Genomic DNA, 56199 nt, shown 5'->3' with positions numbered 1-56199 from the left:
CCGCCCTCACGGTAGAAGGGCTGCTCGCCGGTGGCATCGAGATAGCCGTCGGCGACCACGCTGCCGCCGAGATGGATTATGCCGTCGATGATCTCGACCCGCACACCGCGCAACGGCGTGCCGTCGTAGACACAGCCGCCGCAGGTCTCGGTCATGCCGTAGGTGACCACGGCGTCGGTCAGCTCGCGCAGGGCCCGGCCGGTCTCGTCGTCGAGACGGGCGCCGCCGATCAGAATCTTGTCGAAAACCGCCAGGGCGGTACGGGATTCGGCGTCGGCGAGCAACCGGGTGACCTGGGTGGGCACCAGCGAGGTGTAGCGGCGACCGGCGGGCAGCCGCCGGGCCGCGGCGGCGAACGCGGCCGGATCGAAGTGGCCGCCGGGCAGCGTCGTCACCCGGGTGCCGCCGAGCGTGGCCCGCGAGATCACCTGGAAGCCCGCGACGAATCCCGCGGGCAGGCACAGCAGCCAGTCGCCCGCGCCGCCGAGCCGCTCCGAACTCGCCTGCGCCGAGGCGGCCAGGGCGGTGCGGGACAACAGGGTTCGCTTGGGGACGCCGCTGGACCCGGAGGTGGACAGCACCACCGCGGTGGAGGCGGGCACGGTCGGTGGAAGCCCCTGTGCCTGAACGGGATCGGTGATCGGGGCGATGGCCTCGCCGCCGCGGTACGCGAGCTCGATGGCACGGTGGACGGTGTCGACCGCGGCGTCGGGATCCTCGGGCACGAGCAGGGGAGTCAGTGGTATGGCGTCGGACGGGTGTGACATCAGGAGTGCAGCTCCAGCTCGAGATTCAGCGCCGAGACGGCGGTCGCGTCGAACGCCGCCTCCACCGCCTGGCGGGTGCGGGCGTGCACATCACGCAGATCGGTTCGGGTTACAGGGATTTCGAGTACCGACAGTCGACCGGACCGCTGGGCGTGACCCAGTGACGCGGGCAGATCGTCGATCTCGACCGTGGCGTGCGCGACGTCGTAGGCGCGGCACAGGTGAGCGATGTCGATGTTCTGCGGCGTCCCGTAGATCCGTTCGAAAGTGTCGCCGTAGGGTTCGCGCTTGTAGCGGGCGTCGCCCTGCTCGAGCAGCTCGAAGATGCCGCCACCGGCGTCGTTGGACACCACGATGGTCAGGTTCGCGGGCACGCGTTCCAGCCGCCCGGTCTGCAACCCGGACGCGTCGTAGGCGAAGGTCAGGTCGCCCAGCAGCGCGACGACCCGCCGATCGGGGTGGGCGAGCGCGGCTCCGATTGCGGCACTGACGTTTCCGTCGATACCCGCGACCCCGCGATTGGACAGCACGTCCACGCCGGGCGGGATCGGGCCGGTCAGCGAGACGTCGCGGATCGGGTTGGACGCGCCGAGCCACAGCAGGTCGCCGGGGCGCAGGGCGCCGAGCACCGCGTGCGCCACGCCGACCCCGGTGCGGCGGTTGGCGGGCTCAGCCATGGTCCGAGACCAGGCCTCGCGCACGGTCTCGTCGGCGTGGCGGAGTTCGTCGATCCAGTCCGGCGCCAGGGTGCCCGTCCAGCGCGGATTCCGGGACAGCAGTTCGATATCCGGCGCGGCGTAGAGCCAGTCGCCGCCGCCGGCGACGAGCACGGTGCGCACGCCGGGCCGGGCGAGCAGGCGGCCCACATTGCGGTGCAGGGTCGGACGGCCGTAGACCACGACCTGCTCGGGGCGCACCTGATCGAGAACCCAGGGGTGCAGACGCTGCCGGTCGCCGACCGCGACGGTCGGCTCGGCCATCACCGGCACCGGCGGCAGGGCGGCCGGATCCGCCCCGTCGCCGGCGATGACCAGGGTGGACCGGCGCAGGTCGAGCTCGACCACGTCCGGGTGCGCCGGACCCGGGATCTCGGGCATGGCGATCCACGGGGCGCCGCCGGGACGTCCTGCGGGAGAAGTGGTTTCGGGCTGCGGGGGCACGCCCGACGACAGCGGCACGTCGATCTGCACCGGGCCGGGACGGCCGACCAGCTTGCCGGTGCCGATGCCCAGTGTGTGGCAGACCTGCGACCGCAGGATGCCGTTGGCGGTCGCGTCGACCGCGCCGCCGGACCAGGTCTGCTGCACGTGACGGGTCTGCGAGGCGAGCAGCGCGGTCTGGTCCACGGTCTGCGACGCGCCGGTGCCCAGCACGTCGGGCGGGCGATTCGCGGTCACCAGCACCAGCGGCAGATCCGAGTAGTTGGCCTCGGTGACCGCGGGCAGCAGGTTCGACACCGCCGTGCCGGAGGTGGTCACCACGACCGCCGGACGGCCGGTCGCCTTCGTGATCCCCAGTGCCACAAAGGCTGCCGAGCGTTCGTCCAGCCGGACCTGGAGTTCGATCTCTCCGGCCCGCGCGCGCCGCGCCAATTCGAATCCGATCGGGCCGTTGCGAGACCCGGGGCAATACACGAACCAGTGCACGCCATTTCGAATGAGTTCATCGATGACAACGGCCGAGATCACCGCTGGCATGAGGTATTTCCAAACTGAAATGATGTCGTCCCGCGCGAATGCGGAACCTTTTGAAAAATAATCACAAAACAACCCCGACAGCGCGACCCCGACAATTATCCGCTGTTGGTCAGCTGACCCGCAACGCCATGGCAACACGCTATCGGGACGTGGCAGATGCTGTCAATGTGAGCCTTCGCTCTCAACAGCCTTGCAGCTCAGAGCGATTCGGCCACTCTCCGGGGGTGTGATCTGGGCGGGTGGACAGACTTGTCTGTCAATGCCGTTGTCGCACTGCCGTAAGCCAGATTTGTCTGTCTCGGCAGCGCGTATTCACTCGGCTACCACGCAACCGGAAGCGACTTCGGGCCGCGCAGCAACATGCCGGTCTTCCATTCGACATCGGCCGCCGGAATCGCCAAGCGCAATGTCGGATATCGGCGCAGCATCGCGGTCAGCGTGACGTCCAATTCGAGTCGGGCGAGCTGCGCGCCGACGCAGTGATGGAATCCGTGACCGAAAGTCAAGTGCGAGTTGTGATGCCGGGAAAGGTCCAGGGTGTCGGGCTCGGGGAACACCGTCTCGTCGCGATTGGCGGCCTGCAGGTCGACGAAGACCGACTCCCCGGCCCGGATCAGCGTGCCCGAGAGTTCGACGTCCTCGGTGGCGATACGGGGGAACGCGCCGCCGTTGCCGACCTGGATGTAGCGCAGCAGCTCCTCGATGGCGGTCGGGACCAGTCCGGGATCGGCGTGCAGGCGTTCCCATTCGCCGGGTTCGGTGAGCAGCACGTAGGTGAAGTTGGCGATCTGGTTCGCCGTGGTCTCGTGCCCGGCGACCAGCAGGGTGATGCCGAGGGTGATGAGCTCCTCCTCGCTGAGCCGGTCCTCGTTGTCGCGGGCCGCCACCAGCGCGCCCAGCAGGTCGTCCGCCGGTCGCTCGCGGCGCACCGCGATCTGCTCGGTCAGATACCCCGCGACGGCCGCGTAGGCCATCGCGCGCTCCATATCGCTGACGGCGGTGGTGGACATGATCGCGTCGGAGAAATCACGGAAGCGATGCTGGTCTTCGGCTGGGACACCGAGCATTTCGCAGATGACGGTGACCGGCAGCGGCAACGCGAGCGCCGCCACCAGATCGGCGGGGGAGCCCGCGGCCTCCATGGCGGTGAGCAGGTCCTCGACGATGCGTTCGGCGCGCGGGCGCAGCTGCTGAACCCGGCGCGAGGTGAAGGCGGTCATGGTGAGTTTGCGGAGCCGGGTCAGCTCCGGCGGGTCCATGCTCGTCGGAATGTTCGGCAGCGCAGGGGTTTCCCGCACCCGCGGCACATCCAACCGCCCCACGGTGGCGGCACGGCTGAAGCGGGGATCGCTGAGCACCGAGCGCACGTCCGCGTAGCGGGTGACGAGCCAGGCCTCGCCGCCGTACGGCAGCAGGATGCGCGAAATCGGTTCCTCGCGTTGCAGTTTCGCCGCGAGCGGCGGCGGATCGAGCCGGACCGGCTCCCCGAACGGGTAGGGGCGGGCTTCGGTGTGTGCGGTCACGCGGTACTCCCTGTTTTTGGGACGTGACCTTAGTTGTCCGCACACCTTCGCGCCTCGCCGAACGACGTCTCGCTGCCTGATCGGCTCCGGCCGCGACCATAGACTCGGCCACGGCGCGAACCACGGCCGCGCGGTCGTCCCCTGCGAAGGAGTGTCGCTCGTGAACATCGATCTGACCGGCAAGACCGCACTCGTCACCGGCTCCACCCAGGGCATCGGGCTGGCCATCGCCGCCGGACTGGCCCGGAGTGGTGCGCGGGTCGCCGTGAACGGCCGCACCGCCGACCGGGTCGAGTCCGCCGTCGCCGAACTGCGGATCACCGGGGCCGACGCGCACGGCGTCACCGCCGACGTCGCCACCGCCGAGGGCGTGGATCGGCTGCTGAACGAACTGCCCGCCGTCGACATCCTGGTGAACAATCTCGGGATCTTCGGAGCCGTGCCCGCCCGCGAGATCACCGACGCCCAGTGGCGCGCCTACTTCGAGGTCAATGTGCTGGCCGCGGCCCGGCTGATCCGCACCTACCTGCCGGGCATGATCGACCGGGGCTGGGGCCGCGCACTGCAGATCGCCAGCGACTCGGCCATCGTGATCCCCGAGGAGATGATCCACTACGGGGTGTCCAAGACGGCGCTGCTGGCGCTGTCGCGCGGATTCGCGAAAGACGCTGCCGGAAGCGGGGTCACGGTCAACTCGGTCATCGCCGGGCCGACCCACACCGCCGGGGTGGAGGACTTCGTCTACCAGCTGGTGGACCCCGAGCTGCCGTGGGATCAGGCGCAGCGTGAGTTCATGCGCGCCCACCGGCCGCAATCGCTGATCCAGCGACTCATCGAGCCCGAGGAGATCGCGAACATGGTGGTCTACCTCAGCTCCTCGTTCGCCTCGGCCACCACGGGTGGCGCGCTGCGGGGCGACGGCGGCTACGTCGACTCGATCCTGCCGTAGACCGCGCGCCCGCTAGCCCGGCAGCGCCGCGAGATACGGGGCCACCAGCTCCCGCGCCCGCGCTTCGACCACCGTCGGCTCGGTGCCCGCCTCGACCATCCGGGTCGCGGCGTGCACGATCGCGTTCACCAGCTCGGCGGTGAGCTCCGGATCGGCCGCCCCCAGCTCCGCCAGCGCGGCCGTGAGCGGCGTGGTGAGCCCGTCGTGCAACTGCCGCGCGCGCCCGGCCATGTCGTTGTCCGGCAGGGCGGACGCGAGCGCCCGCGCCACCGCGTGCTCGCCCTCCACCACGAGATCGATATTGGCGGTGATGTATTCGAGCACCCGCTCCGCCGGAGTCGCGGCCCGGCCCATCTGCTCGGCGATGCGCGCACTCCACCGCGGGAACGCGTCCTCCATCACCGCGATCAGCAGATCGTCGCGCGACTTGAAGTACTGGTAGACGCTGGGCCGCGCGAGCCCGGTCCGGGTCGCGACCTCGGTCAGCGTGGGCACCTGCCCGGCCGTCAGCACATCCCGCGCCGCGTCGAGCAGCGCGCGCCGCTGGGCCGCGTGGTGTTCGGCGACGGTCGCCGCCCGGATCTTCGGCACAGCGCCGGGACCTCCTCGCCGGATCGGGTGAATGGTCCCGACAGTCTCCCATTCACCCGATCGTTCAGCGGCAGGTGACCGGTAGTTCGCTGAGACCGTGGATGACCAGGCTCGGCCGCCAGCGCAACCGCTCGCGATCCTCGACGGTGAGCGCGGGGAACCGGGCGAGCAGACGAGCCAGGGCGATATCGGCCTCGAGCCGGGCCAGCGGCGCGCCCAGGCAGAAGTGGGCTCCGTAGCCGAAAGCGATGTGGTGGTTGTCGATTCGGTCGGCGTGGAAGGTGTGGGGATCGTCGAAGCGGGTGTGGTCGCGATTGCCCGCGCCGAGGGCCACCATGAGCAACTCGCCGGCCTCGATGCGGACCTCGCCGAGGGTGAGCGGCGCCGTCGTGTAGCGGAAGGTCGCGATATTGACCGGGCTGTGGAAGCGCAGGACCTCTTCCCGGAAAGTCTTGGCGGCCACCGGATCCGTGGCGATCCGGGTCCGGGCTTCGGGATCGTCGGGCAGTTCGAGGACGCTGCTGCCGATGAGATTCACCGTCGTCTCGTGTCCGGCGACGAGCAGCAGCAGGGCATTGGACCGGAGCTCGTCGGAAGTGAGCCGATCGCCTTCCTCGGCCGCGCGGATCAGCGCCGAGAGCACATCGGTCCCGCCGTCGGCCCGGTGGCCGGCGATCAGATCGTCGAAGTACTTCGCCAATTGCGCATTGGCATCGGCCTTCGACTCGTGACTCCGCGCACTGACCATTTCGCTCGACCAGCGCTGGAAGTCGGAGCGGTCGGCGGCGGGCACGCCGAGCAGTTCGCAGATGACGGTGATCGGCAGCGGGAAGGCGAACTCCCGCAGCAGATCCACCGTCGTGCCGGGCGTGATGGCGTCGAGCAGTTGGTCGGCGATGGCGGTGATGCGCGGCGCGAGCGCGGCGACGGCGGCCGGGGTGAACGCCCGATCGACCAGCTTGCGCATCCGGGTGTGGTCCGGCGGATCGGCATTGAGCATGTGCTGTCTGTTGCCCGGATCCGCGACGGTCGCACCCGCCACCAGCCGATCGTCGTCGGCCACCGCTTGCAGGTTCTTGCTGACTGTCGGGGCGGTCAGCACCTGCCGCGCGGCAGTGTAATCCGTTACGAGCCAACCGATCACGCCGTGCGGGAACTGCACGTGATGGACCGGCCCGAGCTCGCGTAGCCGCGCGTAGACGGCGTGCGGGTCCTGGAAGAACTCATCGGTCAACACGATCAGCCGCTCGTCGATCAAGACAACCCCCGGAGGTGTATGCGTCCGTAGCGGAGAACCGGTCCGAGACGGGGACGGACCTGTCACCCAGGGTAGGCGCTGGCCGGCGGTTGTGGCGCGTTGCGGCGGGAATCGGACGCGTATGAGGCACGATGACGAGAATCGGTGATTGCTGAGTTGTTGCCAGTCCGTTCGTGGGAAGGCGGGATCGCTGTGATCAGTGCGGCCTCGGAGGCGGTTTCGGGGAACCCGGCCCCATTCACCTGGGTGACCGCGGTGTCCATGCTCGTCTTCTGCGCGATCCTCTGGGTGATCGTCGACTACATGCGGGTGCACCCGCGTCCGGCGACCTGGGTGTGGGGGCTGTCGCTGCTGACGTTCCCGCTGTGGATCTGGGGACCCGGGCGCGATATCGGGCTGGTGAACTGGTTCTCGTGGGCCAAGATCCTGTCGGTGCTGATTCCGCTGACCATCGTCGGATTGATGCGCGTCGCGGTGGCCGAGCAGCGGGTGGGGCGGTTCTGGGACCTCCTGCGCAATCCGCGGTTCCTGTGGTTCCCGTACGCGATCCTGTTCCTCAATATCGCCGAGGCCACGCTGCGGGACGCGGAGATCGGGAACTACTGGAACGCGGCGGTGGGACTCGGCCTGTGCCTGACGATCCCGTACTCGCCGCGGTTCTGGGAGATCCTGCCGGGCCGCAATGCCGAGCTCGTCGCCTACACCACCATGGCGTGGAACTTCCTCTACACCACCTGGAATCTGTGTTTCACCTTCGGCGGATATCCGCCCGAGGAGGAGCATTTCGCGGCCAGCGTCTGCATTCTCGCGGTCGCGGAGATCTATCCGCTGGTGAAGCGGCGGCCCGAGCTCTACATCATGGCGCGCATCTACACGCTGCCGGTGCTGATGCTGGTGATCGCCATCTACAACCTCTTCCCGAAGGTGATGCCCTCGGACGGCTGGTTCGACAACGATGTCTGGATCGTCTGGGGCATAGTCAATTTCGTGCTCACCGTGCCGTACCTGTTCTGGTACACCTGGCAGCTCGAATCCGACCGGTCGTTCATCTCCTTCCGGCGCGGCAGGGCCCGCGAGGAGTTCGTCCGGCTGCACGGCGACACCATCGACCAGCTGATGGACATCAACCTCTCGCTCGACGCCGCCGTCGACAACCACGGCCGGACCCGTACCCGCGGACCGCAGCCCCCGCGCCCCGCCCCGGCGTCGGAGGTCGGTGATCCGCGATGACCGCCGCCGACCCGGCCGCCCTCATGCCCGCCGCGTTCCTGGGCCACGGCAGCCCGATGAACGCGCTGGAGAGCAACCGGTACACGCAGGCGTGGGAGGCGTTCGGCCGCAGCGTGCCCCGCCCGCGCGCCATCCTCATCGTGTCCGCGCACTGGTACATCAACGCGACCGCGGTCACCGTGATGCCGCGCCCGCGGACAATCCACGACTTCTACGGCTTTCCGCCCGAACTGTTCGCCGTCCAGTACCCCGCACCCGGGCTGCCCGCGCTGTTCGAGGAGGTCAGCGAGGCGGTCAAGCCGAACTGGGTCGGCGCGGACACCGACAGCTGGGGCATCGACCACGGGTCCTGGTCGGTGTTGCGGCACGCCTTCCCCGACGCCGACATCCCGGTCGTGCAGCTGAGCATCAATGCCGACAAGCCCCTCGAATACCATCTCGAGCTCGGCATCCGGCTGCACGCGTTGCGCGAGAGCGGGATTCTCATCGTCGGCAGCGGCAATGTGGTGCACAATCTGCGCGGCATCGACCCCAGCCGACCCGACACCGGCTTCGACTGGGCCCGCCGCTTCGACGAAGCCGCCCAGAACCTCATGCTGAACCGGCCCGCGGACATCCTGGCGCTGACCGACCAGCGCGACTACTCCCTCGCGGTGCCGACCCCCGACCACTTCATCCCGCTGCTGTATCTCGCGGGATTGGCCGCCGCCGCGTCCGAGGACACCGAGACGCTGGTCGACGGTTACAGCTACGGCTCGCTGTCCATGACAGCCTATTCGCTCGGAATCTCTTGCCCCGGAGCCGATTCCGGCTCGGGTGGGGCCGCCGAACTGCCCGACGGCATCCCGGCCGACGGCACCAACAGCTGACCGGCCTCAGGCCAGCCGGGCGCGCGTCCGCAACGGCGGTTCGAGCGGCTCGGCCCCCATCGACCCGTCGGCGAACATCTCCGCGGCGGTGCGGCGGGCGGCGGTGAACACCAGCGGCGCGATCCGCCGCAGTTCCAGCTCGCCCCGGGTGGCCAGCGAGATCGCGGCGACCGGTCCGTCCGGGCCCAGCACCGGCACGGCGACGGCGCTGATCCCCATCTCGCACGTGGTCCCCAGCGAGACCGCCAGCCCATTGCGCTGCCGCACCCGATACAGGTCGGCCTGGACCGCCCGCCGGCGCGCGATCGGCCGAACGGTGGAGCTGCGCAAGGGAAGTCGCAACACCCGGTCCGCGTCCTCGGGAGTCATCGAGGCCAGCAGCGCCAGCCCGCACACCGTCTGCGTCGCGTCCAGCCGCGCCCCGACCCGCGACGGAATGGACGCCGCGTGCGGTCCGCCCACCTTGTCCAGGTAGTGGACGGTATTGCCCTCGAGCACCGCCAGATGCGCGACGGCCCCGGTCGCCACATGCAGATCCGACAAAGCCGCCGAGGCCGCGGCCCGAATGTCCTCGAAGTCGGTGATCCGCGCGAGCCGCCGCGTCCGCGCGCCCAGTCGATACCCCTGCTCGTCGTGCACGAGCCACTGCAGTTCGGTCAACTGGCATGCCAGCCGGAAGGTGGTGGATCGCGGCAGCCCGGTCCGATCGGTGATGTCCTCGAGCCGCAGGCACTCCCGCCCACTGTCGAACGCGTCCAGAATGGCCGACATCCGCTCGATGACCCCGGAGCGCGATTCCCGAATGGCGGTGTCGCCGCCGACGGGCGGCTGGTCCGTCACCGTCATGCACTGTCCTCTCACCAAGCTTCGCTCCACCGCAGCGTACGACGCGGGCGAGCCGGGCGGAATACGAGCCGACCGATTGGTCCGGCCGAGGGATCAGTCGTGCGCGGTCGGCGCCGGCGTCTCCACGTCGTAGCGGCGGACGTAGGCGGACAGGAAGGCCTGCGCGGTGGCCGTGACCGGGATCGCGAGCAGGGCGCCGGTCGCGCCGAAGAGGGCCGCGCCCGCCAGGACCGCACCGAAGGCGACCGCCGGGTGCATGTCCAGGGTGGTCGCGGTGATGCGGGGCTGCAGGACGTAGTTCTCGAATTGCTGGTAGACGACGATGAATCCGAGAATCCACAGCGCCGTGCGCGGCTCGTGGGCCAGGGCGACCATGACCGGGAGCGCGCCCGCGAGATAGGTGCCGACGGTCGGGATGAACTGGGAGACGACGCCGACCCACAGAGCCAGGGCGAAGGCGGACGGGATCCCGAGGACTCGCATGGCGGCGTAGTGCGCCAGGGCCGAGCAGGCCGCGAGCAGCGCGCGGGAGTACAGGTAGCCGCCGGTCTTCTCGACCGCGATGTCCCAGGCGCGCAACACATGCCGCTGGCGCTTCGGCGGCAGCAGCGAGCAGACCGCATTGCGGAAGCGCGGGCCGTCGGCGGCGAAGTAGAAGGTGAACAGCAGGACACCCAGACCTTGGAAGAGCACGCCGAGCGCGGTGGTGCCGATGCCCCACACATCGTCGGCGAGGTCCAGCGCCCAGGTCTGGAGCTTGGCGCTGAGTTCCGAGGTGCGGTCGGTGATGTCGGCGACCGAGAGGTCGGTGTGGAAGGTGTCGTTGATCCAGGTGACCACGCTCTGGGTATCGTGCGGCAGGTTCTCGATCAGCGAAGACACCTGCCCGACCACCAATTCGCCCATGGTCCAGACGAATCCGACCAGCACCGCGGTCACGATCGCGAACACCGCCCCCGTCGCCGCCCCGCGCTTCCAGCCGCGCGCGGCCAGCCAGTTCACCGCGGGTTCGATCGCGAAGGCCAGGAACAGCGACACCACCAGCACGGTCAGCAGCCCTTGCAGCCGGGTCAGCGCCCAGAAGGTCACCACGATGCCCGCGACCGTGGCCGCCGCCAGCAGGTAGGCCCGCGGCAGCCAGGCGGGGAACACCGAGGCCACCAGGGCGTCGGGCCGGACGCCCGCGTCGTCGGCGTCCTGGACCTTCGCGGCGGTGTCCTCGGATTTCGCGTCCTGGGCGTTGGTCTCGCCGTCTCCGGCGGGGGATTTCTCAGCGGCCACACCGCCAACCTAGCGGCGACCCGCCCCGCCGACCCGGCCGCGCCGCCGCGTGTTGCTGGGAAATGCGGCGGTGCGGCCACGGTGGTCAGGACACCGTGCGGGTGAGGAATTCCCGGATCAGCGCGGCGATCTCGGGGCCGTGGGTTTCCAGGGCGAAGTGACCCGCGTCGAGCAGGTGCAGCTCGGCGTCGGGCAGATCGCGCAGATAGGCGCGGGCGCCGTCGGCTCCGAAGATCTCGTCGTGTTCGCCCCAGGTGATCAGCACCGGCGGACGGTGTTCGGCGAAGTACTTCTGGAAGGCCGGGTAGCCGTCCAGGTTGAACTGGTAGTCCCAGAACAACTGGAGCTGAATCTCCTTGTTGCCCGGGCGATCCAGATACGCCTGATCGATGGTCCAGCTGTCCGGGCTGACCAGGTCCTGCCGATCGGCCGGGACGCCGTGCAGGTACTGCCACCGTGTCGCGTCGGCCTCGAGCAGCTTCCGCACGCCCGGCTCGTTGGCAGCGCGGTCCTTGGCGTGCGCGAAGAGGATGTCCCAGAACGGGGTGAAGCCCTCGAGATAGGCGTTGCCGCTCTGGGTGATGATCGCGGTGACGCGCTCGGGATGGGCGGCGGCGATACGCAGGCCGATCGGCGCGCCGTAGTCGTGGATGTAGAGGGCGAATCGGTCGAGGCCGAGCGCGTCGAGCAGGCCCTCGGTGATCTCGGTGAGTTTGTCGAAGCTGTAGTCGAATTCGTGCGCCTGCGGCATGGCCGAGCGGCCGAAGCCGATGTGGTCGGGCGCGATCAGGTGGAAGTCGTCGCCCAGGTCGCGCATCAAGGTGCGGAACATGGCCGAGCTGCTGGGGAATCCGTGCAGCAGCACGAGGGTGGGCTTGGAGGGGTCGCCCGCCTCGCGGTAGAAGACGGGCAGGCCCTGGATCTCGATGGTGTGGTGGCGCACGGCGGTCATGTTCTCGGCCTTCCGATTTCGTACCGATCAGTCTTTCTAACCGGTTATTGATTGATAGAAGGTTAGAGAGCCCGGGTATGTTCCGCCGCACGCCGAATTCACTGTGTGATCGCCGTCACACTCCGGCGATTTACCCCCTGACCTGCGACCACAGTCGCAGATAGACCTCCGCGCCGTGGAAGACGTCGGTCATGATCTCCGGTCCGCCGAGCACCCGGACCGCCTCGAGCCAGTCCGCGTAGTTGCCGTAGGTGGCGGTGCCGTCGGCATTGATGTCGAAAGTCCGCTCGCCCCAGCGTTCCCGGTCGAAGGTCACCGCGCCGTCGTGGGAGGTGAACGGGTACTGGATCACGCCCGCGCCCAGCGGCGCGCCCTGACCGCCGAGTCCGTTCATGTCCGAGCCGAAGCCGAACCCGAAATCACCGGGACGCTGCATCGCCCGGGCCTCCTTCCATGCCTTGACGAATCCCGCGGGCCCGCCCGCGTACGGGGTGGCGAATCCGCCTACCGCGTAGACGCGTTGGGTGGTGCGCTCGGAATCCCAGCCGTGCGAGGACAACACGCCCGGGTAGTGCCGGGCCTCGATGATGGACATGACCTCGTCCGCGGTGGCCTCGCTCAGGTGATCGATCTCGATCAGGAAGCCCTGGTCGATCATCTTGTTGATCAGGTATCTGCCCAGCTCGGTCAGTTCGCGTGCGTTGCAATGCGTTCCGGCCGGGTACAGGGGGAGCGGGGCGCCGCCGAGCAGCGGACCGGTGAGCTTGGCCAGGAGCTGGTTGATGTCACCGGCGATCGGCACCGACGGTTGCGGCTGGTCGTGGCCGGGGCCGGTGCAGGGCTGCACATTCCAGAAGGTGCCGGTCTGCAGGAAGTTTCCGGCGTTGACCAGCAGGCCGGTGGTGTTGCTGTCCATCTTGGTGCCGCCGAAGGCATTGTCGAACTTGTGGACCGGGAAGAAACTGCTGACGCCGAGCGCGCGCAGTTCGCCCAGCCACCGGTCGACATCGGCGGTGCCGCACTTGGGTTGGCCGAGGAAGACGCCGCAGCCCATCGGGTCGGACAGTTCCATGCCGAGGATCACCGCGAGCTTGCCCGACGCCGCCACCTGACGCGCCTGCGCGGGATCGGTGACGATGCGGAAGAAGCCCTGGCCGGGTCCGCCCGCCTGGGCGTCGATGTAGTCCTGGAGGGCGCGCATGTCCGCGGCCTGGGTGCGCACGGAAGTCATGTCGTCGCACGGGTTCCGGCGGTCGGTCATGATCGTGCACAGCGACTCGTTGTCGACCAGGTCCACGGTCATCACCCGCAGGCCCGCCTTCCAGCTGCGCTGGATGCTGGTCCAGTAGGTGCCCTCGGTGCTGAGCTTGGAGGGTTTGGGCCAGTCCCGGAAGGTCGGCCACCCGGCGGTATCGGATGCGCGGGGGCCGCCGTAGTCGAGGAAATCGGCGACCAGGCCGTTGGACCCGGTGCGGTCGGACGCGCAGTCGGGCAGCGCGTAGGTCACGCCGTAGGGATGCCACGGGCGGCCGCAATGGAAGTCGCCGCCCAGGAATTCGTAGGCGGAGACGTGCACGTGCGCGTCGATGGTCCCGATGATCGAACCGTCCGCGCCGACGCTTCGGCCGGGGGTGCCGGTGGCGCTGTCCTGGGCTTCGGGGAAGTCCGCGCAGCCGGATTCGGGGACGAACGTGGCCGGGGTGCTGGTCTTGGTCGCGGCGTTCGAGAGCGTGAATCCGCTTGTGCCGGAACCCTCCACCTTCCAGACCGCGGTGACGGACGGATTCTTCGCGGGGTGGATCGAGCCCGCCGAGGCGTCGACGACCTCCTTGGTCCGTCCGTACAGCAGGTACTCGCCGAGCGTGGTCGCGTGCATCCGGAACGGTCCCGCGGCCGGCGCCAACGGTCCTGCGGGGGTGTCGATGCGGTAGCAGCCGTTGACCAGGGAGTAGCGGGTCTGCGACGGATCGGGGGCGGGGTCAGCGGTCGCGAAACCGGTGCCGGGGCCGAGGGTTCCCGCGGCCAGCAGAACCGTGGCGAGGGCTGGTAGGTACTTCACGCCGACGAAAATACTATGCAGCATAGTTTTTCGCGGATGAATCTCAGATCATGATCAGATAGGCGACCGCGGTGATCGATCCGATGGCGACGACCGACGCCGCGGGAGCCAGCAGAATCGTCCCGACGACCAGGAGCAGCGCCCGGCGGCGCACGGCGGCGCGGGATTCCGGTGGGGCCGAGAGGCATTGCAGCCGCAGCTCCAGCGACTTGTCGACCAGGTCCAGCGCGGTGGTCGTGCGTGAGGCGACCGTCCGCAACGCGGCCGCGAGTGCCTGCGGGCCGGCCTCGGCCGCGGCCGCGCGATCGGCGGCGAGCTCGATCAGCGTGGCCATGGCCGCCGGTGCGGCGGCGAACAGCGGGATCCACGGGAACGCGCGCGCGAAAACCTGGCAGACGCCGAGGATCTGATGATGGAATCCGCGCAGATGCGCGTGCTCGTGGGCGAGCACCGCCCGCCACTGCGCCTCGGTCAGACACCGTGCGAGACCGTCGGTGACCACGACATACCCGCCGCGGCCCGCGACACTGTAGGCCAGCGGCACCGGATGTTCGAGCCACACCAGGTCCGCGCGGGCGGTGTCGGCGCGGCCCAGCACCTCGACCAGCTCATTGTGCTTGCGGCGCAGGGCCGCTCCGCGTTCCCGATGCCCGAGGGCGATCCGCGCCAGCTGACCGGTCGGTGCGGTGAATCCGATGGCGGTCACCGGCGCGACCAGCCCCGCCGTCCAGGTGACGACGATCGGCTCGAGCGCGCCCAGGCACGTCAGGGCACTGCCGACGAAAGTCTCGCCCGGCGGATAACCCGGCCACGCCAGCGCGATCAATGCCAGCGCGACGTACCCGAGCGCCGCGGCGAACGCACCCAGCCAGGCCGCCATCCCAATCGCGGGGGCGGCGCTGAAATCGATGCGGGACAACGCCGCCGGGGTGGCCACCGCGACCGCGCCGGCGGCCACCAGCAGGGCCGCGATCAGGATCACCGGCGGTGCTCGTCGTCGGACAGGCCCCGCCGCAGCGCCTCGACCTCGTGGGCGCTGGCGGTGCGGGCCAGATGCAGGAGCACCGCCGGCGCGTCGGGGCTGGCGTCGAGGATTTCGCGCAGCAGGTCGGTGGTCGCCTCGGCGCGCGTGCGGCTGGGGCGGTAGCGGTAGGAGCGGCCGACCTTCTCGCGCAGCAGCCACTGCTTTTCCCACAGGTGGGTCAATACCGTCAATACCGTGGTGTACGCGGGAACTCGCTGGTCATCGCTGAGCCGATCGACCACGTCGTGAACCGACAGCGCCTCGGAACTGTCCCACAGCACGGCCATCACCCGGCTCTCGAGTGCGCCCAGTCCTTTCATCACCCTCCTCGGTTCGACGGCCAATCTACTATTCGCCATAGTTTCCCGAGGCGTGATACCCATCCTCTATCGGAACGCCACGGAAACGGCTCTCCGACAGGTACTCTCGATGCGGTGGGACAACGTGTGCTGTTCTCGCTCGTGTGTATCGTTCTGGCGGCCTGGGGTGTGGTCGTCACGCCCGGAAAGGCCACCGCCGATTCGTGGTTACCCTCGGTGGGCGGGAATTTCCTCTGGGGCGTGTCCAGTTCCGGATTCCAGAGCGAAGGCTTTGCGCCGGACAGTAATTGGAGCCGGTTCGCCGGATCCGGTCGCGCCGAAGGATATGGGAACTCCGTCGACTTCCTGCATCGATACGGCGAGGATATTCAGAATGCGGCCGACTTGGGTGTCGGCGTCTATCGGGTGAGCGTGGAATGGGCACGCGTGCAACCCAGCCCCGGTGAATGGGATTTCTCCTTCTACGACAGCATGATTGCGCGGATTCGCGGCGCCGGAATGCGGCCGATGATCACCCTCGACCACTGGGTGTTCCCGGGCTGGGCGGTCGATCGCGGCGGCTGGCGCAACCCAGGAATGGTCGAGGACTGGCTCACCAATGCCCGTGCGGTGGTGGACCGTTACGCGAGCGCCGACCCGCTGTGGGTCACCTTCAACGAGCCCCTCGCCTACGTCGGCAAGGAGCAGGAGATCGGCGATATCGGCGCGGGCGACGTGGTGCCCATGATCGATCGGATGATCGCGGCGCACCGCGCGATCTACGACCACATCCACGCCCGGCAGGGCGGCGCGATGGTCACCAGCAATATCGCCTTCACCTCGGTCGGCGCGGACCAGGCCGACGCGTCCTTCATCGACCGGATCGCGGACAAGATCGACTACGTCGGCGTCGACTACTACTACGGCGGATCGCTGAGCAACCCGCCGAATGTGCTCGCGCAGCTCACCAACCAGCCGTCGCCCCTCATCCTGGAGCCCGACGGCATCTACTACGCGCTGCGCCGCTACGCCCACCGGTTCCCGGGCCGCCCCCTCTACGTCGTCGAGAACGGCATGCCCACCTACGGCGGATCGGCCACCACCGACGGCATGACCCGCGCGGACAACCTGCGCGACACCGTCTACTGGGTGCAACGCGCCAAGGCCGACGGCATGAACGTCATCGGCTACAACTATTGGAGCATCACCGACAACTACGAGTGGGGCAGTTACGCACCGCGTTTCGGCCTGTACACCGTGGACGTGACCAGCGATCCCGGCCTGTCCCGCCGCCCCACGCCCGCGGTTCCGGCGTTCCGGGACATCGCCCTGTCGGGCGGCGTCCCCGCGCGCTACGTACCCACCCGGGCTCCGGCCCTGTGCTCCATCCAGGACCTGCCCTCCAGCTGCGTCAACCCCGTAGCGGCTCCGGGTCGCTGACCCAGTCCCCGTCGTGGGCGTTCAACTCGTGTCGCATCGTCTGCCGGAGTCGATCGAGCGCCCGGAGGAAGGGCTCGTGGACCGCGTGCCACTCCGGTGAACCAGCGGGCCGTCGCCCGACGGTCATGCTGGTCTCGATCAGGGCTTCCCGGATATCGCGCAGCTTCCGATACGCCTCCGCGGCGTCCTCCCGGACCGCCCTGGCCGCCACCAGATCCAGCTCGTACCCCACCGCCACCAACGAGAAGGACCGGAAGGCCGCGGTCACGGCCTCCCGGTCCAAGGGTGTCGGCTCGTGCAATCCCAGCGCCTGCATGGCGGTATCGGTCTGCACGAGTGTGGTCAGGTACTTCACGTAGATCTCACGCTTGGTGTCACCGAACCGCTGGGACTTCTCCCGGCGCGCCCGGGTCGCATCGATCGCGAGCGTGGTCGCGGCCCCGACGACCGCCCCTCCCAGCGTCCCGACGACCGCCAACCATTCCAATGCCACTACTGCCCCCGGTCGCCTGAAATCGGGTGCCGGATCTCGGTCCGGTACCCGCTCCGAAGAGTCTAGGCCCTGGTGGGGGTCCGGAGCAGATCGTCGAGATCCATTGCGGCCGTGGCGTAGTCCATGCGTCGGTGCAGATGGCGTTCGGAGATCCGTTCCACCAGCAGGGGAATGAACTCACGGACACGGTGGCCCTCGAAATCGCGATGGACCCCGTGCACGACCTCCCCGATGAACCGCACCGTCAAATCGGGAAACCGAGCGGCCAACCGCGCGACGAGTTCACTGATCTGCTGCTCTTCGTCGGAATGCGTCATGCCTCCAGCCCTCCTGCATCGCGGTGTTCGATGCCGGCACCCGTACCGCCCTGCGGGTGACCAGCGAAGTGGACAACGGCCCGGAGCCCTGCGGCTCCGGACCGTGCCTCTCGATTGTTACGGCACTCAAACGAGCGTTTCTCCCGCAAATCACTATTTGGCACTGGTTGTCAGCGACTAGGCACAGTGAAAGGACCAAATGTAAGTACATCTGCAACAGTGACTTTCACGCACACTTCGAGCGGAATGTGGAATTTTCTCCGCAATGCCAGAAAAGGGCTGGTTAACGGCTGGTTCCTAGGACCGCTCGGGGTGGTTGGGACCGATGGTGGGCGAGATTTTCCGCCATTCGTCGGCCCACTCGGCACTGTGCCGCCGTGCCAGGAACCGGTCGGCGCACCAGGCGAGAAATGCCGCGCCGCAGGCGGCCCCGAGGACGATGAGGACGCCGGTGCTGACGCCCTGCGCCACGGCGTCGGAGTAGGAGCGGGGCGGGGTGGTGTCCTGCCCGGTGGCGTCGACCCAGTGCACGACCTTGTCGCCCCGCTCGGCGGTCCCCGGCACGTTGACGAGCGCGATATTGGTCTGGCCGTGGATAGTCCACTGCACCATGGCCTGCGGCGCACCGGGCGCCACGCTCTGGCCCGCGGCGCGGGGGAGCCGGATCGGATCGGAGACGACGGTCGCCGTGACCGAGGTCTTGGTCGCGTTGGCGGCGTGGATGCGGGCGGCGGCGGTATCGGCGGTTCTGAACCCGGCGATGATCGCGAGCGGGACGCACGCCGCGACCAGCAGCGCGGCGAGCATGCGCCACGCCGCCTGGAATCGATCGGACCGTCGCATCAGCCGGTTCCGGCTCCAGGGAGCCGTCCGGCAGATTCGCCGCACGAGCTTCCGCACGTTGGCGCGGTACCCCGTGGCGGCCGCCTCAAACGGTCAGAAGCTGCCCAGCGGGTCCTGGTTGTCGAAGATGTATTTGTCGCCGTTGTACCAGGTGACGATGACCGAGGAAGCCTCCTCGGGCTCCTGTCGGCAATAGGAGACCCCGGGGAAGGGGAGGGACGAGGATTCTCCGCATTGGTAGGCGTAATCGTCGGCGAGTTTCTGCGTCTCGAAGCGCTGGCCGAGGCCGCCATAGCTGCCGGGGACCCAAATCGAGCCGGGGCCGGTGAACACCCACAGAATGCTGCCGAACAGCCAGGCGTAGAAGAGATAGGTGGCGGCGACCGCGCCCGCGCAGAGCACGATGAACCGCCTGGTGCGGCGTCGGCGAGTTTTCTGTTCCCGGAACGGGTAGGAGCCTGAATCGGAACTGTGCATCATGTGGTCCTCCTCAGTCGGAGAGATGACATGTTCAGGCGTATTGATCAAATCTACCGTGATCTGGTTCGAGAGTCTCCAATGAATTCGAATCGGCTGCCCGCGAGAGTATTTCGAACGGCGGTCGTCCGGCATTGATTTGGACGACCGATCTATTCGAATTTCGCCGCCGGATCAGCCGGCCGCCCTAGTGGCGCCGAAAACCACTGAGCGGCAAGGCGACCGGTCCGCTGCTGCCCGCCGACCCCGTGTCGAGGTGGTTGAGCAGGTTCTGGATGACGACGTACGGGTTCATCGGCTGGTCCTTCTTTCGGAGATCCGCGGCAGGTGGTTGTGACTGCCGTCACGGTGTGGTCTCATCAAGATACACAGATACGCTAACTGTGTCTGTGTATCAGGCCCAATCGAAGAGGATTCACGGCTATGGATGCACACCGTCTGAGCAGGCGCGACGCATTGAGGACAGGAAGCGGCCTACTGGGAGTCGTCGGCGCCATGGCGCTGACGCCGCGCACAGTGCGCGCGGAACCCTGGAAGTGGTCGCCGGCCGATTCGGTGGTCGGCGTCGGCGGCGGGGCGGACCCGATGACCGTCTACGACCCCGACGCCGACTCCGTGCTGGCCGACATCATCGACCACGCCGACGTCCCGCAGATCAACCGGCTGCTGGCGACCTGGATCTACAACGATCAACCCCTGCCCGCCGGGCTGCCGAAGTCCTTGGCGGACTTCATGGAGGACGCGCGGCAGCTGCCGTCCTGGACCGATCAGGGCAAGCTGGCCAGCTCGTTCGAATTCACCAAGAAGCGGGGGACCTATCTGGGCGTGCTGTACGCGTTCGCCAGCGGCATGATGTCGACGGTCATCCCGCACGAGGCGCGGGCGGTGTACTACTCGCGCGGCGGGTCGCATCTCAAGGAGCGCATCGCCAAGACCGCGAAGTTCGGGTACGACATCGGCACGGTCAACGCCTACGGCGAGGGCGGCGAAATGGTCGTCACCTGCGTGAAGACCCGGATCATCCACGCGTCGGTGCGGCATCTGCTGCCGCAGTCGCCGCACTGGCCCTCGGATGTCACGCCGATCAGCCAGGAGGACATGATGGTCACCTGGCACAGTCTCGCTACCACCATCATGCGCACCCTGACCGCGTGGAAGCTGCCCATCCCGGCCGCGGAATCGACTGGCTACCTGCACAGTTGGCAGTTGGCCGCGCACCTGCTCGGTATCCGCGACGAGTACATCCCCTCGACCTGGGACCAGGCCAACGCGCAGGCCGCGCAGCAACTCGATCCGATCCTCGCCCCGACCGCCGAGGGCACCGATCTGGCGCATCAGCTGCTCAATCTGGGCGCGGATCTCGATCTGACGCTGCTCAGTCACGGCATTCTGGGCGCGTTCACCCGATTCATCATGGGGGACAAGGTCGCCGACTGGCTCGCCATCCCGCGGGAGCCGGTGTGGAGTCCGCTGCTGGAGGTGGCGTGGGGCCCGTACGTCGCGGTCCGGGAGGGCGTGTTGTCGGTGGCTCCGGTGGTCGACGCCCCCTACTGGATGTTCGACGAGTTCCTGCGGCAGTTCGTGCTCTGGTACATGGCCGAACTGCGGATGCCGTTGAGTATCGAAATCCCGCTCACCAACCGGTGATTCGCCTCTCCCGGCCCGGCGGCACACACTGACGGGGACGGCGAGCCGAGGCTCGCCGTCGCCCACGAACCTCCGGATTCAAGTTAACAGCTAACGTATCGCTGTATCGGCAACGATGTGGAGACGTGAAACGCGATCAGGAGGACGCCGTGGAACCCGCGCCGCGCGCGAAGGAGCTCCCGCCCGGCAAGTCTCTGATCGAACGCGCCTACCTGCAAGCCGTCGAACAGGTCGATGACACCGACAATATGCGCACCCGCATCCTCGACGCGGCCGACGAGCAGTTCCGCCGCTGGGGCGTGCAGCGGTCGACGATGGAGGACGTCGCGCGGACCGCGGGGGTTTCGCGGATCACCGTCTACCGGCGCTTCAGCACCAAGGAGGAACTGGTGGAACGGGTCATCCTGCGCGAATTCCGCCGGTACTTCGACACCTTCCTGGTGGATATCGCGGCGGCGGCCGACGTCGGGGAGCGGGTGGTCGTCGGGTTCGTGAGCTCGCTGCGCGCGCTGCGCGGCAATCCGCTGATCGGTGCCCTGATCACCGCCGAACCCGACTATTTCGTGGGTTCCCTGGTCGGCGACGGCGGCCGGGCGGTGGCGATGGTGCGTGAATTCGTCGCCCGGCAACTCCGGCAAGAGCAGCGGGCCGGCACCATTTCCGCGGACCTGCGGGTCGAGCTGGTCGCGGAACTGATGGTCCGAATCTGCGCGTCCTTCCTGGCGATCCCGAGTCAAGTCGTCGATCTCGACGACGACGAGCAACTCGCGATGATCGCCCGCCAATTCCTCCTTCCCATGCTCGACCCGCCGGGTCGGTAGCCCCGAACCGATCGATAGGGACGACCCGTATGGACCCGCGCGATATCGAACTGCGCGATATCGAGATCTTCTTGGCGCTGTCCGAGGAGCTGCATTTCGGCCGCACCGCCGAGCGCCTGTACCTGTCGCAGGCCCGCGTCAGTCAGGTGATCCGGAAACTCGAAAGCCGGATCGGCGGAAAGCTTTTCGACCGCTCCAGTCGCACCGTCTCGCTCACCCCGATCGGCCGCCGGCTGTTCGAAGACCTGCAGGTCAACTACCGCGACCTGTGCGCCAGCCTGGGCCGCGCCGAACGCTCGGCCCGCTACGGCGACGACGGCCTGCTGCGCATCGGCGTCACCAGTAGCAGCCTCGAGGAAATCCGCCCGCTGCTCGACATCTTCCAGGCTCGCCACCCGAATACGAGCGTGCACCTCGAACACGTGCATTTCGGCAACCCTTTCGGCGCCCTGCGGGCCGATGAGATCGACCTCCTGATCAGCTGGCTCCCCATCGAGGAACCCGACCTGATTGTCGGCCCGATGCTCTACGAGGAACCGTTCATGCTGCTCGTCGGCGCGAATCACCCCCTGGCGGAACGGGATTCGGCCACCTACGAGGACCTGGCCGACTACGGCGTCTTCGGCGCGGGCACCGATCCCGCCAACCAGCCCCCCGACTACTGGCAGAGTGCCATCACCCCCTTCAGCACCCCCTCCGGGCGCACCATCTCCCGCGTCGCCTACGTCGACAACTTCCAGGACATGATCCTCCAACTGGCCGCCGGCAAAGCCATCACTCCGGTCCACGCCCACGCCAGCCGCCACTACGCCCGCCCCGACGTCACCTATATCCCCATGCCCGATGCCCCGCCCGCCCGCTGGGCCCTGGTCTGGCGCCGAGGCGCGGATTCCGACCTCACCCGCAGCCTCGCCGCCATCGCCACCGACTTCGTGAAAGGCGAAGTGGCATAACGTAACTCAGCGGTGTCCGCCCGAGTGGTCGTGTGAGCAGGTGTCCGTGCGACTGCCGCCCGGGGTGGTGGCCGCCTGACCGGCGCCGTGGCCTTCCAAGGCCGCGAACGGCCCGCACTGGTTTGCGGTGATCCACACGTGAACCATCGGATTACCCGCGCCGGGGTTGATGGAGGCGGGCGGGCAATTGCCCTGGGCGTCGGTGACTCCGGCGACCTGGGGGCCACCGTCGCCGGCCTTCCAGCAGAGGTTGTCGTGAACGTGCCACTGCATCAATGCGCCGCCATAGTTCACCAGATCCGGGTCGTCGATCTTCTTGCCCTTCGCGATGTACATCGCCGACACCAGGGTCCGATTGTCGCCGTCGACCCGATAGACCAGCGACTCCGGATGTTTGGCATCGAGGAACAGGTCATCGCGGATATAGGCCGTATTGATGAAGTGCTCGTATCCGGTGACCGAGTCGCCGATGGATCGGTAGCCCAGCGCGCCGATGGAATGGACGTCGGCGAAGGCGGGCAGGTCGTCCAGCGTGCCGCGAATCAACGCGGTCGCCCGCTGCTCCTGCGCGGCGGTCACCCCCGGCACCCCGGACACATCGATCGGCTTCGCCGGATCCCACGGCCGTGGCCAAGCATTCCCGGTCCCGTGGTCGTGAGCGGTGTGATCGCCGTCCGCGTGGGAGTGATCCCCGGTGCCATGGCTGTGCACATGCCCGGCCCCGCCGAGCATCGCCGCGACAGCGAGAACACCCGACATCCCGGCTGCCGTCGCCGCCTGCGGCACCCCCAGTTTCGCCTCGGGCCGCACCAACGCGACCGCCGCCCCGGCAACCGCGACCACTCCCAGCGCCGCGCACGTGCTGTCCAGGAACTGCGGCGCCTCGGCCACATCGAGCCCATCCGGCCACGGCAACCCCGCGAACCGCGTGTAAGCCCAGACCGCCACCGCCACCACATTGACCCCGATCACCATGACCGGCACAGCCTTCCGAGCACTCACCATCGCCGCCAGCCCCACCGCACACTGCGCCGCCGCCAGCACGACCATCAATCGCGCCAACGTCGCATGCTCGGTATGCAACCCCGCCGCGAACAGATGCAACCCCCCGGCCCCCACCGCCGCCACCCCTCCGAGCAGCAGAAACCCATGACGTCCGCCGGTCATATCCCGATCTCCTCTCATCCCGCGTGCACACTACGGGGCAGAGACGGACCCTTGAACCCTCCGACTCGTGAGGAATCTCTGTGGAAACGCCCGTGAACCCAACCCGCCTGTTGTCGTTCTCCATCCTCGGTACGATGCGCCCATGCTCGCCGCCTGCGGGGGATTTCTCCTGGCCATTCTCTGGATGGACCTGATTTTCGACACCCAGCAATTCCGCCACCGCCACGACCCCGAACTACCCGAGCCCGTCCTGAATTCCATCGCCACCTACTACCACCGAGCCACCACGACCTCCCGCCCGATGCCCCACCTGATCGCCGCCGTAATGGCAATCCTCCTCGGCGGCCTCATAATCGAAACCATCCGCTGGCAAGACCCACTCTGGCTGGCCCCACTGGCGACCCTGCTAGCCGCAGCCGCCATCGCCCCGGCCATCCTCCGGACAGTCCCCAACGCCGTCCGCCTCGGCACCCGCACGGACTCCCTCCCCGAACAATCCCGCCTGGCCCGATCAATCCTCCGCGACCACCTCACCAGCGCAGCCTTCATGCTCGCCTTCGTGGTGTTGTGGAGCGCCCGAGGACCTCTGGCCGACCTGGTCCACTGAGCGCGCCACGATCGGCTACCCGATCACGAGGCGGCGGCGCAGCCTGGGGTGGGTGGGCCGGAGGCGAAGCGGTCGCCGAGGTAGCGGAGGGCGCCTACGGCTTCGACCATGGCGGCGCCACTGTGGCCGGGGATATTCGAGAAGTGTTGTGTGAGAGTCGATCCCATTGAGCAGTAGCGGTTGATGAGGGCGTGGACGCCGGGGGCGGGGATCATTTCGTCAGCGTTGCTGTGGTAGAGGTACAGCGGGACGTCCGGGGTGATGGAGCCCAGTTCCTGGCGTTGGGCGGCTGCCACGACCGTCGGGTGGGCGAAGAGGTCCGCTGCGAGGGAGTAGTCGCGGACGTGGGTTCCCGAGTAGGTCTGTAGGAGGCCGGTTCCGCAGCGTTTGCCTACGTCGGCGAGCATGCCGGTGCTGCGCTTGTTGAGCAGGCCCTCGATCTGGGCCTTCGGCTCGTTGCGAATCAAGGCCGCCGCGATCAGCAGGGCCAGGGCTGCTTTCGGGCCGCCGTCGGCCGCGCGGGCGATGGCGGGGATGTCGGCCGGGATGCCGCCGGCGGCGATGCCGGTCAGCGGCAGTTCCGGAGCGTAGGTGGCGTGTAGTTGCCCCGCCCACAGAGCCGCGTATGCGCCGCCGGAATAGCCCCAGATCCCGGTGGGGCTGTTGGCGAGTCCGGTGGACGGGAAGCGGCGTGCGGCGCGGATACCGTCGAGCAGGGCGTGGCCGGATATCACGCCGTCGAGGAACCTGGACTGCGGGCCCTCGTAGTCGGGGATCACCAGCGCATAGCCGAGTAGCAGCGGACCCACGAGAAACGGCATGTCCAAGGTGGTTTGGCTGTTGATGTTGATGGGGGCACGCAGGGTGGCCGACGGAGCGCAGGCGGTGGTGAGGGCGTCCTCGGCGCTGGCGAAGGCCACCAACGGCCGGGCACCGGGGCCCCGCCAGGGCGAGGTCGGTTCGATGACTGTGGCGATCGTGGTGATGGGCTTGTTCTCGGAATCCGTTGTCAAATATTGGATTTGCCACACCGTGATGGGCAGCGGCGTTGCCAACCCGAACAGCTTCACGCTGCGCCAGGCCAGGGGGTCCCCACTCTTGTGAGCACCGAGGTCGGCGGGTGTGCTGTAGAACGGATCGGCTTCGGGCACGGGCGCGGGGGCAGCCACCGCGGAGGAGATGGCGGTAGTGAACGCGAGAACGAGCGCGCCGAGGAACAGGGCGTGCCGGGCGGTCTTCTGCACAATGCCGCATGACGTGCGGCGCCTCATGGTCTTCCGCATCGCAAGCACAGTATCCGCTGTCTTGGCTGGTCAAGCGGTCCGGAGGCGGTGTGTCGCGCCTGGATTGTCCGGCGTGGGAGAGCCTCCCGGTCAGCCGCCGGAGTCAGTCCAAATCAATGCGAACGGTCATCAGATCAGTACCGACCACCCTGACCGCCGTGCTGTTCGCCTTCGGCAACGACCGCAGCCGAGCCACCGGATCGTCCTCCGGCATCAGGTGCGCGGTACCGGTGAACCACCGGCCGCGAATCCGCAGCCGAACCCGATTGTCGGCTTCGATGTTCCGGATGTACTGCGACCGCCGCCCGAACTCCGACACGAACCAGAACGCGCCGTCACTGCGCCGCCCGCCGATCGGCGTGATCCGCGGTTGCCCGCTGACCCGCCCTTTCGTCTCCAAGAGCGTCTGGATCGGCAATCGCCCCAGAATCGGATTCCCCACTCTCCGTTGGAATCCCGTCACCACAGCATGCTGGATCTCGCGCCGGTTGGCCATGCCCTGACGTTAGCACCGCCGAAGCGGCCTGCGGCGGTGGCCGCAGGCTGCTGTCCGCGATTCGAGCTACCGGACGGGCAGGTGAGCCCCGTCGGTATCCGGAACCAGGATCGGCGAGGTCGCCGGTTGACGCCGTCCGACCGGCCGGGTGAGTGCGACCGATACCGCCCGGGTGTCCGCCGCCGGCTGGGGTTCACGACCGCACTTACGGATGAGGTCGAAGAGGTCACCGTCGAATTTGTCGACGCAGCAGGTGTGCTGATTGCCGACCACCCCGTCGGAGGCGAATTGCAGGATGGTGGGCTTGCGTCCGGACATCACGTTCCAGCCCACGGCATGGTCGCCGACGCCCTGGTACTGCTCCTTGAACGGGCGGGGCGCGCCGGAGCCGTTGTAATTGCTGGCCCAGATGTCGTAATCACCGGTGAGCGAATTGCCGTACATCCAGAACGGCGTGTACCCGATGACGTACCCGGGGGCGCCCCGGTCGGCGAGCTTCTGTTCGGTGAGTTCCACCGCTTGCCGCACCTCGTCGGCGCTGGGCGGGCGCGGGGCATTCGTCGACTGCTCGGCGTCGACCTGCCAGATCCACGGCCTTTCCCTCCACCACGGTGTCTGCTCGTCGACACAGCTCACCCAGAAATCGACCTGCTCTTCGATGTCTCCCGGCCACAGGAAGTGGTAGCTGCCGAGCACCGGAATTCCGGCGTCGCGAGCCCGCTCCAGGACCGTCTGGTAGTGCTGGGATCGCCAGTCACTGCCTTCACTGGTCTTGTAGATGAAGAACGAGATCCCGTCGTTCTGGGCGGCGACCATATTCATCGGCCCGCGGCCGAAGTCGTAGTCGGAGGCGTCCCAACCCCAGACGGGTGCCGTGTTGGCGACGGTGGTGGTGACGGCCGTGGCGGGCGTCCCGGTGATCTCCGGATGGACCCGGTCCGGCGCGGACCCGCCGGCGAGTTGCTCCAGCTGCGTCATCAGAGCGGCCGAGGTCGCCCAGTGGGTGTGGTCGAAGTGGCCGATGGACGAGGGCGGGCCGTAGGGTCCGCCGCCGGGGAACTTCTGCTGATTCTTGACGTAGAACCCGTCATCGTCGGCGAACGGCGTCGAATGGATGAGCTCGACGGTGTAGTTCCAATACCTGTCGTACATCCACTTGGCGAAGTCCCGCATCTTGACGTCATCACGATCGCAGCCGATATCGATGGCCGCAGTCGGCGAGCCATCGTAGGACAACCCGTAATGGTGCGATTGCAGCCCGTGGTCCCCGTCCATCCCACTGGTGATCCGCAGCTCGTCGGCTCTCGGATAGGTCTCGAGAAACTTCACCATCCTCTTGCCCAGAGGACCGAGCACAACGCCCGGAAACTGTTGTATGGCCATGACTCTCTCCTCGGTACGGATGGTGTGAAAGACCGCGGAAATCAGGGCGATTTCCGCCGCTCACGGCCACCGATGTGCTGTGAGAATCAAAGAATTGCACCGGGATTCAGCACTGTAACGAGTGTTCTACTACGTGCCTTTCGCCTGATCCGGCCCGAAATCTCAGCCGACCGGCCAGCCGGCCCCCGCCGCCCCGAACCACGGCACGAGACACGCTGACGTCAGAGCAAGTAGTCCGCTACCTGCACCTAATGTCCTGTTCGATCCTGTCCACGATCGCGTCCAGCCCCCACGCGCCATCGATCCGGACTTCGTTGGCGAACGGGAGAGGCTGCCACCCGTGATACCACTCCGCCATCTGCTCAGCGGTGAACTCCCGGGCCTGAGCCCGCCCGGCATGCCGCAGCACCGTTTCGTCGAAGGAGAGATCGAACCCGTAGTGCAGCGCACGGGCCGCTGATCGACCAAGGCGCTCGAGCATCCCGCCGTATCGATCAGCGTCGAGGATCCCCTCCACGATCACCACCAACCCGCGTGCCAGCCCGAACGCGGCGACATGCTCAATGAGTTCGATATTGAGCGCCGCGGCCGTGTCACGCTCCCGGAGCATGTTCCGCCGCACGGTGTCCTGCGGCACCACCAAACACCGCGCCCGAGGAAACCGCTGCTGCACAGCGCGCGCAACTGTCGACTTCCCCGACCCGGAGTTGCCGCGAAGTACCACCAGCACACTCACTACAGACTCCGTGGCCGCAGAACGCTTTCGAGCTTGCGGATGAAGCGCGGAAGATGCGGGTCGGTCGCCGGAAGCCGGCTGGGCGTGAGGTCCCACCACCGAGCGCCATCGAACTCACTTGGATCGAGCGGATATCCGCGATCACGATCCCCACGGATCACGAACCAGAGCGATACATCGACATGCCCGGCCGTCAGACCAACCGTGGTCGTCCGAGTAAGAAACAGCGGGCACTCACCAACCACATCGAACACAGGCTCGATACCGAGCTCCTCGCCCGCCTCGCGGCGCGCGGCCTCCAGCGGATGCTCCTGCGGTTCAACATGTCCGCCCATCGGCAGATGCAGCCCCGCCATACGGTGCAGTCCGAGGTAAACCCCGCGCTTGTCCGGATCGACAAGGACGACGTAGGCGACCAGATGAGGCGAGGGCGTCGCAGGTTTGGCACGCCGAAAGATGTCGTCAGTCGACGCCAACCACTCCAAAGTCGTTGCGATATGCCGCCGTTCGAGATCATCGAACGGCGAGAGGTTCCCAACGATGTTCGTGACCACGGCGGTCGCGGGCTGCATACCGGGGGACCATACACCGACGGTCCGACAGGCTCATGCCAGTTCGCATCTAGCTCGAAGTCGGCTCCATGGCGGAGACCTTGGCCTCAGGGATCCGCCTCGTGGCCAAACGCGATTCCGCCCGCTGTCTGGCGGTTCAGGGCAGGCCACGGATCTCATTTGATGATGGGTGCCGTTGGAAACTGGCTTCTGCCAGAGGAGTTCAAACTTGCAGCTGTTGCGCTGTAGATGCAGCGCATACCTTCACCGCAGCCGGCCTGAGGATCGATAATCGATGGGGTGAGTGCCGAGACAACAGCCTTGGTTGTCGCGCTGGCGGGCGTCCTCGGAACGCTCAGCGCGACAGTCATTACCCAGCGCGCGGCCTTCAGGGTGAAGCAACTGGAGAGCTCCGACCGGCAGCGCGAGCGATCCGAAGATCGAGTCGAAACTGCACGACAGCACGCCTTGCAGCAGAAGCGGGAAGCCTTTGCCGAGCTCAACACCGCTGCTCGAAGACTGCGGGCCTTGGCGCACGAAACGTTGCTGGCAAGGAAGCAAGGCACGGACTGCGACCTCCCCAAGTTGATCGAGTTGCGGGCCTCCTACCGCGACGCGCTCGGCCAAGCTCAGATGCTTCTGTCGGACCGTGGACTCACCATGGCCGACGAAGTCAATGATGCGCTGGCACTGATTACCGGCGTGGCCGGGGGAGACTTGCGAAAGCTGTTTCCAACTGCGGAGTCGTTCAACGAGTTTCGCGCGTGGACAGATGCTCCGCTCGTCGACTCTCTGAGGCTGCTCCGGCGAGCCCTTCGCGAGGATCTGGGTGTCGTGCGGGAATCGCAAGATCTACTTGCCGAGCGCGAACGGTTAGCCGCCAAACGCCGCGTGATCGAGGAAGCGCTTCGGCCTCGTTGGCTCGACGCATGGCGGGACTAAGGAGCCGATCCAGCGGTCGCCTGACGGGGGTAAGTCCCAAGCACTCGAGGATCCCGCCAAGCGCAACGCTGGATCACGGGATCGAGAACGCCGCGGCGCGAGGCGTTGAAACGCGCGAGTCGGGTAGAAGCACGATCAATTCCTCAGCGGTCGTGGTCTGGTTCGTTCAGCGAGATGATTATGAGCCCAGAGTATTCGGGCGGCGCAGAGAGCTGGGATCGCTCACCGCTTCTTCCGGCAGTACCAGGTGTAGGCATTGCCGGTCTCGCGGAGTCCGGACACGGCGTTCGAGCCGTACTGGTGGCGACACTGGTCGTCGGCGTCGATCCCTCCGGCACTGGTTCTGCCGTGCACGCATTCCCAGGTGAACGCGTTATGTTCGTCGCGCACATGTGCTGTGGCGCCGTTGAATTTGCGGGTGCAGTAGTCGTTCAGGTTCAAGCCGCCCAGGCTCGCATCGTTGCTCGGCGACTTCGCGTTCAGGCCGAGGTCTATCAGCGCCTCGGCTGTGTTCTCGACACATCCGGCGGCGAAGATGATCGCGCCGGCACCGTACTTCATCCACCCCGGCGGGACCGCCTCGACGAGTTCGGCCTCCTTGACCAGCTCCAAACTCCCGTGCACGGAACAGCCGACGATGAGGTCGACGACCGGCTGCGGGAACGGCTGAGGTTCCTGCCCCGGGCCGATCCATTGCGGAATCCCCCAGACATCGCACCCATCACCCTTGGGGCCGCCCTTGGGGACCATCGATTTCACCACGCAACTGCTGTGCAGGTAGGCGGCTTTCGTAGGTGATGCGTGCGCGGGGACGCCGGTGAGTCCCAGCGCGGTGAACACCAAGACGAACGTCGCCAATGCGGCGCGCAGCGCGTGTCGTGTCGGACCTGTCATCGATAAGCCCCGTTCTCGATACTCCCGAATATCCAGGGCCACCCGACTCCCCGGACCGCGACTGTGGTCACTCTGCTGAGGGTAGCGGGGCTTTTGCTATCCCGATGGGGCCGAAAGTCACTGAGCCGGAACATATTTCGTTAACTCGGCGAATGGCAAACGGGGCGGTCGGAGGCATTTGGGGATAGGTTGAACTCCGGCTCCCAATGACTTTCCGTGCCGCGTCCGCGTCGATTCAACGCAAGACTAGCTAGTAGGGGTTTTCGAGGGTGGTTGGTGTGCCTGCGACTTCCAACGCTGGGGCTGGATAGGCCGGTCCGGCGGTGTAGAAGCGGGCTCGGGTCTTGCCGACAGGTTCGAGCACGCGAAGTGCGACGAGGTCGCGTAGGTCGCGCTGCGCTTGTTGCAGGCTCAGACCTTCGGATTGTTCGTAGCGGGTTCTACGGACTCTTCCGGACATCGCGACGTCATGCAGTGCGCTGATGACGCGCTCGTCCAATCGGATGCCCGCGACGTACTCCTCGAGCATTGCCCACACGGTTCCGGATCGGACCCAGCGGGCGTGCACGGTTTGGGCCTGTTGGTGGTAGGCGGTCAGGCTGAATCGAATCCACTCGGACACATCCTGATCCGGGCGGTAGGTGCTGCCGCGGCGGCCGAGGACCTGGTAGTACTCCCACGTGTTACCCGGCCTGCCGAGCCAGGCTTCGATGGACGAGAACTCCGGTGCGAGAACACCTTCCCTCGCGATCATCAGCGTTTGGAGCGATCGGGACATGCGTCCGTTGCCGTCGGCCCAGGGGTGGATGGACACGAGGTGCAGGTGTGCCATCGCCGCGCGGACGAGTGGATGTGTGCCGTCGTCGGTGTTGAGCCAATCGACAAGTTCTTCGGTCAATGCCGGCACGTGTTCGGCGTCGGGGGCGGTGTAGGCGGCGATGCTCGGGTCGCGGGCATCGGTGACGTACACGGGGCCTGGACGCCATTGCCCGGCTGGACGACGTTCGGTGTGCCGGTGACCCTGCAGCATCCAGTGCAGTGCGTTGAGGAACCCTTTGCTGTAGGCGAAATCGTCTGTGTTGTGCAGGGTCTGGATGTAGGTCATCATCTGCTCGTAGGCCAGTGTCTCGGCCTTGTCCCCCTCGGAAACCTCGACGTCTCGTTCGCCGGCGATGAGGTCTTCCACGTCGATGGTGGAGACTTTGAACCCTTCGATGGAGTTCGACGCGGCAATTGAGTCCGCAGTGAGGAACCTACGGAGCCCACCTGCCCATTTACCGGGCTTGGCCTGCAACTCATGACGTAGTTGCTCGCGCATCCGGTCCACCTCGGCCAGGACGTGGGTATCGGCGGCGGTTAGTGCTGGCGTGGGGAACAGCATGACACAACAATAGGGTGACGTAGTCATTGCGTCAAGCAGATCTGGGGTAATGCATTGCTGCGGGGGGACGGTTCATTGGCTCGCTGGCTGTTTGTGGACCAATCACGGACCGGGATTGGTCCACGATTGGTCCACAAGTTCGCGCATGTCAATGAGGAGGCCTTGGAAGCTCCAGGGGCGCAATGTGGTTCATTGCTAGGCCCACTTGACTGCGGTCAAGCGTTCTTGGAGCGGAGAAACCCCTGTTCGGGGCGATTTGAATCTGTCCGGAATCGGGTACTCGAGAGAAGCTGATGGCTAAAAACAGGCCAGAGCCGGTTCGAAAACCGGCTCTGACCTGCATTCTGTCGGGGTTAGCGGACGGTATTTGAAACAGTGGGAACCGGATTGGCTGAGCAAGGTGATCGCGAAGATCGAGGCTGCACCGGCCCGCCGGCATGGGAAGACGGATCGCAGCGCGGTTCGACCACGGCGACTGGATCGTCGGTTGTCGCCTACCGTCATCGCCGAGGTGCTTGACGCCTACCGGTGCGGCACTTCCACGAACAGGCTGTGCGAGCAGTACAGCTTGTCCAAGGGCGGGCTGCTGTCGATCCTGCGGGAGCACGGGGTGCAGATGCGGAACCAGCCGATGACGGAGGAGGAGATCGACTGGGCCGTAAGGCTTTACGGTCAGGGGCAGTCGCTGAATGCTGTGGCGCGGGAGATCGGCAAGGCAAAGGGAAGCGTTTGGAAGGCCCTCAAAGGGCGGTCGGTTATTGCCTAGATATCTCAACAGGCGAAAGATGATCAGCAGTAACAATTCTCGGCCCTTGTCCGCGATCAACGTGGTGATCCGTCGGCGAGGCGACCCGGTCGCCCGCGCAGCGGACGAACCTTGTCGAGCAACTCTGGGAGCACCAGGTGGTCGTTGACGTTGGCCGCCGACAACGTGATCGCGAGCGGTAATCTGTTGCCACAGAGCAGGATATGGTGTTTCGACCCTGTCTCGCGGCGGTCGACCGGACTCGGGCCGGTGTCGGCGCTCCCTTTTCTCCCGCACGTCCGAGCCGTCGGGGATGACCCGGTCGAAATCGATCAATCCGGCACGGTGGCAGTGAGCGAGCATCGTTTCGTGCAGGGCTTCGAACACACCGGCTTTCTGCCAGTGGTGTGTCCGGCGAATCGTACACGCGCGGTAACACATGGGCCGATGGGTGCGGTCGTCGACGTCACCGGAAAGTTGTGCGGGCGCGTGAGGCCTCGATGTGTAACGGTCCTGCGGCGGGCGAGATACTAGTTGCGGTAACAAGTTCGAAGCTCGTCGGTGTGGTGATGGAGGGGAGTGACGATGGAACGTACGGACATTTCGTTCGCCGGGGTCAACTCGAGTTTGATTCTGGGAGGTACGAATGCGTGAGACGCCGAAGATCGTGAGTCTGACGGCGGCCCTCGCCGCCCTCGCGATCCCCACGGCCGCACAGGCAGTCGCGGAGGCGTCCGTCTCGACGGGAACGGACGAACCTCGCGTCACGGCGGCACGGGAGGAGGCCGGGCCGGAGCCTCGGGTTGCCTTGCCGGACGACGTCGAGTTGATGAGCTTCACGACGCATCGCGCCGACGATGGCACGTTGTTCGCGCGGCATGGTTCCCATTCGTCTCATTCATCCCATTCGTCTCATGCATCTCATGCGTCTTCCAGTCCGGGGTTCGGCGGACCGAATGTGCCGACGCCGGGTTACATTCCACCGCCTGCTGCGACCCCACCGGCCGCTCCGCCGCCTACCACGACCCCACCCAGCTCGCAGCCTGCTTCCGATCCGTTCGCTCTGGCGTGCACGCGGGCAAAGGAGGGCCGAGGCCTGAATGAGATCGCGGGCGAACTGCAAGAGGTTTTCGGCCTCGCTGCGACCGAGGCTGAGGATCTTGCCCAGCGAGCATTGGACCTGTGTACGGAGGTTGACACGACTGCGGTGCCCCCACAGTGACCGAGCAGTGCAGTTGCCTTCGAACTATGTCAGGTGCTCTCGGCGAGTACGGGTTTCGTGTTCTGTGATGGGATCGAGTGATATCGGTGTCTGATTTGGTTGTCGACTTCAGCAGGTCGGTGCAGTCGCTCGACGCGCTGCGGGAGGCCGCTTACCGTTTGATCGGGCAGGCGGCATGCCAGATCGACGAAGCGGACGGGCGATACGTCTGTCGACTCTCACCAACGCAGTCACAGCTTCGGGGCGATGAGTTGCGTACTCATTTCCTGAATCTCGTGACGGACGAGAACCTGCGCGAGAAGGTCGGTCGCGAGACCGGCCGGTTTCGCGATGTCATCGTCGCGTTGGCCTTCGGATCGCTGGCCGAGGGGGAGTGACCGTTGGTCGGCTTCGCCTCAGCGGACTCGTTCCGTCCCAACACGTCCCGGCTGCGACTCCTGCCCATTCGGTTCGAACGGCTCGGTGCAGACCGCTTCCTCGTCGGCAACATGGTTGGCGACATGACGGAAATGACGGCAACCGAGCTGGAGCGGTTGTGCGCGCTCGATCTCACCCCTGGAGACGGCCTCTATGAAAGGGCTTTCGAGAAGCTCTTCATCGGATCGGCCGATCAGCGCGCACCGCAGCAGCTTCTCGCCCTTCGTCTGCGTAGCCGCCTGAGCTTCCTGCGCGCCGCCACGCCATTGCACCTGTTCGTCGTCACGCTGCGATGCGAGCACTCCTGCCCGTACTGCCAGGTGTCGCGTCAGAGCAAGGACCGCGTCCGCTACGACATGGACCGCGCCACCGCGTCCAGAGCACTGGATATCGCCCTGTCCGCGCCGGCGCCGATGATCAAGATCGAGTTTCAAGGCGGCGAGCCGCTGCTGAACTTCGAGCTCATCCGGTGGATCGTCGTGACCGCTGAGGAGCGGGCGATGCCCCTGGGCAAACAGTTGCAATTCGTGATCGCGACGAACCTGGCACTCCTGGATGACGAAGTGCTCGAATTCTGCGCTGAGCACGATGTTCTGCTCAGTACCTCACTGGACGGGCCGCGCGATCTGCACAACAAGAATCGGCCCCGTCGTGGCCAGAACAGCTACGAGCTCGCGGTGGCCGGAATCGGGCGCATTCGAGAGAGGCTCGGCCCGGACCGGGTCGGTGCGTTGATGACCACCACCGAAGCGAGTCTGGATCGTGTGGAGGAGATTGTCGACGAATACCTCGCGCAGGGTCTCGACGGCATCTTCCTGAGGCCGTTGTCTCCGTACGGTCATGCGATCAAGACCAAACAGTTCCACAAGTACGATGCCCGAGAATGGCTCGAATTCTGGAAGCGCGGTCTTCGCTACATCCTGGAGATCAACAAGTCCGGCCGCCGATTTCCCGAGTTCTATTCGGCCTTGATACTTCGCCGGATGCTGAGTGATGAGCCCATCGGGTATGTCGATCTGAGAAGTCCCGCGGGGATCGGTCTCGGTGCGCTGGTCTACAACTACGACGGCACCGTATTCGCCTCGGACGAGGCGCGGATGCTCGCCGAAATGGGGGACCGCAGCTTCGAACTCGGCAACGTTCATGAGCATGGTTACCGAGATTTGGTGTTGTCCGACACGCTGGTGTCGGCGGTGGCGAATTCGCTGACCCAGACGGCTCCACAGTGTTCGACGTGCGTATTCGAGCCCAACTGCGGCGCGGATCCTGTATATCACCACGCGACGCAGGGCGACCTGCTGGGGATCAAACCGCTATCCGAGTTCTGCGAGCGACAGAAGGGCGTGATCACGCACTTGTTCGAACTGTTGGAACACTCACCCGAAGACGCCGCCGTTCTTCGAGAGTGGGCGTCGTGAAACCTCTTCTGCTTGTAGGACGATCACCGGCGGCGGACAACATCGGACTCGGTGACGAGAACCGGATCGTGCGGCTCCGCCCCCCGAACAGTGCCCCGTCCGATGATCGCGATGCCGCGCTGATCGTCGATGATTGTGACTGGGCGGCGGCGCAGGCGAATGGATTCCGGATCGCGGTCGGGCGCGACGCGTGCCCGGACAGCGCATCGTCGAGCTACCTCCGACTTCCGGCGGGGTTCGCCGAGGTCGGCGATGGCGATGTGATGAGCATCTACCCACGGTCGGGTCGAGTGAGGCTCCTCTACCGTCGGTCGTCGCGACACAACTTCTTCCTCGTCACCGAACGCTGCAACAACTATTGCCTGATGTGTTCGCAGCCGCCGAAGAAGGTCGATGATGGCTGGCTGATCGACGAAATCGCAGGGGCACTGTCACTGCTCGACCCGGCAACTCCCGCACTGACATTCACCGGCGGGGAACCGCTCACCGATTGGCGCCGATTCATCGGGCTGCTGGAGCTTTCGCGGGATCTGCTCCCGGGCACCGCGATCCACGTGTTGACCAACGGGCGCGCCTTCTCCGTTCCCGAGGTCGCGCACGCCTGGGCCGAGATCGGGCATCCGCAGCTATCAGCCGGTGTACCGATCTATGCGGCCGTGGATCACATTCACGACTATGTGGTTCAGGCCGCGGGCGCGTTCGACGAAACTGTTCTCGGCGTGCTCCGACTCAAGAACCTAGGGCAACGGGTCGAGATTCGTATTGTTCTGCACGCCATCACCGCACCGCGTCTCCGTGAGACCTGCTCGTGGATCGCGCGTAACCTTCCATTCGTCGATCATGTGGCTCTGATGGGCATGGAAAACACCGGCTTCGCGGTCGCCAACGACGCGACACTGTGGATCGATCCCGTCGATTACCAGGAGCAGTTGAAGGCCGGTGTCGACGCCCTGTCCGTCGCCGGGGTGAACGTTTCGATCTACAACCTGCCCCTGTGCGTCCTCGATGCCGGCATCCGGCCGTTCGCGGTGCAGTCGATCTCGGATTGGAAGAACGGCTACGTCGCGGAGTGTGACGACTGCTCGGTGCGCCACGAATGTGCCGGCTTCTTCTCGACAGGGCGACCGAAGTTCAGTCGCGGGATAGCCGCTATCTAGTGAGGTTCCGACTTAGAGCTCCTATCGAGTTCGGTTGCTGAGTCGTCGCCAGCAGATGAGTGCTGCGGCGAGGTCGAGGAATCCGTGGTGGGTGTCGGTGCGTCGCTCCCATCGGATGGCCAACCGCCGGTACTGGTGCAGAAGGGCGAAGGTCTGCTCGACGATCCAGCGGCCGGCGGTGACCTTGTCTCGGGTACCGCGGCGGGCGATATATCCGGTGATATGACGTTGCCGCAGTTCGGAATACACGCTGGGGTAGTCGTATCCCTTGTCCGCGATGAGGTTGGCGATCCGGCGACGGGGCTGGCCCGCACGCCCGCGCAGGGGCCGGACCCGATCGAGCAGCGTGGACAGCATCAGATGATCGTTGACGTTCGCCGCTGACAACGCGACGGCGAGCGGGAACCCGTTCGCGCAGGTCAGGATGTGGTATTTGGAGCCGGTCTGTGGCGGCGTCTATACCGTGTGGTGCTCGACGAGCTGGGCAGCCAAGGCTTGATCGATTGGGGTCGCGGGTGGTGATCGACGCAGCGAGCGTGTGAGCGAAAAAAGGGGGGCGATCTGACCGGCCCGAATCCGGTCGATCGCGGCAAATCCGGCTCGAAACTGCACGTGCTGTCCGATCGCGCGGGAATCCCTCTGACCGTGGGAGTTTCGGCGGCCAACACCAATGACGCCGAGGCGCTGCGGCCACTGGTTCAAGCGATCCCCGCGGTCCGATCCCGGCGTGGGCCCCGACGCCGCAAACCGTCGAAACTGCACGCGGACAAGTCTTATGACATCGCTGAGCTGCGCCGGTGGGTCCGCGACCGGGGCATCGCAGTCCGGATCGCCCGCAAGGGCGTCGAATCCTCTCAGCACCTCGGCGCTCATCGCTGGGTCATCGAACGAACCTGCTACAAGAAACTCGCGAAGACCAAACCAGCGACATGACCGTCTAAGGGCAGCGTGTGGAAGGCGTTGCGGGAGCGAGGTGTTGAGATGCGGCCAGCGACGAGATGATCAACCTCGTTCCAGCTCAGAGATTTTGACTTGGTCTGCAAGCGCGTCCAGCGCCGTTGGCGGATGATCTAGCCATGACACACCAGCCGACTGGCGCGCCAAGCTCAACCCCACCTAACCCGCCTCCAAAGAAGCAGCGGGAGCCTATGACTCGCGCACACCGGCTGCAGCTCTTGGCACTTGCAGTAACCGTAATATTCGGTATCTCTTCTACTTACTCCGGCTTTTGGGGCAAGTTGTTTCACAACGAAGACTTAAGCAAAGGGAATGCCACCAACTACTTCAACCAAACTATAAACATGCCTGCCCCTTCTGGCGAGGCCAGTCCGGCGGACCCGCACAGGGGATGCTCGAATACCGTAGATGATTCAACTGGCGGCTGGGGACCAGCGCGAATACCTTTGAGTAAGGATGATTTGCTTCCCTGGCCGGGGTTTAATCAGGACAATTTGCCCGGCTATGGAGACGAACGAAATTTCTATACTGGCAGCGTGGCAAATGCAACGACCGATGAACAAGCAGTCAACGCCATTGGTGTCGGAAAATTTGAATCGAGGATAAAAGTTGAACGGGGAAAGTACTATGTTCTCATGATCTATATCCACAATAGCGCCGGGGATGCAGATGGCAAGATCGCAACTAACACCCGAGCAAAGGTTAATCTGCCGACGTGCACGGGGCGGCAGATAAGTTCAAATGCATTCATAACCTCTGATAACGCCCAGCCTGGAGAAATTTATGATGGAGTGTCGTTCTGGTCTGACGAGGACTTCAATCTCGCCTATGTGGCTGGCAGCGCTCGAATGTGCAACAACTTCTTTACATGCAGAGATGACGTATCTACAAAAGGCGTGCCGTTACCAGATGATATTTTGACCAGCCACGGAGCACTTCTTGGATACGACAAACTTGATGGTAAGTTCCGGGGAAATTACAAGTATAGCGCCTATATTTATTTGACAGTGCGACCACAGTTTGCGCCGTCCTGACGTTGCCTTAGGTTCAGCACCTGATGTTGCCGTAGTGACAATAAAGAGTGTGTCTGGAATACGATTTCCATCGTGTCACTTGTATTAGAAACTGCAGCGCCGCACACACATCGTCCCTGACCTGCTCAGAAAGCTCAGTCGCCCTTGGCAGGTAATCAAGATCACGAAGGCCGATGAGGCTCAACCGGAAGACGAGAAGCGTATCTAAGTATCGTTTCGTGCGTACACGCTGGCACTGACGGCAGCGCATCGTTGTGTTGAAGAGGTAGCCCACCTGCGGCACATAGCCAACGATCATGACCTCTTCGATGTACCACGACCGTGGGGGCAGATGGAGGCTCATGCTGCTTCCTCCAGCTGCTGCGGCCTGTACTTCTTCGGCCCATGGGCAATGACTCGGTCCAACCAAGCCACGAGGTCTGCGGCATCCGGATTATCTTGCAATGCATGGTGCAGACGGATGAATAGCCCGCTCCTGAAATAGTTGTGCCATGAATCTTCGACGTGTTCGCCGTAACGCCGAGGTAGGTTTGCCCACCCAACGTTGTTCATCAGCTTGTAGCGCATACCGTTGAGGTTGCGGCGTTTTCGAGCAAGTTCGGTTTCGTTCAGTGGACGCAGTCTCGGTGCGGCACTTTGTGATCCGAGCTTTAGCCGCGGGAAGGCGGGGACGAGCAGCTGCCACTCCGCATCGGTCAGGTCAGTACTGGCCGGCCCCGCGACGTAGGTCCATGCTGCAAGAAGTTCCTTCGGCGACAACAGCCGGACCAGATCCTCCGGCACCGGGTCTCGGATTCGGCTCGATGCCAGCATGTTCTCCAACTCACGGTGACCGCTAGCTTCAGCGGCGGTATCACCGAGTCACTTGCGAACGATAGTGTTCGTTGACCGGGGTTTCCGGGTGAAGGATGGAGTGGCTACGTGAGTGGAGGAAGCATGCTGGGCCGTAGAATTGGCTGGGGCGCACAGTGTTTGGTGGCATCGGGTGCGGCTGTGGCTTTGAGTGCCGCGCCGGCCTCGGCGGCCGAGGTGATCGACCTGGGAATCGGGTTCAGCAACGGAACCCTCTTCGTCGGCGGAACCTACGCTTTGAGCGCGACGGCTACCGGCGGCGCCATGGGATCGGTGGCGATGTTGCCTTTCGTTCCCGGCGGTGTGGTGTTCGAGGACAACGGGGTCTGTGTCGGTTCGGCCAAGCCGTCGTACTCGAGTCTCGCGTCCGTGGACTGGACCCCGAGTGTTGTCGGTGAGCACACTCTCACCGCCACCTACGAGGGCAGCCGAAAGACCATTGTCGTCAACGTGGTGCCGCTCGCGGACGGTACGACGAGCGTGCCCGCGAAGCCGGGCAACTGCGCGGGTACCGGTAGCGCGTAGCTCCCGGCGCGCTAGGACTCTGATCGGTTCCCGCTCCCCGACGGGTGCGGGCAGCGGGAACCGTGCCCGAACGATCCATTGCACGACAGCGCGGTCGATCATGCCGCTGGTGATGATCGGTGGCGGCAGGTGCCCCAATGTCGGTACGACGCGTTTGCGCCAGCCGGACAGGTAGGGATCCTTGGTTTTTCCTTCGATTCCGGCCAGTGCGAGGTCCATGTTGTCGGTCCCGTACTGCTGCAGGCTCGTGCACGCGAGCACTGGGTCGATATCGCGTGCGGCGAGCCGTTTGAGCCTGTCGATCCAATTCTGGGCTTGGGCTTCGGTTTCGAACACTTCCGATTTCGACAGCCGTGCGTGGGTATGCGGATCAGGCCAGCGGATGCGAGCCTCACGGTGAGATCGGCTACTCCGTGGACGGAACGATATGGCGGGCGGCTAGATACACCTCGTGATCGTGCTCGGGGTATTTCGCGACGCGTTCGGAGATCTGGATGAAACCCGGTCCCTCCAATGGCTGGCCGCGCCGCCACCGACGCAGGGTGGCGAGGCTGCGCGATGCCACACATTGGGATGATGTGGTGGCGCGGTTGGGGTTCGAGCATCTCCGGCGGCACGATCTGAGGCACACCGGGCTGACCTGGTTCGCGGATGCCGGAGTGCCGCTGCATCGGCTTCAACGAATCGCCGCGCACACCGATCCTCGGATAACCCAGCGATATCTGCATCCGAACATCAGGGCTCTGCAAGGCGACAGCTGTTGGCACGCTACCTGGCGCACGGGGGTCCCCAGATATCCGAGCTACTGGCCCTCATGGGACCGGACAATCCGCGTGCGGAACCGAGTGGCCCCAAATCTGCGGGTGATCGAATAACGGAAAATCCCCTCCGACCGAGGTCGGAGGGGATTTTTCTTGGTCGGGCTGACAGGATTTGAACCTGCGACCACTTGACCCCCAGTCAAGTGCGCTACCAAGCTGCGCCACAGCCCGTTGCATTCGCTCTCGCTCGTGCTCGACGAGATTACCCCACTACCCCCCTCTATATCCAAATCGGCTGGTTATCGGCGTGTGGGTGGGGTTGCTGGGGGTTGTGGGGGGAGGGGTGGGTGGGGTCAGGGTTGTTCTGGCGCAGGGGTTTCCGTGGGGGTGCGGACGAAGGGGGCGGCTACGTCGGGGGAGAGGGGGTAGGGGGTGGTGGCTTCGCGGCGGGTGAGGGCTTCGGCGGCTTCGGGTTCGTTGTTGGTGGTGAGGCGGTGGATGGCTCGTTCGAGGATGGGGAGGACTTCGGGGACCTGGAGGGTGCCGTCGGCGCATTGGGCGAGGAGGGAGGAGGTGAGGTTGGCGAGGATGACGGCGATGTCTTCGAGGTAGCGGGGGGTGGCGCCGGCGAGGACGGCGGCGGCGATGGGGAAGACGGCGTCGAGGCCGTGATTGTCGAGGCGGTGACGGGCGGGGCCGGTGCGGGCGCGGTGGTAGGCGGTGAGCATGGTGGGGTGGCGCTCCCACGGGTCGAAGACGTGGCGCATGACCCGGAGCAGGCCGTCACGGAGGGGTTCACCGGGCGGTGGGGGTTCCATCGGGAGGTAGGTGTTGTCTTCCATCCAGGCTTCGATGGCGGAAACCAGCAGGTCATCGCGGGTGGGGAAGAACTTGTAGATGGTGGTGAGGGAGACGCGGGCGCGGCGGGCCACCTCGCGGAGCTGGACGGCGTCGGGACCTTCGGACTCCAGGAGGGCGCGTACCTCGAGCAGGATTCGTGCCCGTATTGCCTCTTCCGTCTCCTTCGCCATGCCGCTACAGTAACGCCGTTACTCGAGTAACCCGGTTACTCGGGGTGTGACTTCCGTGGAGAAAGAGCACTATGCCTCGTCAGCAGTACTCGCCCATCCAGGCTGCCCGGCAGCCGATCAGCCTCGTCAAAGTCGCCGTCGCGGCGCTCGCGGTCGTGGCCAGTTGTGCCGCGGCGCCGCCCGCCGCGGCCGACCCGGTGAGCGACTTCTATTACCCGCCACAGCAATTCGATTCCGCTCCCGGCGCGGTGATCAAGACCGAGGCCATGTCGGTGCTGCCCGCGCTGCCCGCCGCCGACGGGACCTGGCCGCTGGCGGCGCAGCGGGTCATGTACACCTCTCGCACCCAGGACGACACGCCCGTCGCCGTGACCGGCACGTTCATCGATTCCAGCCGCCCGTGGCAGGGGCAGGGCCCGCGCCCGACGGTGCTGATCGCGCCGGGCACGGTCGGACAGGGTGACCAGTGCGCGCTGTCGCTGGCCTTCCCGACCGGTATGTACGCGAGTCTGACCCCGCCGACCTTCTCGGCGAACCAGGAGGTCCTGGCCGCTTTCGCCTGGAACGCGCTCGGCGCGCGGGTCTTCGTCACCGACTACATCGGGATGGGCACGCCCGGTATCCACACCTACGCGAACCGGATCGAGGAGGCGCACGCCGTGCTCGACGCCGCCCGCGCCGCGAACCGGCTCGCGGGCACCGGGGCGGACACGCCGCTCGCATTCTGGGGGTACTCCCAGGGCGGCGGGGCGAGCGCGGCCGCCGCGGAGATGCAGCCGGGCTACGCGCCGGAACTGAACCTGAAGGGCACCTGGGCGGGCGCGCCGACCGCGGATCTGTCGGCGATCCTGGACCGGATCGAGGGCAGTCTGATCGGCGGCGCGGTCGGGTTCGCGCTCAACGGCTTCCTGGACCGGTATCCGGACCTGGGCCCCGAATTCAATTCTCGGGTGACGCCCGCCGGGCAGGGTCTCCTCAGCGAACTGTCGAACGCGTGCATCGGCGATGTGATCGCGCTGCATCCGTTCCTGCGCACCAACGCCTTCACCGTCGATCAGCGTCCGCTTGTCGACCACATGCGTGAAATCCCGTCGATCCAGGACATTCTGCGGCAGCAGCGGATCGGATCGCTGACCCCGGCCAGCCCGGTGCTGATCACCAGCGGCGTCAATGACGACACCGTTCCCTACGGTCAGGCCAAGCAGCTGGCGACCGATTGGTGCGCCGCGGGCGCGACGGTCAGCTTCCGCACCAACGAATTGCCGCCCATCCTGTCGGGCGCGACGATTCCCAATCACTTCGGTCCGGAATTGATCGACGGTTTCGGCACCAACAATGCGATCGGCTATCTGATGGACCGGCTCAACGGCACACCGCTCTCGGGTTGCGCCTTCGCCTGAGAATTCCCGCCGCCGTTCCCTTCTCGCCGATCACACAGGTGTTCCATGTCTGAAATCTCGCGTCGCTCCCTGCTGTCCGGAGTCGCCGCCACCGCCACCCTGCTCGCGACCGCGCCCACCGCCCGCGCGGGCATCGCCGCCCGGATCAACCGGGTCGAGCTCACCCGGGAGGACCATCGGGTCATCGTCATCGGCTCGGGGTTCGGCGGCGGGGTGACCGCGCTGCGCCTGGCCGAGGCCGGGGTGCCCGTGCTGCTGCTGGAACGCGGAATGCGGTGGCCGACCGGTCCGAACGCCACCACCTTCCCCAATGCCACCGCGCCGGACAAGCGGATGCTGTGGCATCGGTCGAGTCCCGAATTGTTCGGCAGGCCGGTCGCTTTCGACAAGTACACCGGTCTGGTGGAGGCGGTGCCCGGCGAGAACATGACGGCCCTGTGCGCGGCCGGACTGGGCGGCGGATCGCTGGTCTACCAGGGTATGTCGTTGCAGCCGACCGAGGCGGTGTTCAGCGCCCACTTCCCCGGCGGCCTCGACTGGGCGGCGCTCGACAGCGTCTACTACCCCCGCGTCGCGCGCATGCTGGGCTTGGCGGTGGCACCCGACGAACTCGTCGAGACGCCGAACTACAAGGCCGCCCGCGTTTTCGCCGAGCACGCCCGCAACGCGGGGCTCCCCGTGTCGAAGATCCCCATGCCCATCGACTGGAATTACGCGCTCGCCGAACTGCGCGGCGAGATGGCCGCCTCCTACACCAACGGGGCCGGTTCCCTCGGCGTCAACAATGGCGGCAAACACACCGTCGACGTCACCTACGTGGCCGCCGCCGAGGCCACCGGCCGGGTCACCGCACAAACCCTGCACGAGGTCACCGATATCGAGCGCGCCCCCGACGGCCGCTGGACCGTGCACGTGAACCGCACCGACACCGCGGGCACGGTGCTGGAGAACAAGATCCTCACCACCAATGCCCTGGTGCTGTCGGCGGGCAGCCTCAATACGACCCGCCTGCTGGTGCGCGCGGCCGCCAAGGGCCAGATCCCCGATCTGCCCGACCAACTCGGCCGCGGCTGGGGCACCAATGCCGACCGCATCTACGTCTGGACCGCGCCCACCGAGGAATTCGGCCGCGCCCAGGGCGGACCCGTCGTCTACGGCAGCCTGAACTGGGACGACCCGCACGGCGCGCACACCGTCATCCAGGCCTCCATCCCGCCGCTGTCGGTCGACGCGCGCAGCACCATGATGGTCGGCTACGGCGTCAGCACCGGCCGCGGCGAATTCCGCTACGACTCCGCCGCCGACGCCGCGACCCTGCACTGGCCCGCCGACGGCGACGCCGCCATCCAGAACAACCACATCGGCCCCGCCGTCCAGCGCATCGCCGGCCCGTCGAGCACCCTGCTCGACACCAACCTCGCGTTCCCCTCCACCTGGCACCCGCTCGGCGGCGCCAGCATGGGCGCGGTCTGCGACCTGGACGGCCGGGTCCTCGGCCAATCCGGCCTCTATGTCCTCGACGGCGCCCTCATGCCCGGCAATACCGCGGCCTGTAATCCGTCGATGACGATCGCCGCGCTCGCCGAGCGCGCCCTGGATCGATTGGTGAAAACCGATGTGGGACACGTGATCTGACAACCGAACGGGTCATTCCCTCAGTCTCACTATCGGTGGTGCGTTGTTTCGGAATGGAGAGAATTACGGACCACCGTCGCGTCGGAAACTTTCCACTCGCGATTCGATAAGTGGTCTACTTGACGCACCCCACTGAAGGGGAACTCAAACATCCACGCCGACAATCGGAGTCGAGCATGTTCCGCATACCGATCGAGAGCCATGAAGCGGTGACCATGATGACTACCGCGTCCGCGCGGGACGTGTTGCGGGTACACGAGGGGTGCCCGATGTCAGTGTGCGCCAGGAAACGTCAGGCAATTGCCGTGATCAATGCGGCGGCGCAGCGGATGGGGGTGCGGGCGTGAGGGTGGTTTCGCACGACGCGCCCGACTATCCGGTCATGAATTTGCAAGCGGCGCAGCGGGGTTTGACCGTGCATCAGGGGTGCGGTGAGAGTTGTGATGCGCGGCGGTATTTCCAGGGACTGGTGCCCCGGCTCGAGACGATCGCCAAGGAGATCGAGTCGATGCGCGGGCGGTCCAGTTGGAACATCTGGTAGCCGCCCGTACGCGGATCGGTCACCGACGGGAGCGGTGAATGATGGGCAGGGCGAGCAGGATCAGGCCCGCGCCGATCCAGAGGACGCCGGTGATCGGGAGCGCGTTGACGATGACGCCGCCGCAGAGGGCGCCCAAGGCGATGGAGATATTGAAGGTGGAGACGAACAGGGAGGAGGCGGCCTCGGTGGTGTCGGGGGCGGCGCGCATGATCCAGGTTTGGAAGGTGACGGGGACCGCGCCGTAACCGAGTCCCCAGACGATCAGGGCGGCCGCGGCGGTGATGGTGGTGTGGTCGGCGACCGCGAGGGTCAGCATGGCCAGGGTGAGCGCCGCGGCGATGGCGGTGGCGGTGCGGCGCAGGCTCTTCGACACCAGGCCGCCGGCGGCGAAGTTGCCGGTGATCCCGGCGATGCCGAAGACCAGCAGCAGGGGACCGATGGTGCTGTCGCCGACGCCGTGGTCGAGGAGGATCGGCCGGACGAAGGTGTAGGCCAGGAAGTGACCGGTGATCACCAGGAAGGTCAGGGCCAGGGCGGAGCGCAGGGCGGCATTGCCGCGGAACACCTTCGGCAGATCGGCGAAGGTGAAGCTGTGTTCGGCGGGCAGGCGCGGCAATAGGAACGCCATGGCCACCACCGAGAACAGGCCGAGCAGCCCGACCACCGCGAAGGCGGCGCGCCAGCCGCCCAGGTCGCCGATGAACGTGCCGGTGGGGACGCCGAAGACGGACGCGGTCTCGACGCCGCCGAAGATGACGGCGGTGGCCCGGCCGACCTGATGTTCGGGGACCAGGCGCAGCGCGATACCGCCTGCGATGGACCAGAATCCGCCGACGGCGATGCCGATCAGGAACCGTGCGAGCAGGACGACCGCGAAGCTGGTCGCCATGCTGGAGGCCAGGTTGGCCGCGCCCATCAGGGCGATCAGCGCGATGAGCATCAGCCTGCGGTCGACGCGGCCGGTGAGGACGGTGATCAGGGGCGCGGAGAACGCGGCCACCAGGCCGGGCACCGTGACCATCAGTCCGGCGGCGCCTTCGGAGACGCGCAGCGCCGCACCGACCGGGGTGAGCAGGCCGACGGGCAGCAGTTCGGAGGTCATCAGGGAGAAGATGCCCAGGGCCACGGCCAGGACGGCGAGCCATCCCCGGACCGGGGTGCGCTCGCGCTCGGCGATCCGAATCGTTGTCATGACATAAACGTAGGGCCGGAAAGACCCACGTATAGGGTGCAATTCCATGGAGGAAAGATGGGTCAATTCCGGCGGGTCAGCGGCGCCGGTTGAGACCGATCAGGGCGTCGACCTGCATCTGGAGTTGAGCGGCACGGGTAATCGCCGCATCCGGCTGATGGCCGCGTTGCGAGAGGCCATTCGCTCCGGGCGGCTGGCCCCGGGAACCCGTCTGCCCCCGTACCGCAGCCTCGCGGTCGATCTGGGGATGGCCCGCAATACGGTGGCGGCCGCCTACACCGAGCTGGTGGAGGAGGGGTGGCTCACGGCCCGCCAGGGTGCGGGCACGCGGGTGGCCGAACGGGCCGCCCCGGCCCCGGACGAGCGCGCCGGTCGGCCGTTCCGCCCCGGCCCGCGCCGGGTTCACCACGATCTGCAGCCCAGTTCACCCAATGCGGCGGCCTTTCCGCGCGCCGACTGGATCGCGGCCACCCGTCGCGCCCTGAACGCCGCCCCCAATGACGCCTTCGGCGTGGGTGATCCGCGCGGCCGCCCCGAATTGCGCACCGCCCTGGCCGAATACCTGACCCGCGCCCGCGGCGTGCGCACCGACCCCCGGCACATCGTGATCTGCTCCGGCTTCGCCCACGGGCTGCGGCTGCTGGCGACCGTCCTGGACGGCCCGATGGCCATGGAGGCCTACGGACTGGACTTCTACCGCGACATCCTGCACGGTGCGGGGAAACGCACCATCCCGCTGACCGTCGATTCCCACGGCGCGCGGATCGAGGAACTGCCCGCCACCGACGCCCGATCGGTCCTGCTCACCCCCGCCCACCAATACCCGACCGGCGGCCCCCTGCATCCGGAACGCCGTGCGGCCGTGATCGATTGGGCCAGATCCAGCGGCGGCGTCCTGCTCGAGGACGACTACGACGGCGAATACCGCTACGACCGCCAACCCGTCGGCGCCGTCCAGGGCCTGGACCCCGACCGCGTCGTCTATCTGGGATCGGTCAGCAAGAGTCTGTCCCCGGCCCTGCGCGTCGGGTGGATGGCCCTGCCCGCCCGTCTGGTCGACGATGTTCTGTCCGCCAAGGGATCCCGGGAGATGCAGGTCAGCGTCGTGGACCAGCTGACCCTCGCCGACTTCTTCACCACCGGGGCATACGACCGGCATCTGCGTCGCACCCGGATCAGCTACCGCCGCCGCCGGGACCTGCTGGTGCGCACCCTCGCCGAGCGCGCCCCGCACATCCGGGTCGGCGGCATCGCCGCCGGACTGCACGCGGTCCTCGAACTCCCGCCCGGCACAGAGGATTCCGCCGTGCACGCCGCCCGCCGCCAGGGTCTGGCCCTCGACGGCCTGCGGCGCTACCGGCATCCCGACAACCCCATGCCCGACCGCGACGGCCTGGTGATCGGTTACGCCACACCGTCGGACCACGGCTTCACCGCCGCGCTCGAAGCCCTCTGCCTGGCCCTGCCCGATCCGCCCGACGCCACGCGGGATGCGGACGGCTGACCCGAGATTCAGCCGGCCGGCGGGGCCGTCGAGCTGACGGGGCTGCTGGAGGTGATCGTGTAGGCGCCGACGGTGATGGTGATCGCCTGGTCCGCGGTCACCGAGGTTCCGGCTGCCGGGTTCTGGGCAATCACCTTGCCGTCCTTGGTGGAATCCTTGGTCGGCCCGGTGGATTTCGCGATGCTGCCGTGCCAGCCGAGAGCCTGCAGAGCAGACGTGACGGCGGCGGGGGAGAGGCCGATCAGGGTGGGCACGGTGATGGTCGTGGTGGTCGGGGGACCGGAGGACACGGTCACCTTGACCGTCGAGCCGACCGGCTTCGCGGTCCCGGCGGCCGGGGAGGTCTCCAGGACAGTGCCTTTCGCGCTCTTGTCCTCACGCTGAGCCTGTTCGACGACGAACCCTGCGTTCTCCAGACGCGCCTTCGCCTGCGCGATCGCGGACCCGACGACATCCGGCACCGGAACGGTTTTCGGCTGCTGGGATGTGACCGGAGGCGGCGTGTACGGGGCCGCCGTGGTCGGCTGGGTGTAGGGCGCGGTCGTGACCTGCGGAACCTCGGTGGTGGTGGTCGGTTCGGTCGTGACCGCCCCGGTGGTCGTGGCTGTGATGGTGGGCGGGTTCGAGGCCGCCGCATTGCTCGGTCCGGAATGGCCGTCGCCCGCGCGCACCAGCAGGTACCCGAGGACCGCCACGGTGACCACCAAGGCCAGGGCCAGCAGAATCCGGCCGGGCCCGCGGCGTTTGCCGGGAACGCTTGCGCCCGTACCTGTCCCGGTGCCCAGGTCGAATCCGGTACGGGTGCCCGGGACCTCGTGGGGCCCGCTCAGATCGGACGGCGTGGGTCCGGTCACGAAGCGGGTAGGCGCGGGCCCGGTGCTGCTCGAACCAGGCGCGGGGCCGGTGGTCTCGCGCATGGGTGGGGGTCCGGTCACCAGCCGAGTCGGCGCGGGACCCGTATGAGGACGCGTCGGCGCGAAACCGGAAGGGACCGAACCGGGACCGGAATTCGCGCGGGCCGGTGCCGGTCCCGTATTCGGATTGATCGGCGCGGGACCGGTATCGACCCGGGTGGGTGCGGGTCCTTCATTCAAACGAGCCTGGTCGGGCCCGGCATTCGCCCGACCGGGTGCGGGCCCGGTGTTCAGCCGAGTAGGCGCGGGCCCACTGTTGAGGCGAGCCGGAGCCGGTCCGCTGTTCCCGCGAGCAGCTCCCGGACCGCTGTTCAGCCGCGTGGGCTCCGGCCCGGGCCGCGTGGTGGCGGGACCGTGACCAGGCCGGATCGGAATCGGCAGCGGTGCCGGAGGCATGGTGGTGGCATTGCGTTCGGGTTGTCCCGCACCGGATCTGGGCCCGCTGACGTGCACCGTCCCCGCCGGCGCGGTCCGATGCGTCCCCGGCTGACGCAGGATTCGCGAGGCCGCCCAGGCGAGATGTGTGCAGGTGTCGAACCGCCGTTCCGGGTCCTTGGCCATGGCCCGGGCGATGAGCTCGTCGAATCCTCGTGGCAGCGTGGGGTTCCGGTCCGAGGGCATCGGCACCGGCTCGTAGGCGTGCCCGTAGATGATCTGCCCGACGTTCTGCCCGGGGTAGGGCGCCTCCCCGGTCAGCATGTGAAACAGCGTGCACCCCAGCGAGTACACGTCGGCGCGCCGATCGGCTTCCTCGGGCCGGGTGAGCCGTTCCGGGGCCGCGTACTGGAAGCTGGCCAGGATCTCCCCGTTCTGGGTGAGCTGGCGGCTCTCGTCGAGGGATTTGGCGATGCCGAAGTCGGTGAGCACGGCGCGTTCCGGACGTCCGTCCGCGAGCAGGATATTGGCCGGTTTCACGTCGCGGTGCAGGATGCCGGTGTCGTGGGCGTGGTCGAGCGCCGCCGCGGTCTCGGCGATGATGCGCACGGCCCGTGCCGGGTGCATGGGTCCCTCGCGCAGCGCCCGCGCGACGTCGCTGCCGTCGACGAAGGTCATGGAGATCCACAGCCGGTCGTCGTCCTCGCCGCGCGCGTAGACGGTGACGATGTTCGGATGCTGCAGGCGCGCAACCGTATCGGCCTCGCGCTGGAACCGGGCCCGGTGTTCGCGTTCGCCGCCGGGCAGGGTCAGCAGTTTCAGGGCCACGAATCGTGGCAGGTCGCGGTCTCGGGCTTGATAGACCGCGCCCATTCCGCCGGCCCCCAGCTTTCGCAAGATCTGGTAGCCGGCGAAGTTCTCACCGGGTTCGAGCGTGCCTCCCACGGAGGTGATATCGCGATAGACGCCCGCTCCGAAACGTTCGGCGTGTCGCGCTCGCGCGAGTCGGGCTTTTCGATCATGGTCCTGCCGTTGGGTCGCCGGACGTGGCAATGACCTTGTAGTCTTTCACAATTCGGTGGGCGGCCCCGGCTACTGTCTGGGCTGTCTTGCATCCACCGGGTACTGGAAGCAACCGGTCAACAGCAAAGGGGAACGCCGGACGTGGACGTGGGAGCAGTGGCGGCGGCCGCGCAATCGGGTCGCAGCAGCGAAGCCATCGTCGCCGACACCGAGCAGCAGGTCATCGAGATGCTCACCAACATCGGGCGCTACTACCAGGCGATGTACAACCTCGGCGACATCCGTTCGCCGGGTGCGGAGTTGCGTGCGGCCTGCTCGAAACTGCTGACCGTCGCCAACTGGCTGGACACGGCCCGCGACGAGCAGTACCAGGACGCCCCGTCGTCCGACCCGGGCGGGCCCGCGCCGGAGCAGAACCGCTCGCTGCCGCGGGTGGTCGCGGATTTCCTCGCCGAGCACCCGGAGCAGACCTGGACCCCCGCCGAGGTGATCGCGGCGTTGCAGGGTCGTGGCGTGGAGCTGCCGATCAGCGCCCGTCACCACGTCGCGGTGGCGCTGGGTCGAATGGCGCAGCGCGACAACAGCAATGTCCGCAAGCTGGACCGCGGCAAATACCAGTACGCGGCGGACTCGGCCTAGCCCGATTCGCCGCTTCCGGCGCCTGTGCCGGATTTGTCTGCGCGCCTACGAGATCCAGGCGATGAGCTCGTCGATGTAGGCGCGGAAGAGCGTGGCCATGTCGACCCCGTCCGGGTCGACCAGCCACTGCAGTTGCAGGCCGTCCATCATGGCGAAGACCTGCCGGGCGACCGCCGCGGGGTCGATGTCTGCGCGCACGCTGCCGTCGGCCTGCCCCGCCTTGAGCGCCGCGCCCAAGTAGTCCTGGAGTCGCCGGTACCGGTTCTGGGCCCAGCCGTGCGCGGGATGGTCGACGGTGACGGCCTCGCTGGTGAGAACCGTGAACAGCCGGACCAGGCCCGGCACGTGCGTGTTGTGATCCACCAGCTGCGCGAGGCGCACGAGGGCGTCCTTGCCGCGCAGCTGCTGATCGAAGCCCAGCCGGTCGTAGTCGAGGCGGTCGCGGTAGTCGAGGACCGCGGACAGCAGCGCCGCCTTGTTGGGGAAGTAGTGCAGGACCCCGGGCTGGGACAGGCCGCAGCGTTCGGCGATCTCGGCGATGGACGTGCTGCGATAGCCGTTGTCCGCGAAGGCCTTGCGGGCCTCGTCGATGATCTGCTCGCGGCGGTCGTCGCCCCGGCCGCGGCGTCGGGGATGGGGCGTCATGTGGTGGGACACTAGTCAAGCGTGTTGAGCAGGCAAAACCCGACTAGGGTAACGAAACGATAACGTTACCTAATGACCACTCGGTAAACGCGATATCCGCTGGCACACTCGGGGCCAGCCGTACAAGGCAGTACGAGGGAAGGATCGCCGGATGAGTCAGGCCCTGATCACGCCGTTCACACTGCGGGGAGCCGCTGGAAAACTGGCCGCCTGGGAGGCCGCGCCGCCCGCCGGGACCGAATACCGCGGGACGGCGCTGCTGGTGCCGGGCTTCACCGGCTCGAAGGAGGACTTCGAGGACATGCTGCCGCTGCTGGCGGACGCGGGCTATCGGGCCGTCGCCTACGACCAGCGCGGGCAGTGGGAGTCCGAGGGCCCCGACGAGGTCTCCGGCTACACCCTGGCCGACTTCGTCGGTGACCTCCAGGGCGTGGTCGACCAGATCTCACCCGACGAGCCCATCCATCTGGTCGGGCACTCCTTCGGCGGCTACGTCTCCCGCGTCGCGGTGATCGAGCGCCCCGAACGGTTCCGCACATTCACCCTGCTCGCCTCGGGCCCGTCCTCGGTGGAGGACATCAACTTCCCGCCGCCGCTGCTGATCGCGCAGATGGTGGAAGCCGGTGGGCAGGAGGTGATCTGGCAGCAGATGAGCGCGGTCATGGCGCAGGCGGACCAGCAGCCCTCGCCGCAGCGCCAGGAGTTCCTGCGTGAGCGGATCCTGCGCACCAAGAAGGCCAATATCGTCGGCATCCTCACCTGCATGGCCGAGCCGCCGGTGAAAGATCCAGCGGTGCTGCGGGATTCGGGCGTGCCGCTGCTGGTGGCCTACGGCGACACCAATGACCTGTGGGCCCCCGAGGTGCACGAGCGTTTCGCCGCCCAGCTGGGCGCGCAGACCGCCGTCTACCCCGGCTCCGGCCACGTGCCCAACGAGGACGTCCCCGACCGGGTCTGCGCGGACCTGGTGACCTTCTGGAAGGAACGAGCATGACCGACGCCATCGACGACCTGCTCGCGAAACTGGATCTGCCCGCCAAGATCCGGCTCGTCTCGGGAGCCAACTTCTTCCGCTTCGCCGGTGACGAGAGCATCGGCCTGGCCGATATGCCGGTCTCCGACGGCCCGTCCGGCGTGCGCGGCGAGCAGTGGGACGAGCGCGACCCGTCGGTGAGCCTGCCCTCGGGCACCGCGCTGGCCGCCACCTGGGACCGGGACCTGCTCACCGACATCGGGGCGCTCATCGCCGCCGAGGCCCGGCGCAAGGACGTGTACGCGGTCCTGGGCCCGACCATCAACCTGCACCGATCCCCGCTCGGCGGACGGCATTTCGAATGCTTCTCCGAGGATCCGATGCTGACCGCCGAGATGGCCGACGCCTACGTGCGCGCCGTGCAGGCGCACGGGGTGAGCGCGTGCCCCAAGCACTACGTCGCCAACGACTCCGAGACCGAGCGCTTCACCGCCGACGTCATCGCCGACGAGCGCACTCTGCGCGAGCTCTACCTGTACCCGTTCGAGCGGTCCGTGGAGGCCGGCGCGTGGATGGTGATGGCGGCCTACAACTCCGTCAACGGCACCACCATGACCGAGAACGACCTGCTCGACGAACCCTTGAAGGGCGAGTGGGGTTTCGACGGCGTGGTGGTCTCGGACTGGACCGCCGTCCGCTCGACCCAGGGCGCGGCCAAGGGCAACGACCTGGCCATGCCGGGCCCGTGGGAGTTGTGGGGCGCGCCGCTGGAACAGGCCGTGCGCGTCGGTCGGGTCCCCGAATCCGCGATCGACGAGAAGGTGCGGCGCATCCTGCGCTTCGCCGAACGGGTCGGCGCGCTGAACGGAACCCCCACGCCCGTCCCGGCATTCACCGACGAGCAGTCCCGGCAGTTGGTGCGTGAGGCCGCCGCGCTGGCCATGGTGCTGGCGAGCAATGACGGCACCCTGCCGCTGCGCGCGCCCGCCCGGGTGGCGCTGCTCGGGTCCGCCGCCGCCGAACCGCGGTTCATGGGCGGCGGCAGCGCGACCGTGATCCCGGCGCACACCACCTCCCCGCTGGAGGGGCTCTCCGAGGTGCTGCCGGTGGTGTACACCCCCGGTGTCCACCTGAGCGAGAACATGATTCCGATCCCGCTGGACCTGGTCACCGATCCCGAGACCGGCGAGCCCGGGCTGTCGCTGCGGTACCTCGGCGAGGGCGCCGTGCTCGACACCGAACACCGCACCGCGGGCAGCCTCATGTTGTTCGGCAACCCGAACGCGGTGCGGGCCGAGGCCATCGAACTGCGCGGGCGGCTGCGCGCCGACGTGGCGGGGGAGTGGCGGATCGGCTTCGCGGGCGTGGGCGCGCTGACCCTGGCGCTGGACGGCGAGCAGGTGCTCGAGGAGACCGTGCTGCCCGACGGCGCCGACCCGGTCGAGATGCTGCTGAATCCGCCGCAGCGCTTCGTGACCCGCACCCTCGCCGAGGGGCAGGAGATCGAGATCCTGGTGCGCATGGTGCCCGGCGGCGGCTTCCCCGCCATGGGCATCACCTGCGCGGTCGGCCGCCCGCGCCGCTCCGACGACGACGAATTCGCCGCCGCCATCGACCTGGCGTGCACCAGCGACGTGGCCGTGGTCGTGGTCGGCACCACCGAGCAGATCGAATCCGAGGGCTTCGACCGCACCACGCTGCGGCTGCCCGGCCGCCAGGACGAACTGGTCGCCGCCGTTGCCGCGGCCAACCCGCGCACCGTCGTGGTGGTGAATTCCGGCTCCCCCGTGGAGATGCCGTGGCGTGACGATGTCGCCGCGGTCCTGCTCACCTGGTTCCCCGGACAGGAGTTCGGCGCGGCGCTGGCCGACGTGCTGACCGGCGTATCCGAACCCGGCGGCCGCCTGCCGACCACGTGGCCGGTGACGATGGCCGATGTCCCGGTGCTGGACACCAAGCCCGGACCCGACAACGCGCTGCCGTACTCCGAGGGCATTCACATCGGGTACCGGGCGTGGCTGAAATCCGGTGTGGCCCCGGCTTATCCGTTCGGCCACGGACTCGGCTACACGACCTGGGAGCTCGACGAGCTGACGGTGTCCGGCCGCACCGCGACCGTCGCCGTCCGCAATACCGGGGCGCGCGCCGGTCGTCAGGTCGTGCAGGCGTACCTGTCGCGTGCGGACAGCGCCGTCGATCGCCCGGTGCGCTGGCTCGCCGGATTCGCGGTGATCGAGGCGGGCGCCGGTGAATCCGTCAGCGCCACCATCGAATTGCCGAGGCGCGCGTTCGAGCACTGGACCGCCGACGGCTGGGCCGTCGAACCCGGTTCCTTCACCCTGCACGTCGGCACCTCGGTGACCGCGCTGCCGCTCACCGCCGACGTCGGCTGAAAACCCGCATCCACCAAGGAGGTCCGGCCGTTCGCGGCCGGACCTCTGACATTCAGTGCCAGCGATTCTGCAGGGCTATCGATCCGGATGCATTGTTGACAAGATCATGTAATATCTGGCGACATCGAAAGGGGCTGCACAGCAACCCTTTTTGCACTCTTGATCGACTTCAGGGCGGTAGGGGGTATCGGGGGGAATCGACTTCAGGCTTCGAAAAATGTCGAAGTGCAGGGGCAGCTCGTCGACGCGGTGGGGGCGTTGATGGCGAGACGCAGGGGCCGGCTGCGCGCGACGTGGTGACCACACGGATTCCGCAGTATCGACTGCCGCTCGCACCAAAGGAATCTAGCGATGTCCGAAAACTTCCCGGATCATCCCTCGGCCCTTTCCTCCACACCCACCGACCTCTCCCTGCTGCTGCGTCCGGCCCCGCCCGGCGGGCCCACCGACATGGTGCGCATGCATCCGAGCAACGGCTACCTGCTATGGGCCGACCTGCCGCCCGTGCTCGTGCTGGGCAGCTCCGGCGGCTCCGGCGCGACCACCACCGCGCTCGGCATCGCGGGCGCGGCCGCCTACGACTACGGCGAGCACTCGCCGGTGGTCGTGGACGCCACCACCACCGGCGGTGACCTCGCCGCGCGCGGGTGCGACACCATCGACGCCGCCGGCACGGTCCAGTCCTGGCTGAACATGGCGCACCGCAGCCTGCCGTCAACGGTCATCGACAGCTGCGGCGAAAACAGTTCCGGCGTAGGCGTTCTGCCGCGCGGGCCCGAAGCGCTGCCCCGTCGCGAGACCTACTCCTCGGTCCACCGGGACCTGGTCGAGGCGGGATGCCTGCCGGTGTACGACGGTGGCGCGCCGGTCACCAGCCGCATGGTCGCGCCATTGCTGAGCGATTCGCGCATCTCGCTGGTGATCACCCTGGCCGCCCGCCCCGATGCGGTGAACCGGCTGAAACCGGCGCTGATCTGGCTCGACGACAACTACAGCCAGTACCACCTGGCCGACGCGGTCATCGTGGTCACCCGCCAGCATCCCAAGGACGGGCCGCTGGTCACCGAACA

Annotated in this window: 56 protein-coding genes, 1 tRNA gene and 1 pseudogene (2 of these 58 only partly in view); 26 read left to right on the top strand and 32 right to left on the bottom strand. The window is 66.9% G+C overall.

Translation table 11 applies throughout. The features are described 5' to 3' along the window. The 3 genes from ACWEOI_RS16570 to ACWEOI_RS16560 all read right to left on the bottom strand — a co-directional run. Positions 1-767, bottom strand: partial view of an AMP-binding protein gene (locus tag ACWEOI_RS16570; protein ID WP_452360118.1) — the 5' portion only. The gene continues 406 nt to the left of window position 1, outside the view; 767 of the gene's 1173 nt are visible here — the first part of the coding sequence; it begins with the start codon at positions 765-767; the stop codon falls past the left edge of the window. Continuing rightward, the gene (menD, locus tag ACWEOI_RS16565; RefSeq protein WP_452360117.1) at positions 767-2464 is read right to left on the bottom strand and encodes a 2-succinyl-5-enolpyruvyl-6-hydroxy-3-cyclohexene-1-carboxylic-acid synthase; all 1698 of its coding nucleotides are present in this window, start codon (positions 2462-2464) and stop codon (positions 767-769) included. Before menD ends, ACWEOI_RS16570 begins: the two co-directional genes overlap by 1 nt. Positions 2465-2784: 320 nt before the next feature. Next, entirely contained in the window at positions 2785-3987 is a 1203-nt protein-coding gene (locus tag ACWEOI_RS16560; protein WP_452360116.1) for a cytochrome P450, read from the bottom strand. A 160-nt stretch (positions 3988-4147) separates the two neighbouring features. Here ACWEOI_RS16560 and ACWEOI_RS16555 point away from each other — a divergent pair, with 160 nt between their 5' ends. Then, positions 4148-4936 carry an SDR family NAD(P)-dependent oxidoreductase gene (locus tag ACWEOI_RS16555; RefSeq protein ID WP_452360115.1) on the top strand — a complete coding sequence of 263 codons (789 nt, stop codon included), beginning with the start codon at positions 4148-4150 and terminating at the stop codon, positions 4934-4936. Between the two features lie 12 nt (positions 4937-4948). Here the strand turns inward: ACWEOI_RS16555 and ACWEOI_RS16550 are convergent, their stop codons facing one another. Next, on the bottom strand, positions 4949-5527 hold the full coding sequence (locus tag ACWEOI_RS16550) for a TetR family transcriptional regulator (RefSeq protein ID WP_433666488.1): 579 nt from the start codon (positions 5525-5527) through the stop codon (positions 4949-4951). 64 nt (positions 5528-5591) lie between these two features. Beyond that, a complete protein-coding gene (locus ACWEOI_RS16545) occupies positions 5592-6785 on the bottom strand; it encodes a cytochrome P450 (protein WP_433666487.1) in 1194 nt (397 codons plus the stop codon). A gap of 192 nt (positions 6786-6977) precedes the next feature. Here ACWEOI_RS16545 and ACWEOI_RS16540 point away from each other — a divergent pair, with 192 nt between their 5' ends. Together ACWEOI_RS16540 and ygiD are read left to right on the top strand one after the other, a co-directional pair. Beyond that, a complete protein-coding gene (locus ACWEOI_RS16540) occupies positions 6978-8015 on the top strand; it encodes a hypothetical protein (RefSeq protein ID WP_433666486.1) in 1038 nt (345 codons plus the stop codon). 23 nt (positions 8016-8038) lie between these two features. After that, positions 8039-8884 carry a 4,5-DOPA-extradiol-dioxygenase gene (gene ygiD, locus ACWEOI_RS16535; protein ID WP_433673407.1) on the top strand — a complete coding sequence of 282 codons (846 nt, stop codon included), beginning with the start codon at positions 8039-8041 and terminating at the stop codon, positions 8882-8884. 6 nt (positions 8885-8890) lie between these two features. Here the strand turns inward: ygiD and ACWEOI_RS16530 are convergent, their stop codons facing one another. The 6 genes from ACWEOI_RS16530 to ACWEOI_RS16505 form a co-directional block, all read right to left on the bottom strand. Next, a complete protein-coding gene (locus ACWEOI_RS16530) occupies positions 8891-9730 on the bottom strand; it encodes an IclR family transcriptional regulator domain-containing protein (RefSeq protein WP_433666485.1) in 840 nt (279 codons plus the stop codon). A 93-nt stretch (positions 9731-9823) separates the two neighbouring features. Then, positions 9824-11011 (bottom strand): AI-2E family transporter, encoded by a 1188-nt coding sequence (locus tag ACWEOI_RS16525; protein ID WP_452360114.1) that lies wholly within the window; start codon positions 11009-11011, stop codon positions 9824-9826. Between the two features lie 85 nt (positions 11012-11096). Further along, positions 11097-11963 (bottom strand): alpha/beta fold hydrolase, encoded by an 867-nt coding sequence (locus tag ACWEOI_RS16520; RefSeq protein ID WP_452360113.1) that lies wholly within the window; start codon positions 11961-11963, stop codon positions 11097-11099. 130 nt (positions 11964-12093) lie between these two features. Beyond that, positions 12094-14022, bottom strand: a complete 1929-nt coding sequence (locus ACWEOI_RS16515) for a peptidase (protein ID WP_452360112.1) — start codon at positions 14020-14022, stop codon at positions 12094-12096. A 43-nt stretch (positions 14023-14065) separates the two neighbouring features. After that, a complete protein-coding gene (locus ACWEOI_RS16510) occupies positions 14066-15004 on the bottom strand; it encodes a M56 family metallopeptidase (protein ID WP_452360111.1) in 939 nt (312 codons plus the stop codon). Next, complete coding sequence (locus ACWEOI_RS16505; RefSeq protein WP_379279439.1) at positions 15001-15366, bottom strand: BlaI/MecI/CopY family transcriptional regulator; 366 nt, start codon at positions 15364-15366, stop codon at positions 15001-15003. Before ACWEOI_RS16505 ends, ACWEOI_RS16510 begins: the two co-directional genes overlap by 4 nt. Before the next feature lie 168 nt (positions 15367-15534). On the opposite strand from ACWEOI_RS16505, the gene ACWEOI_RS16500 reads away from it, so the two are divergent. Next, on the top strand, positions 15535-16785 hold the full coding sequence (locus tag ACWEOI_RS16500) for a family 1 glycosylhydrolase (RefSeq protein ID WP_452360163.1): 1251 nt from the start codon (positions 15535-15537) through the stop codon (positions 16783-16785). Here the strand turns inward: ACWEOI_RS16500 and ACWEOI_RS16495 are convergent. The 4 genes from ACWEOI_RS16495 to ACWEOI_RS16480 all read right to left on the bottom strand — a co-directional run bounded on the left by ACWEOI_RS16495 (position 16757) and on the right by ACWEOI_RS16480 (position 18918). Then, positions 16757-17278, bottom strand: a complete 522-nt coding sequence (locus tag ACWEOI_RS16495) for a hypothetical protein (RefSeq protein WP_452360110.1) — start codon at positions 17276-17278, stop codon at positions 16757-16759. The genes ACWEOI_RS16500 and ACWEOI_RS16495 overlap by 29 nt on opposite strands. 62 nt (positions 17279-17340) lie before the next feature. Continuing rightward, on the bottom strand, positions 17341-17595 hold the full coding sequence (locus ACWEOI_RS16490; protein ID WP_357095524.1) for a three-helix bundle dimerization domain-containing protein: 255 nt from the start codon (positions 17593-17595) through the stop codon (positions 17341-17343). Positions 17596-17892: 297 nt separating this feature from the next. After that, positions 17893-18483: an Rv1733c family protein gene (locus ACWEOI_RS16485; protein ID WP_433673405.1), complete on the bottom strand. Its 591-nt coding sequence runs from the start codon at positions 18481-18483 to the stop codon at positions 17893-17895. A gap of 48 nt (positions 18484-18531) precedes the next feature. Next, positions 18532-18918: a hypothetical protein gene (locus ACWEOI_RS16480; RefSeq protein WP_433666479.1), complete on the bottom strand. Its 387-nt coding sequence runs from the start codon at positions 18916-18918 to the stop codon at positions 18532-18534. Positions 18919-19338: 420 nt separating this feature from the next. Between ACWEOI_RS16480 and ACWEOI_RS16475 the strand changes: the two genes are divergently transcribed. The 3 genes from ACWEOI_RS16475 to ACWEOI_RS16465 all read left to right on the top strand — a co-directional run bounded on the left by ACWEOI_RS16475 (position 19339) and on the right by ACWEOI_RS16465 (position 22336). Beyond that, positions 19339-20562 (top strand): oxygenase MpaB family protein, encoded by a 1224-nt coding sequence (locus ACWEOI_RS16475; protein ID WP_433666478.1) that lies wholly within the window; start codon positions 19339-19341, stop codon positions 20560-20562. Positions 20563-20687: 125 nt separating this feature from the next. Continuing rightward, complete coding sequence (locus ACWEOI_RS16470) at positions 20688-21383, top strand: TetR/AcrR family transcriptional regulator (RefSeq protein WP_452360109.1); 696 nt, start codon at positions 20688-20690, stop codon at positions 21381-21383. 29 nt (positions 21384-21412) lie between these two features. Continuing rightward, the gene (locus ACWEOI_RS16465; RefSeq protein WP_433666476.1) at positions 21413-22336 is read left to right on the top strand and encodes a LysR substrate-binding domain-containing protein; all 924 of its coding nucleotides are present in this window, start codon (positions 21413-21415) and stop codon (positions 22334-22336) included. 6 nt (positions 22337-22342) lie between these two features. On the opposite strand, the gene ACWEOI_RS16460 is transcribed toward ACWEOI_RS16465, so the two are convergent. After that, positions 22343-23503, bottom strand: coding sequence for a hypothetical protein (locus ACWEOI_RS16460; protein WP_452360108.1), 1161 nt, complete (start codon positions 23501-23503; stop codon positions 22343-22345). 142 nt (positions 23504-23645) lie between these two features. On the opposite strand from ACWEOI_RS16460, the gene ACWEOI_RS16455 reads away from it, so the two are divergent. Further along, positions 23646-24110, top strand: coding sequence for a hypothetical protein (locus ACWEOI_RS16455; protein ID WP_452360107.1), 465 nt, complete (start codon positions 23646-23648; stop codon positions 24108-24110). 23 nt (positions 24111-24133) lie between these two features. Here the strand turns inward: ACWEOI_RS16455 and ACWEOI_RS16450 are convergent, their stop codons facing one another. From ACWEOI_RS16450 to ACWEOI_RS16430, 5 genes are all read right to left on the bottom strand, one after another. After that, positions 24134-25393 (bottom strand): lipase family protein, encoded by a 1260-nt coding sequence (locus ACWEOI_RS16450; protein ID WP_433666473.1) that lies wholly within the window; start codon positions 25391-25393, stop codon positions 24134-24136. Positions 25394-25496: 103 nt separating this feature from the next. Next, the gene (locus tag ACWEOI_RS16445) at positions 25497-25889 is read right to left on the bottom strand and encodes a nitroreductase/quinone reductase family protein (RefSeq protein WP_433666472.1); all 393 of its coding nucleotides are present in this window, start codon (positions 25887-25889) and stop codon (positions 25497-25499) included. Between the two features lie 66 nt (positions 25890-25955). Next, positions 25956-27272: a GH25 family lysozyme gene (locus ACWEOI_RS16440; RefSeq protein WP_452360106.1), complete on the bottom strand. Its 1317-nt coding sequence runs from the start codon at positions 27270-27272 to the stop codon at positions 25956-25958. A 238-nt stretch (positions 27273-27510) separates the two neighbouring features. Next, positions 27511-28008: an AAA family ATPase gene (locus ACWEOI_RS16435; protein ID WP_452360105.1), complete on the bottom strand. Its 498-nt coding sequence runs from the start codon at positions 28006-28008 to the stop codon at positions 27511-27513. Then, positions 28008-28580, bottom strand: coding sequence for an NUDIX domain-containing protein (locus ACWEOI_RS16430; protein WP_452360104.1), 573 nt, complete (start codon positions 28578-28580; stop codon positions 28008-28010). Before ACWEOI_RS16430 ends, ACWEOI_RS16435 begins: the two co-directional genes overlap by 1 nt. A 279-nt stretch (positions 28581-28859) precedes the next feature. Between ACWEOI_RS16430 and ACWEOI_RS16425 the strand changes: the two genes are divergently transcribed. Then, the gene (locus ACWEOI_RS16425) at positions 28860-29501 is read left to right on the top strand and encodes a hypothetical protein (RefSeq protein WP_452360103.1); all 642 of its coding nucleotides are present in this window, start codon (positions 28860-28862) and stop codon (positions 29499-29501) included. 222 nt (positions 29502-29723) lie between these two features. Here ACWEOI_RS16425 and ACWEOI_RS16420 read toward each other — a convergent pair whose 3' ends face one another. Both ACWEOI_RS16420 and ACWEOI_RS16415 read right to left on the bottom strand, forming a co-directional pair. Next, a complete protein-coding gene (locus ACWEOI_RS16420) occupies positions 29724-30395 on the bottom strand; it encodes a hypothetical protein (RefSeq protein WP_452360102.1) in 672 nt (223 codons plus the stop codon). A gap of 250 nt (positions 30396-30645) precedes the next feature. Then, positions 30646-31776: a Fic family protein gene (locus ACWEOI_RS16415; RefSeq protein WP_452360101.1), complete on the bottom strand. Its 1131-nt coding sequence runs from the start codon at positions 31774-31776 to the stop codon at positions 30646-30648. A 400-nt stretch (positions 31777-32176) separates the two neighbouring features. Here ACWEOI_RS16415 and ACWEOI_RS16410 point away from each other — a divergent pair, with 400 nt between their 5' ends. Continuing rightward, positions 32177-32542: a helix-turn-helix domain-containing protein gene (locus ACWEOI_RS16410; protein ID WP_452360100.1), complete on the top strand. Its 366-nt coding sequence runs from the start codon at positions 32177-32179 to the stop codon at positions 32540-32542. Between the two features lie 56 nt (positions 32543-32598). Here the strand turns inward: ACWEOI_RS16410 and ACWEOI_RS16405 are convergent, their stop codons facing one another. Beyond that, positions 32599-32850 carry a transposase gene (locus ACWEOI_RS16405; RefSeq protein WP_452360162.1) on the bottom strand — a complete coding sequence of 84 codons (252 nt, stop codon included), beginning with the start codon at positions 32848-32850 and terminating at the stop codon, positions 32599-32601. A 317-nt stretch (positions 32851-33167) separates the two neighbouring features. Here ACWEOI_RS16405 and hxsA2 point away from each other — a divergent pair, with 317 nt between their 5' ends. The 4 genes from hxsA2 (at position 33168) to hxsC (ending at position 36735) form a co-directional block, all read left to right on the top strand. Next, positions 33168-33743, top strand: coding sequence for a His-Xaa-Ser repeat protein HxsA2 (hxsA2, locus tag ACWEOI_RS16400; RefSeq protein WP_452360099.1), 576 nt, complete (start codon positions 33168-33170; stop codon positions 33741-33743). Between the two features lie 86 nt (positions 33744-33829). Then, a complete protein-coding gene (locus ACWEOI_RS16395; RefSeq protein ID WP_452360098.1) occupies positions 33830-34120 on the top strand; it encodes a hypothetical protein in 291 nt (96 codons plus the stop codon). 3 nt (positions 34121-34123) lie between these two features. Beyond that, positions 34124-35578: a His-Xaa-Ser system radical SAM maturase HxsB gene (hxsB, locus tag ACWEOI_RS16390; RefSeq protein WP_452360097.1), complete on the top strand. Its 1455-nt coding sequence runs from the start codon at positions 34124-34126 to the stop codon at positions 35576-35578. Beyond that, positions 35575-36735: a His-Xaa-Ser system radical SAM maturase HxsC gene (gene hxsC, locus ACWEOI_RS16385; RefSeq protein ID WP_452360096.1), complete on the top strand. Its 1161-nt coding sequence runs from the start codon at positions 35575-35577 to the stop codon at positions 36733-36735. Before hxsB ends, hxsC begins: the two co-directional genes overlap by 4 nt. Positions 36736-36756: 21 nt before the next feature. On the opposite strand, the gene ACWEOI_RS16380 is transcribed toward hxsC, so the two are convergent. Next, complete coding sequence (locus ACWEOI_RS16380; protein WP_452360095.1) at positions 36757-37122, bottom strand: transposase; 366 nt, start codon at positions 37120-37122, stop codon at positions 36757-36759. Between the two features lie 51 nt (positions 37123-37173). On the opposite strand from ACWEOI_RS16380, the pseudogene ACWEOI_RS16375 reads away from it, so the two are divergent. Next, positions 37174-37629, top strand: a pseudogene (locus tag ACWEOI_RS16375) (transposase); the annotation flags it as partial. A 182-nt stretch (positions 37630-37811) separates the two neighbouring features. After that, a complete protein-coding gene (locus ACWEOI_RS16370) occupies positions 37812-38726 on the top strand; it encodes a hypothetical protein (RefSeq protein WP_452360094.1) in 915 nt (304 codons plus the stop codon). 339 nt (positions 38727-39065) lie between these two features. On the opposite strand, the gene ACWEOI_RS16365 is transcribed toward ACWEOI_RS16370, so the two are convergent. Beyond that, a complete protein-coding gene (locus ACWEOI_RS16365) occupies positions 39066-39539 on the bottom strand; it encodes a transposase (protein ID WP_452360093.1) in 474 nt (157 codons plus the stop codon). Positions 39540-39719: 180 nt separating this feature from the next. On the opposite strand from ACWEOI_RS16365, the gene ACWEOI_RS16360 reads away from it, so the two are divergent. Beyond that, positions 39720-40103 (top strand): hypothetical protein, encoded by a 384-nt coding sequence (locus ACWEOI_RS16360; protein WP_433590774.1) that lies wholly within the window; start codon positions 39720-39722, stop codon positions 40101-40103. A gap of 406 nt (positions 40104-40509) precedes the next feature. Here ACWEOI_RS16360 and ACWEOI_RS16355 read toward each other — a convergent pair whose 3' ends face one another. Beyond that, positions 40510-40668 carry a hypothetical protein gene (locus tag ACWEOI_RS16355; protein ID WP_452360167.1) on the bottom strand — a complete coding sequence of 53 codons (159 nt, stop codon included), beginning with the start codon at positions 40666-40668 and terminating at the stop codon, positions 40510-40512. Here ACWEOI_RS16355 and ACWEOI_RS16350 point away from each other — a divergent pair. Next, positions 40598-40978 carry a tyrosine-type recombinase/integrase gene (locus ACWEOI_RS16350; protein ID WP_452360092.1) on the top strand — a complete coding sequence of 127 codons (381 nt, stop codon included), beginning with the start codon at positions 40598-40600 and terminating at the stop codon, positions 40976-40978. The two genes, ACWEOI_RS16355 and ACWEOI_RS16350, sit on opposite strands and share 71 nt — an antisense overlap. A 40-nt stretch (positions 40979-41018) precedes the next feature. Here ACWEOI_RS16350 and ACWEOI_RS16345 read toward each other — a convergent pair. Next, positions 41019-41095, bottom strand: a tRNA-Pro gene (locus ACWEOI_RS16345). A gap of 122 nt (positions 41096-41217) precedes the next feature. Continuing rightward, complete coding sequence (locus tag ACWEOI_RS16340; RefSeq protein ID WP_452360091.1) at positions 41218-41895, bottom strand: TetR family transcriptional regulator; 678 nt, start codon at positions 41893-41895, stop codon at positions 41218-41220. A 71-nt stretch (positions 41896-41966) separates the two neighbouring features. On the opposite strand from ACWEOI_RS16340, the gene ACWEOI_RS16335 reads away from it, so the two are divergent. The 3 genes from ACWEOI_RS16335 (at position 41967) to ACWEOI_RS16325 (ending at position 45471) form a co-directional block, all read left to right on the top strand. Next, positions 41967-43295 (top strand): lipase family protein, encoded by a 1329-nt coding sequence (locus tag ACWEOI_RS16335; protein WP_433666462.1) that lies wholly within the window; start codon positions 41967-41969, stop codon positions 43293-43295. 45 nt (positions 43296-43340) lie between these two features. Next, positions 43341-44930 carry a GMC oxidoreductase gene (locus ACWEOI_RS16330; protein WP_452360090.1) on the top strand — a complete coding sequence of 530 codons (1590 nt, stop codon included), beginning with the start codon at positions 43341-43343 and terminating at the stop codon, positions 44928-44930. Positions 44931-45312: 382 nt separating this feature from the next. After that, complete coding sequence (locus ACWEOI_RS16325; protein ID WP_433666460.1) at positions 45313-45471, top strand: hypothetical protein; 159 nt, start codon at positions 45313-45315, stop codon at positions 45469-45471. Between the two features lie 19 nt (positions 45472-45490). Here ACWEOI_RS16325 and ACWEOI_RS16320 read toward each other — a convergent pair whose 3' ends face one another. Continuing rightward, entirely contained in the window at positions 45491-46663 is a 1173-nt protein-coding gene (locus ACWEOI_RS16320; RefSeq protein ID WP_452360089.1) for an MFS transporter, read from the bottom strand. Positions 46664-46709: 46 nt separating this feature from the next. Here ACWEOI_RS16320 and pdxR point away from each other — a divergent pair, with 46 nt between their 5' ends. Further along, positions 46710-48167, top strand: coding sequence for a MocR-like pyridoxine biosynthesis transcription factor PdxR (pdxR, locus tag ACWEOI_RS16315; protein WP_452360088.1), 1458 nt, complete (start codon positions 46710-46712; stop codon positions 48165-48167). Between the two features lie 8 nt (positions 48168-48175). Here the strand turns inward: pdxR and ACWEOI_RS16310 are convergent, their stop codons facing one another. After that, positions 48176-50401: a protein kinase domain-containing protein gene (locus ACWEOI_RS16310; protein ID WP_452360087.1), complete on the bottom strand. Its 2226-nt coding sequence runs from the start codon at positions 50399-50401 to the stop codon at positions 48176-48178. Between the two features lie 219 nt (positions 50402-50620). On the opposite strand from ACWEOI_RS16310, the gene ACWEOI_RS16305 reads away from it, so the two are divergent. Then, positions 50621-51118 carry a hypothetical protein gene (locus ACWEOI_RS16305; RefSeq protein ID WP_433666456.1) on the top strand — a complete coding sequence of 166 codons (498 nt, stop codon included), beginning with the start codon at positions 50621-50623 and terminating at the stop codon, positions 51116-51118. A 45-nt stretch (positions 51119-51163) separates the two neighbouring features. Here ACWEOI_RS16305 and ACWEOI_RS16300 read toward each other — a convergent pair whose 3' ends face one another. Continuing rightward, a complete protein-coding gene (locus ACWEOI_RS16300) occupies positions 51164-51763 on the bottom strand; it encodes a TetR/AcrR family transcriptional regulator (RefSeq protein ID WP_452360086.1) in 600 nt (199 codons plus the stop codon). A gap of 151 nt (positions 51764-51914) precedes the next feature. Here ACWEOI_RS16300 and ACWEOI_RS16295 point away from each other — a divergent pair, with 151 nt between their 5' ends. From ACWEOI_RS16295 to ACWEOI_RS16285, 3 genes are all read left to right on the top strand, one after another. Further along, positions 51915-52757: an alpha/beta fold hydrolase gene (locus ACWEOI_RS16295; protein WP_452360085.1), complete on the top strand. Its 843-nt coding sequence runs from the start codon at positions 51915-51917 to the stop codon at positions 52755-52757. Continuing rightward, complete coding sequence (locus ACWEOI_RS16290; protein ID WP_452360084.1) at positions 52754-55129, top strand: beta-glucosidase; 2376 nt, start codon at positions 52754-52756, stop codon at positions 55127-55129. Before ACWEOI_RS16295 ends, ACWEOI_RS16290 begins: the two co-directional genes overlap by 4 nt. Positions 55130-55480: 351 nt before the next feature. Next, positions 55481-56199: the 5' portion of a MinD/ParA family ATP-binding protein gene (locus tag ACWEOI_RS16285; protein ID WP_433666452.1), read on the top strand. Its footprint extends 148 nt past the window's final position; 719 of the gene's 867 nt are visible here — the first part of the coding sequence; its start codon is at positions 55481-55483; its stop codon lies off the right edge, out of view.

The organism is Nocardia sp. NPDC004340 (genome assembly GCF_053602575.1).
Note: the sequence above shows the minus strand (reverse complement) of the source record. Positions and strands in the feature narration are given on the sequence as shown.

Bases quoted from the DNA above. Each gene is read 5' to 3' on its own strand.
- menD (WP_452360117.1), bottom strand. From the start codon at position 2,464: ATGCCAGCGGTGATCTCGGCCGTTGTCATCGATGAACTCATTCGAAAT.
- ygiD (WP_433673407.1), top strand. From the start codon at position 8,039: ATGCCCGCCGCGTTCCTGGGCCACGGCAGCCCGATGAACGCGCTGGAG.
- ACWEOI_RS16530 (WP_433666485.1), bottom strand. From the start codon at position 9,730: ATGACGGTGACGGACCAGCCGCCCGTCGGCGGCGACACCGCCATTCGG.
- ACWEOI_RS16520 (WP_452360113.1), bottom strand. From the start codon at position 11,963: ATGACCGCCGTGCGCCACCACACCATCGAGATCCAGGGCCTGCCCGTC.
- ACWEOI_RS16505 (WP_379279439.1), bottom strand. From the start codon at position 15,366: ATGAAAGGACTGGGCGCACTCGAGAGCCGGGTGATGGCCGTGCTGTGG.
- ACWEOI_RS16490 (WP_357095524.1), bottom strand. From the start codon at position 17,595: ATGACGCATTCCGACGAAGAGCAGCAGATCAGTGAACTCGTCGCGCGG.
- ACWEOI_RS16480 (WP_433666479.1), bottom strand. From the start codon at position 18,918: ATGATGCACAGTTCCGATTCAGGCTCCTACCCGTTCCGGGAACAGAAA.
- ACWEOI_RS16475 (WP_433666478.1), top strand. From the start codon at position 19,339: ATGGATGCACACCGTCTGAGCAGGCGCGACGCATTGAGGACAGGAAGC.
- ACWEOI_RS16465 (WP_433666476.1), top strand. From the start codon at position 21,413: ATGGACCCGCGCGATATCGAACTGCGCGATATCGAGATCTTCTTGGCG.
- ACWEOI_RS16460 (WP_452360108.1), bottom strand. From the start codon at position 23,503: ATGACCGGCGGACGTCATGGGTTTCTGCTGCTCGGAGGGGTGGCGGCG.
- ACWEOI_RS16455 (WP_452360107.1), top strand. From the start codon at position 23,646: ATGCTCGCCGCCTGCGGGGGATTTCTCCTGGCCATTCTCTGGATGGAC.
- ACWEOI_RS16450 (WP_433666473.1), bottom strand. From the start codon at position 25,393: ATGCGGAAGACCATGAGGCGCCGCACGTCATGCGGCATTGTGCAGAAG.
- ACWEOI_RS16445 (WP_433666472.1), bottom strand. From the start codon at position 25,889: ATGGCCAACCGGCGCGAGATCCAGCATGCTGTGGTGACGGGATTCCAA.
- ACWEOI_RS16440 (WP_452360106.1), bottom strand. From the start codon at position 27,272: ATGGCCATACAACAGTTTCCGGGCGTTGTGCTCGGTCCTCTGGGCAAG.
- ACWEOI_RS16430 (WP_452360104.1), bottom strand. From the start codon at position 28,580: ATGCAGCCCGCGACCGCCGTGGTCACGAACATCGTTGGGAACCTCTCG.
- ACWEOI_RS16420 (WP_452360102.1), bottom strand. From the start codon at position 30,395: ATGACAGGTCCGACACGACACGCGCTGCGCGCCGCATTGGCGACGTTC.
- ACWEOI_RS16415 (WP_452360101.1), bottom strand. From the start codon at position 31,776: ATGCTGTTCCCCACGCCAGCACTAACCGCCGCCGATACCCACGTCCTG.
- hxsA2 (WP_452360099.1), top strand. From the start codon at position 33,168: ATGCGTGAGACGCCGAAGATCGTGAGTCTGACGGCGGCCCTCGCCGCC.
- ACWEOI_RS16370 (WP_452360094.1), top strand. From the start codon at position 37,812: ATGACACACCAGCCGACTGGCGCGCCAAGCTCAACCCCACCTAACCCG.
- ACWEOI_RS16365 (WP_452360093.1), bottom strand. From the start codon at position 39,539: ATGCTGGCATCGAGCCGAATCCGAGACCCGGTGCCGGAGGATCTGGTC.
- ACWEOI_RS16350 (WP_452360092.1), top strand. From the start codon at position 40,598: ATGAAACCCGGTCCCTCCAATGGCTGGCCGCGCCGCCACCGACGCAGG.
- ACWEOI_RS16340 (WP_452360091.1), bottom strand. From the start codon at position 41,895: ATGGCGAAGGAGACGGAAGAGGCAATACGGGCACGAATCCTGCTCGAG.
- ACWEOI_RS16335 (WP_433666462.1), top strand. From the start codon at position 41,967: ATGCCTCGTCAGCAGTACTCGCCCATCCAGGCTGCCCGGCAGCCGATC.
- ACWEOI_RS16330 (WP_452360090.1), top strand. From the start codon at position 43,341: ATGTCTGAAATCTCGCGTCGCTCCCTGCTGTCCGGAGTCGCCGCCACC.
- ACWEOI_RS16325 (WP_433666460.1), top strand. From the start codon at position 45,313: ATGAATTTGCAAGCGGCGCAGCGGGGTTTGACCGTGCATCAGGGGTGC.
- ACWEOI_RS16320 (WP_452360089.1), bottom strand. From the start codon at position 46,663: ATGACAACGATTCGGATCGCCGAGCGCGAGCGCACCCCGGTCCGGGGA.
- pdxR (WP_452360088.1), top strand. From the start codon at position 46,710: ATGGAGGAAAGATGGGTCAATTCCGGCGGGTCAGCGGCGCCGGTTGAG.
- ACWEOI_RS16300 (WP_452360086.1), bottom strand. From the start codon at position 51,763: ATGACGCCCCATCCCCGACGCCGCGGCCGGGGCGACGACCGCCGCGAG.
- ACWEOI_RS16295 (WP_452360085.1), top strand. From the start codon at position 51,915: ATGAGTCAGGCCCTGATCACGCCGTTCACACTGCGGGGAGCCGCTGGA.
- ACWEOI_RS16290 (WP_452360084.1), top strand. From the start codon at position 52,754: ATGACCGACGCCATCGACGACCTGCTCGCGAAACTGGATCTGCCCGCC.